Origin of the sequence: Streptomyces sp. NPDC015220 (genome assembly GCF_043079345.1) — a bacterium.
In the GTDB taxonomy this organism is placed as follows: Bacteria; Actinomycetota; Actinomycetes; order Streptomycetales; family Streptomycetaceae; genus Streptomyces.
On record NZ_JBIBUK010000028.1, the window covers coordinates 1 to 56,643 of the forward strand.

48 protein-coding genes and 2 pseudogenes (1 of these 50 only partly in view) are annotated in these 56,643 nt (G+C 73.0%); 11 read left to right on the forward strand and 39 right to left on the reverse strand.

The features are described 5' to 3' along the window. Positions 1 to 832: 832 nt before the first annotated feature. The 3 genes from ACF061_RS34310 to ACF061_RS34320 all read right to left on the reverse strand — a co-directional run bounded on the left by ACF061_RS34310 (position 833) and on the right by ACF061_RS34320 (position 5,358). Positions 833 to 1,342, reverse strand: a complete 510-nt coding sequence (locus ACF061_RS34310; RefSeq protein WP_392270923.1) for an inclusion body family protein — start codon at positions 1,340 to 1,342, stop codon at positions 833 to 835. Positions 1,343 to 1,456: 114 nt separating this feature from the next. Then, a complete protein-coding gene (locus ACF061_RS34315; RefSeq protein WP_392270924.1) occupies positions 1,457 to 3,322 on the reverse strand; it encodes an alpha-keto acid decarboxylase family protein in 1,866 nt (621 codons plus the stop codon). Continuing rightward, positions 3,319 to 5,358 carry a flavin monoamine oxidase family protein gene (locus ACF061_RS34320; RefSeq protein WP_392270925.1) on the reverse strand — a complete coding sequence of 680 codons (2,040 nt, stop codon included), beginning with the start codon at positions 5,356 to 5,358 and terminating at the stop codon, positions 3,319 to 3,321. The genes ACF061_RS34315 and ACF061_RS34320 overlap by 4 nt, the downstream gene beginning before the upstream one ends. A 728-nt stretch (positions 5,359 to 6,086) precedes the next feature. Between ACF061_RS34320 and ACF061_RS34325 the strand changes: the two genes are divergently transcribed. Both ACF061_RS34325 and ACF061_RS34330 read left to right on the forward strand, forming a co-directional pair. Continuing rightward, positions 6,087 to 6,836: a glucose 1-dehydrogenase gene (locus ACF061_RS34325; RefSeq protein ID WP_392270926.1), complete on the forward strand. Its 750-nt coding sequence runs from the start codon at positions 6,087 to 6,089 to the stop codon at positions 6,834 to 6,836. Between the two features lie 425 nt (positions 6,837 to 7,261). After that, positions 7,262 to 7,663, forward strand: a complete 402-nt coding sequence (locus tag ACF061_RS34330; RefSeq protein ID WP_392271007.1) for a MarR family winged helix-turn-helix transcriptional regulator — start codon at positions 7,262 to 7,264, stop codon at positions 7,661 to 7,663. Between the two features lie 235 nt (positions 7,664 to 7,898). Here the strand turns inward: ACF061_RS34330 and ACF061_RS34335 are convergent, their stop codons facing one another. The 15 genes and pseudogenes from ACF061_RS34335 to ACF061_RS34405 all read right to left on the reverse strand — a co-directional run bounded on the left by ACF061_RS34335 (position 7,899) and on the right by ACF061_RS34405 (position 23,265). Then, positions 7,899 to 8,723 (reverse strand): aldo/keto reductase, encoded by an 825-nt coding sequence (locus ACF061_RS34335; protein WP_392270927.1) that lies wholly within the window; start codon positions 8,721 to 8,723, stop codon positions 7,899 to 7,901. Between the two features lie 477 nt (positions 8,724 to 9,200). Next, on the reverse strand, positions 9,201 to 10,478 hold the full coding sequence (locus ACF061_RS34340) for a lytic murein transglycosylase (RefSeq protein WP_392270928.1): 1,278 nt from the start codon (positions 10,476 to 10,478) through the stop codon (positions 9,201 to 9,203). A 70-nt stretch (positions 10,479 to 10,548) separates the two neighbouring features. Next, complete coding sequence (locus ACF061_RS34345; RefSeq protein WP_392270929.1) at positions 10,549 to 11,367, reverse strand: hypothetical protein; 819 nt, start codon at positions 11,365 to 11,367, stop codon at positions 10,549 to 10,551. Positions 11,368 to 11,411: 44 nt separating this feature from the next. Continuing rightward, entirely contained in the window at positions 11,412 to 11,954 is a 543-nt protein-coding gene (locus ACF061_RS34350) for a nuclear transport factor 2 family protein (protein WP_392270930.1), read from the reverse strand. A gap of 26 nt (positions 11,955 to 11,980) precedes the next feature. Beyond that, positions 11,981 to 12,652 (reverse strand): annotated as a pseudogene (locus tag ACF061_RS34355) (hypothetical protein); the annotation flags it as partial. A gap of 284 nt (positions 12,653 to 12,936) precedes the next feature. Continuing rightward, on the reverse strand, positions 12,937 to 13,455 hold the full coding sequence (locus ACF061_RS34360) for a hypothetical protein (RefSeq protein WP_392270931.1): 519 nt from the start codon (positions 13,453 to 13,455) through the stop codon (positions 12,937 to 12,939). Beyond that, entirely contained in the window at positions 13,452 to 14,735 is a 1,284-nt protein-coding gene (locus ACF061_RS34365) for an MCE family protein (protein WP_392270932.1), read from the reverse strand. Before ACF061_RS34365 ends, ACF061_RS34360 begins: the two co-directional genes overlap by 4 nt. Further along, positions 14,732 to 16,021, reverse strand: coding sequence for an MCE family protein (locus ACF061_RS34370; protein ID WP_392270933.1), 1,290 nt, complete (start codon positions 16,019 to 16,021; stop codon positions 14,732 to 14,734). Before ACF061_RS34370 ends, ACF061_RS34365 begins: the two co-directional genes overlap by 4 nt. 125 nt (positions 16,022 to 16,146) lie before the next feature. Next, a complete protein-coding gene (locus ACF061_RS34375) occupies positions 16,147 to 17,247 on the reverse strand; it encodes an MCE family protein (protein ID WP_392270934.1) in 1,101 nt (366 codons plus the stop codon). Next, a complete protein-coding gene (locus ACF061_RS34380) occupies positions 17,247 to 18,350 on the reverse strand; it encodes an MCE family protein (RefSeq protein WP_392270935.1) in 1,104 nt (367 codons plus the stop codon). Before ACF061_RS34380 ends, ACF061_RS34375 begins: the two co-directional genes overlap by 1 nt. After that, complete coding sequence (locus ACF061_RS34385; protein ID WP_392270936.1) at positions 18,347 to 19,426, reverse strand: MCE family protein; 1,080 nt, start codon at positions 19,424 to 19,426, stop codon at positions 18,347 to 18,349. Before ACF061_RS34385 ends, ACF061_RS34380 begins: the two co-directional genes overlap by 4 nt. Continuing rightward, positions 19,423 to 20,676: an MCE family protein gene (locus ACF061_RS34390; RefSeq protein WP_392270937.1), complete on the reverse strand. Its 1,254-nt coding sequence runs from the start codon at positions 20,674 to 20,676 to the stop codon at positions 19,423 to 19,425. The genes ACF061_RS34385 and ACF061_RS34390 overlap by 4 nt, the downstream gene beginning before the upstream one ends. A gap of 1 nt (position 20,677) precedes the next feature. Further along, positions 20,678 to 21,484, reverse strand: coding sequence for an MlaE family ABC transporter permease (locus ACF061_RS34395; protein ID WP_392270938.1), 807 nt, complete (start codon positions 21,482 to 21,484; stop codon positions 20,678 to 20,680). Positions 21,485 to 21,490: 6 nt separating this feature from the next. Beyond that, positions 21,491 to 22,255: an MlaE family ABC transporter permease gene (locus ACF061_RS34400; RefSeq protein WP_392270939.1), complete on the reverse strand. Its 765-nt coding sequence runs from the start codon at positions 22,253 to 22,255 to the stop codon at positions 21,491 to 21,493. After that, positions 22,252 to 23,265 (reverse strand): ABC transporter ATP-binding protein, encoded by a 1,014-nt coding sequence (locus tag ACF061_RS34405; RefSeq protein WP_392270940.1) that lies wholly within the window; start codon positions 23,263 to 23,265, stop codon positions 22,252 to 22,254. The genes ACF061_RS34400 and ACF061_RS34405 overlap by 4 nt, the downstream gene beginning before the upstream one ends. A gap of 737 nt (positions 23,266 to 24,002) precedes the next feature. On the opposite strand from ACF061_RS34405, the gene ACF061_RS34410 reads away from it, so the two are divergent. The 4 genes from ACF061_RS34410 to ACF061_RS34425 all read left to right on the forward strand — a co-directional run bounded on the left by ACF061_RS34410 (position 24,003) and on the right by ACF061_RS34425 (position 28,723). Then, positions 24,003 to 24,635 (forward strand): hypothetical protein, encoded by a 633-nt coding sequence (locus tag ACF061_RS34410; protein ID WP_392270941.1) that lies wholly within the window; start codon positions 24,003 to 24,005, stop codon positions 24,633 to 24,635. 105 nt (positions 24,636 to 24,740) lie between these two features. Continuing rightward, positions 24,741 to 26,303 (forward strand): DUF6801 domain-containing protein, encoded by a 1,563-nt coding sequence (locus ACF061_RS34415; RefSeq protein ID WP_392270942.1) that lies wholly within the window; start codon positions 24,741 to 24,743, stop codon positions 26,301 to 26,303. A gap of 40 nt (positions 26,304 to 26,343) precedes the next feature. Further along, positions 26,344 to 27,297, forward strand: coding sequence for a hypothetical protein (locus ACF061_RS34420; RefSeq protein ID WP_392270943.1), 954 nt, complete (start codon positions 26,344 to 26,346; stop codon positions 27,295 to 27,297). A 217-nt stretch (positions 27,298 to 27,514) separates the two neighbouring features. Next, positions 27,515 to 28,723: a helix-turn-helix domain-containing protein gene (locus ACF061_RS34425; protein ID WP_392270944.1), complete on the forward strand. Its 1,209-nt coding sequence runs from the start codon at positions 27,515 to 27,517 to the stop codon at positions 28,721 to 28,723. Positions 28,724 to 28,874: 151 nt separating this feature from the next. On the opposite strand, the gene ACF061_RS34430 is transcribed toward ACF061_RS34425, so the two are convergent. Next, entirely contained in the window at positions 28,875 to 30,041 is a 1,167-nt protein-coding gene (locus ACF061_RS34430; RefSeq protein WP_392271008.1) for a PP2C family protein-serine/threonine phosphatase, read from the reverse strand. Between the two features lie 192 nt (positions 30,042 to 30,233). Continuing rightward, a pseudogene (locus tag ACF061_RS34435) lies at positions 30,234 to 30,491 on the reverse strand (helix-turn-helix transcriptional regulator); the annotation flags it as partial. A gap of 182 nt (positions 30,492 to 30,673) precedes the next feature. Between ACF061_RS34435 and ACF061_RS34440 the strand changes: the two are divergent. Next, on the forward strand, positions 30,674 to 30,979 hold the full coding sequence (locus ACF061_RS34440) for an NADP-dependent oxidoreductase (protein WP_392270945.1): 306 nt from the start codon (positions 30,674 to 30,676) through the stop codon (positions 30,977 to 30,979). 82 nt (positions 30,980 to 31,061) lie between these two features. On the opposite strand, the gene ACF061_RS34445 is transcribed toward ACF061_RS34440, so the two are convergent. Further along, positions 31,062 to 31,541 carry an ATP-binding protein gene (locus tag ACF061_RS34445; RefSeq protein WP_392270946.1) on the reverse strand — a complete coding sequence of 160 codons (480 nt, stop codon included), beginning with the start codon at positions 31,539 to 31,541 and terminating at the stop codon, positions 31,062 to 31,064. 527 nt (positions 31,542 to 32,068) lie between these two features. Then, entirely contained in the window at positions 32,069 to 34,705 is a 2,637-nt protein-coding gene (locus ACF061_RS34450) for a glycosyl hydrolase (RefSeq protein WP_392270947.1), read from the reverse strand. A 312-nt stretch (positions 34,706 to 35,017) separates the two neighbouring features. Between ACF061_RS34450 and ACF061_RS34455 the strand changes: the two genes are divergently transcribed. After that, complete coding sequence (locus ACF061_RS34455; RefSeq protein WP_392270948.1) at positions 35,018 to 35,947, forward strand: alpha/beta fold hydrolase; 930 nt, start codon at positions 35,018 to 35,020, stop codon at positions 35,945 to 35,947. Between the two features lie 402 nt (positions 35,948 to 36,349). After that, positions 36,350 to 37,438: a M4 family metallopeptidase gene (locus ACF061_RS34460; RefSeq protein ID WP_392270949.1), complete on the forward strand. Its 1,089-nt coding sequence runs from the start codon at positions 36,350 to 36,352 to the stop codon at positions 37,436 to 37,438. A 383-nt stretch (positions 37,439 to 37,821) separates the two neighbouring features. On the opposite strand, the gene ACF061_RS34465 is transcribed toward ACF061_RS34460, so the two are convergent. The 6 genes from ACF061_RS34465 to ACF061_RS34490 form a co-directional block, all read right to left on the reverse strand. Next, positions 37,822 to 38,550: an SDR family oxidoreductase gene (locus ACF061_RS34465; protein ID WP_392270950.1), complete on the reverse strand. Its 729-nt coding sequence runs from the start codon at positions 38,548 to 38,550 to the stop codon at positions 37,822 to 37,824. A 723-nt stretch (positions 38,551 to 39,273) separates the two neighbouring features. Further along, positions 39,274 to 39,822 carry a putative immunity protein gene (locus ACF061_RS34470; RefSeq protein ID WP_392270951.1) on the reverse strand — a complete coding sequence of 183 codons (549 nt, stop codon included), beginning with the start codon at positions 39,820 to 39,822 and terminating at the stop codon, positions 39,274 to 39,276. A gap of 92 nt (positions 39,823 to 39,914) precedes the next feature. Continuing rightward, positions 39,915 to 40,283 (reverse strand): nuclear transport factor 2 family protein, encoded by a 369-nt coding sequence (locus tag ACF061_RS34475; RefSeq protein WP_392270952.1) that lies wholly within the window; start codon positions 40,281 to 40,283, stop codon positions 39,915 to 39,917. 31 nt (positions 40,284 to 40,314) lie between these two features. After that, a complete protein-coding gene (locus ACF061_RS34480; RefSeq protein WP_392270953.1) occupies positions 40,315 to 40,614 on the reverse strand; it encodes a ferredoxin in 300 nt (99 codons plus the stop codon). After that, positions 40,614 to 41,768: a Rieske 2Fe-2S domain-containing protein gene (locus ACF061_RS34485; protein WP_392270954.1), complete on the reverse strand. Its 1,155-nt coding sequence runs from the start codon at positions 41,766 to 41,768 to the stop codon at positions 40,614 to 40,616. Before ACF061_RS34485 ends, ACF061_RS34480 begins: the two co-directional genes overlap by 1 nt. Before the next feature lie 298 nt (positions 41,769 to 42,066). Further along, positions 42,067 to 43,581 (reverse strand): FAD-binding protein, encoded by a 1,515-nt coding sequence (locus ACF061_RS34490; protein WP_392270955.1) that lies wholly within the window; start codon positions 43,579 to 43,581, stop codon positions 42,067 to 42,069. Positions 43,582 to 43,877: 296 nt separating this feature from the next. Here ACF061_RS34490 and ACF061_RS34495 point away from each other — a divergent pair, with 296 nt between their 5' ends. After that, a complete protein-coding gene (locus ACF061_RS34495; protein ID WP_392270956.1) occupies positions 43,878 to 44,495 on the forward strand; it encodes a TetR family transcriptional regulator in 618 nt (205 codons plus the stop codon). A 189-nt stretch (positions 44,496 to 44,684) separates the two neighbouring features. Continuing rightward, positions 44,685 to 45,470 (forward strand): SDR family oxidoreductase, encoded by a 786-nt coding sequence (locus ACF061_RS34500; protein ID WP_392270957.1) that lies wholly within the window; start codon positions 44,685 to 44,687, stop codon positions 45,468 to 45,470. 174 nt (positions 45,471 to 45,644) lie between these two features. On the opposite strand, the gene hsaA is transcribed toward ACF061_RS34500, so the two are convergent. From hsaA to ACF061_RS34555, 11 genes are all read right to left on the reverse strand, one after another. Next, positions 45,645 to 46,811 carry a 3-hydroxy-9,10-secoandrosta-1,3,5(10)-triene-9,17-dione monooxygenase oxygenase subunit gene (gene hsaA / locus ACF061_RS34505; RefSeq protein ID WP_392270958.1) on the reverse strand — a complete coding sequence of 389 codons (1,167 nt, stop codon included), beginning with the start codon at positions 46,809 to 46,811 and terminating at the stop codon, positions 45,645 to 45,647. Positions 46,812 to 46,909: 98 nt separating this feature from the next. Further along, on the reverse strand, positions 46,910 to 48,499 hold the full coding sequence (locus tag ACF061_RS34510) for a FadD3 family acyl-CoA ligase (RefSeq protein WP_392270959.1): 1,590 nt from the start codon (positions 48,497 to 48,499) through the stop codon (positions 46,910 to 46,912). A gap of 5 nt (positions 48,500 to 48,504) precedes the next feature. Beyond that, the gene (locus ACF061_RS34515) at positions 48,505 to 49,299 is read right to left on the reverse strand and encodes an SDR family NAD(P)-dependent oxidoreductase (RefSeq protein ID WP_392270960.1); all 795 of its coding nucleotides are present in this window, start codon (positions 49,297 to 49,299) and stop codon (positions 48,505 to 48,507) included. Positions 49,300 to 49,322: 23 nt separating this feature from the next. Then, on the reverse strand, positions 49,323 to 50,258 hold the full coding sequence (locus ACF061_RS34520) for a 3-oxoacyl-ACP reductase (RefSeq protein WP_392270961.1): 936 nt from the start codon (positions 50,256 to 50,258) through the stop codon (positions 49,323 to 49,325). Between the two features lie 410 nt (positions 50,259 to 50,668). Beyond that, entirely contained in the window at positions 50,669 to 51,457 is a 789-nt protein-coding gene (locus tag ACF061_RS34525) for a 2-keto-4-pentenoate hydratase (protein WP_392270962.1), read from the reverse strand. 54 nt (positions 51,458 to 51,511) lie between these two features. Then, positions 51,512 to 52,321 (reverse strand): MaoC/PaaZ C-terminal domain-containing protein, encoded by an 810-nt coding sequence (locus ACF061_RS34530; protein WP_392270963.1) that lies wholly within the window; start codon positions 52,319 to 52,321, stop codon positions 51,512 to 51,514. Beyond that, complete coding sequence (locus tag ACF061_RS34535) at positions 52,318 to 53,499, reverse strand: lipid-transfer protein (protein WP_392270964.1); 1,182 nt, start codon at positions 53,497 to 53,499, stop codon at positions 52,318 to 52,320. Before ACF061_RS34535 ends, ACF061_RS34530 begins: the two co-directional genes overlap by 4 nt. After that, positions 53,496 to 53,933, reverse strand: coding sequence for a MaoC family dehydratase (locus tag ACF061_RS34540; RefSeq protein ID WP_392270965.1), 438 nt, complete (start codon positions 53,931 to 53,933; stop codon positions 53,496 to 53,498). Before ACF061_RS34540 ends, ACF061_RS34535 begins: the two co-directional genes overlap by 4 nt. Next, positions 53,930 to 55,039, reverse strand: coding sequence for an acyl-CoA dehydrogenase family protein (locus ACF061_RS34545; protein WP_392270966.1), 1,110 nt, complete (start codon positions 55,037 to 55,039; stop codon positions 53,930 to 53,932). Before ACF061_RS34545 ends, ACF061_RS34540 begins: the two co-directional genes overlap by 4 nt. After that, positions 55,039 to 55,998 (reverse strand): bifunctional MaoC family dehydratase N-terminal/OB-fold nucleic acid binding domain-containing protein, encoded by a 960-nt coding sequence (locus ACF061_RS34550; protein ID WP_392270967.1) that lies wholly within the window; start codon positions 55,996 to 55,998, stop codon positions 55,039 to 55,041. The genes ACF061_RS34545 and ACF061_RS34550 overlap by 1 nt, the downstream gene beginning before the upstream one ends. After that, on the reverse strand, positions 55,995 to 56,643 hold the 3' portion of the coding sequence (locus ACF061_RS34555; protein ID WP_392270968.1) for an acyl-CoA dehydrogenase family protein. 518 nt of this gene lie beyond the right edge of the window; the window shows 649 of its 1,167 coding nt (coding positions 519-1,167); the start codon falls outside the window, past its right edge; it ends in the stop codon at positions 55,995 to 55,997. The genes ACF061_RS34550 and ACF061_RS34555 overlap by 4 nt, the downstream gene beginning before the upstream one ends.

Here is a 56,643-nt window from a genome sequence, read left to right on the forward strand (position 1 = left end):
TGAACTGATACGACGTCAAATGAACTGGTTATATGAGTAATTGACTGGGCATTGGGCCTTCAAGGTGATTTCCTGATGCCTGGTCACCCTTTGCGTGGGCGTACCGGCGGAGACTCACGGCGCGTCGCTGCTTGACATGGGGGCGCATTGTGTCGAAGGGCCGGAGCCGGGCCGTCCAGCGTGTGGGCGCGGCGGCAGCTGACGGGCGGCGTTCGACGACGGCCCTGGACGTCATGGGCACAGGGGCGCACGCCGCCACGGTCATGGGCCGGTTCCGCACCACGCGTCCGGCGTCGCTCGCGGCCTGCCCCGGCCGAGTCGCGGGGCCCGGAGATCGCCCGGCACGTGGGGCGGAATCTGCCCCGTCATGGGCCGGACCCCGAGTGACCACGACGGCAGGCGGGCGGCCCTCGCCGGAGTCGTCGGCCGCCCACCTGCGACGCGCGTGCCCGTCAGGAGGCCGACGCGGCCGCGGCGGGCTACGTCGCGGAGGTACGGCCCGCCGCACAGCGCAGTACGCCGCCGTCAGCGGGCAGGCGCCGCCGTCAGCGGGCAGGCGCCGCGGGCAGCGGGCAGGCGGCGCGTGCGGCTCGTCGGGCAGCGCAGCGGGTCGGGGAAGAGTCCGAGGGCTGGGGGAAGCGACCCGGGCACGGGGCGATGGTGGTCGGAGCCGGGGACGCGGTGGCCGAGCGGTTCGTGTGCCGCTTCGCGCGTCGGACGATCTCCGTCCACCGCGGGTTCGCTGCCCCCGGCTCCCGCATCGCCCGGCCGGGGGCCGGCGTACCGGGCGGCGGCCGGGCCGGCCGCCGCCCTCACGACGCGCCGAGGGCCGTCAGGAATTCTCGATGGTGATGAAGGGGTCCCACTGGAAATACCCCTTCAATTGCCGATGGCGGTCCAGGATCTGGAAGTAGAAGTGGTAGACGACCTTGCCGGCCCTCCGGACGGTCGTTCGCCAGTAATGATCCTGGTAGTTCTGCGTCACGAATTCCGGCCGCCCCTCGGTCCCCTCCTTCGGCATCGGATAGATTCCGTCGATCACCTCGATCTCCGGCGTCCTGATGAGCAGGTGTTCGTTGTCGCTGCTCACATACCTGTACAGCAGGGCCTTGTAGTCGCTGCCGAGCGACAGCGTCGTCTCCCGCCACCTGATGGAGTCCCCGGGTTCGGCCCGGAGGTTCAGCTCGGCTCCCGACGTGCCGACGATGTGGTCGTGACGCGTCGTCATGTAGATGAGGCTCTGGTCGACGTACGTCGGCGCGTCGGGATTCCTGGACGCGTTGGGATACTGCTCGACGATCGTGGCCGCGTCGAACGCGATCAGAACGTTGAGATCGGACATTTCCAGCCCCCTTCGCATACGGACTTTCGGCTGCGTGCGTCTCGGTTCCGGGACTTCCGGTTCCGGGACTTCCGGTTCCGGGACTTCCGGCTATCGGGCTTTCGGCTGCCGGGCTTACGGCTTCGGCACCTTGTACGCCATCGCTCGCGGGTAGTCGTGCCGGTGCAGGCGGACCCGGACCAGGAGCGGTCCGGCGTTGACCGGGTCGGTCGGGTCGGTGAGGCGGGCGAGCAGGTCGTCCAGCTCAGCGGGGTGCGCGATGCTGACCCCGTTGGCCGGGGTCCCACTGCCGGCGAAGACGGCCGCCAGGCGGTCGTAGTGCCACGGGTGGAGGACGTTGTAGAAGTCCGCGCCGTCCGCAGGGGAGTCCGGGTCGGCGTGACCCCGCTCGGCGTAGTAGGCCGGGTGCACCAGCATCTGCTCGATGCCGTACAGGTGTCCGTTGTCCATGACGAACACCACCGACCGCAGCCCGAGCCTGGTGTGGGTGGAGATCTCCTGACAGGTCTCCTGGAAGGCGCCGTCGCCGACGAACACCATCGGGCGGGCGCGCCCGCGCTCGGGGGCGAGCGCGGCGCCGGTGGCCGCGCCGACCGACCAGCCGATGGACAGCCAGCTGACCTGCGACAGGAATCCGCCCGCGGGCAGCGACAGGTTCATCGAACCGATGAGTGAGAACGCGGCGTCGGAGACGACCGTCCACTCCTGCCGGCTCTCGTGACCCAGGAACTGGTTGATCCGGTCGAACACGCCGTCGTAGGTGAGCCGTTCGGCGTGCCGCGGCCGCGGGCCGCCGGTGCGCAGCGAGGCGCGGTGCTCCGCCAGGTCGGCGGGGCGGGCGCCGAGCGCTCCGGGGCGGGAGTGCGCCTCGGCATGGGCGTGGGCCTCGGCGTAGTAGTCGGCGGCCAGGCCGTCGGAGCCGTAGGTCTTCACCAGGGCGTCCGTGAGGGCGGGCAGCAACTGCTGGAGCTGGACGTCGGGGAAGTAGGAGGTGCCGACGCTCACGCCGCCGTTGGCGGCCATCACCCAGTCGGCGCCGACGCTCTGCTCGCCGCCGAGGTTCTTCGAGGTGGACCAGGCGCCGAGCCCGATCCGGCAGGTGGCCCAGTCGCGGAAGATCTCGCGCACGTCCGGATGGCTCGCCCCGCCGTTGTAGACGCCGTGGAACTGCGGCAGGTCCTCGTCGACGACGGCCTTGGCGCCGACGGTGGTGCAGAACGGCACGCCGGTGGCCTCCGCCAGGTCGGTGAGCTGCCCGCCGAGGCGGAACCGGTCGATCTCCTCGCCGGCCCACACGATCGGGCGGGGCCTGCCGTCCGGGCCGGGGTGCTCCTCGATCAGGGTGAGGACAGCGTTCACGGCGTTCTCCAGCATGGACTGGTTGCGCGCGCTGAACGGCCGCTCGCGGCGGACGATCGGCTCCTGCGGCTCGGCACAGGGCTCGTCCCACAGGTCTTCCATGACCTCCAGGTAGACCGGCCTGCGCTCGGAGAGGCACGCGGTGAGCGCGGCGTCGATCTGTCCGGCGGCCAGGCCCGGGTGGGAGATGACCTGCGCGTCCACCGTGACCTGCCGGTAGACGTCCAGGTTGCTCTCCGGGCGGGGGCTCATGTGCGAGGTGAGCAGGCCGACGGCACGGTAGTTCTGCCACTGCTCGTAGGGCGGGGAGGCGTTGACGGCGACGAGCGGGACCTGCTCCACGTAGGCGCCGCCGCAGGCGTTGAGCAGGTTGAACGCGCCGACGCTGTAGGTGACCGCGGCCGCGCCGATGCCGTGGATGCGGGCGTAGGCGTCGGCGGCCTGGCCCGCGCCTCCCTCGGTGGGGGTGCCGACCCACTCGATGTCGCCCTCGTCGCGCAGGGTGGTCAGGAACGGGCCCAGGTGGTTGCCGGGGACGCCGAACAGGTGGGTGATGCCCAGTTCGGCCAGGCGCAGGGCCAGGTAGCGGGCGACGGTGCATTCGGGAGTGATCTCGGTCATGAGCACCCCTCCTTCTGGTTCGGACCGGGTGTGGTGACCGGCGGGGCCTGGTGGACGGCGGTGGCGGCGCGCACGGCGCTCTCCAGGGCGCCTTCGACCCAGGCGTGCTTGAGGGAGGTGTGCTCGCCCGCGAAGTGCACGGGGCCCTCGGGCCGGGAGACGTCCAGGTGGAAGCTGGTCATCTGGTGCGCGGTGTAGATGGCCGCCTCACCGAAGGCGTACGGGTCGCGGGCCCAGCTCTGGGTGGCGCCCCGGCCGGTGAAGAACACCTCGATGCGCCGGCCGTGCAGGGCCTGGAGATTGCGCAGGGCGTAGACGTAGCGCTCCGCCTTCGGCATCGAGTCCCAGCGCGCGGCGTCGTCGGACCAGCAGTACGAGGCGAGGACGACACCGCCGGTGCTGCCCTCGACGCGGTGCGAGGGGTAGTACATGAAGCGGTTGGGGTTGTCGGCGGCGGAGCCCCCTCCGAAGCAGTGGGTGGCGGGGCGGACGGCGGGGCCGCGCAGCGGCAGGGAGCTGTCGAGCCGCCGCATCTCCTCGGTGACGCCGCTGTCCTTGACCGCGGCGCCGAGCAGTCCGGCCCCCGCATCGGGGAGGGTGGGCACGGCGGCGGTGTCCGTCTCGCCGCTCACCCGGTAGTACTCGTGCAGGCCCGGTGCGATGCCCTCGAGTTCGTCGCGCCAGTCGTCCTCGGTGAACTCCCACCACCGGTGGCTGAACTCCAGCAGCACCTTGGTCGCCTGGTCGTAGTGGGTCTCGATGACGGCGCGGCGCTTCTTGTAGGACATCGAGGGGACGATCTCCACGAAGCGCAGGGCGGAGAACGGGATGGTGACGATCGCCAGGTCCGCGGTCCACCGGCGCGGCGGCGCCTGCGGGTCGTTCTCGGCGACGGTCCGGACGGCCACGCCCCATCCGCCGGGCCCGACGGCGCCGGTGCCCTCGGGGTCGGCGTCGCGGCTGGGGTCGTGGTACTCGAGGCGGATCATGCGGTGCCCGAGCCGCACCTCCTCGCGCAGGCCCTGGTGGAGGGCGTGCGGCAGACGCCAACTGCCGCCCGGTATCTCCCAGTAGCGGACGGCGGGGTTGATGTCGCTGCGGCTCAGGAAGCCGTGGAAGAAGGAGAGGTAGAGCCGTGAGGACATGTTCTCGAGGGTTCCGACGGCCTCGATCGCCTCGTCGCTCAGCCCGGCGTGGTCGCGCAGGAAGCCGCCCATCGAGCAGCCGTCGAAGTCGCGGATCACCCGGGCCCAGCCCTCGACCCATGCGTCGAACGGCTTGTTGACGCGCCGGCCGTCGACGACGTCGGAGTAGTAGTCGCGCACCCTCTCGAGCGCGTCGTCGACCATCTTCACGACGGGGGCGCGGACCTCGTCGTCGGTGAGGTGGAAGCCCTCGTTGACCGGTTCGGGACCGGCGGTGTAGGCGGCGCGCCGTACCTGGACGCGATTGGCGCGTATCCAGGAGTTGCCGCGCTTGTCGGGTTCGCGGAAGTCGGGGCTGTCGTCGCCGTAGGTCCAGGTCCGGCCGGTGAAGGAGGTGTACGTCACCGGTGGCACGGGGACCTCGGGGCCGCTGCCGGTGGCGGGGTCCACGTCCACGTTGTAGAACTGGCGGCGGCCGAGCCCCAGTTTGTCGACGAGGGCCAGGACGAGCGGGTGGAAGTCGGGCAGCCGCATGGCTCCGGCCTCGGCGTACTGGGCCGGGTCGTCGAAGGGCTGGTGGTGCTTGGTGGTGCGGAAGGTCTTGATGCGTCCGCCGACACGGCTGGCGTTGGCCTCGAGGATGGTGACGTCGTGGCCGGCGTCCTTGAGCAGGCGGCCCGCGACGAGTCCGGTGATGCCGGCGCCGACGACGAGGATCTTCTTGCGCGGGTGCTGAGTCGGGCCGAGGCGACCGGTGTCTATCAGGGTGTGGAGGTAGTCGAGCTTGAGGTCCTTGCCGTCCGGCCCCACGAGGAGGAGTTCACGGGCGAGCCTGAGACAGGTCTGCCAGCGCGCACGGGTGGCGGAGTTGTCCCGTGGAATGTCGGTCATAGCTTGCGATGGTAGAGATGCGGAAACGATTTCCCGGTTCGCTCCGCAGACAAAGTCCTGAAAACGCCGACCGGACCGCATGACGGAATTTCGGCTTGCCCGACTCCTCCTTGTGAGAACCGGAGATTCCCGAGGGACGGAAGGGAATCGAGGAGTGAGGTCGAATCAGGTGATTCCCCTGCTCACCGTGGAAATCTCGGGGTCCTGACGGCCTCTGCCCCGCCGGCCCGACGAGCCGGGAAGACACCATGACGGCTATTTCCGCACAGCCGTACGATTCATTATCCGCGAGATTTCACCGCCGGTGAGAAATGGGCCGGTGACGGTCCCGGTCCCGACCGGTTCGCGCCGCCGTCACAACGTCCGGGACCGTGTCGCTCGGCGAACCGCTCAGCGCGGGCGGGCCGTTTTACGCACCGGCGTGAGCTGTTCACGGCATCGCCGGGCCCCACCCGCCGCAAGCCTCACCCACCCACCGCGCGGGCGCCGCGGCGGCGCAGCGGGGACCACGGCTCCCCACGGCAGAGGCCTGAACGCGCCTGCGCAGACCGGTCCGTCCGCCACGTCACGGTCGCCGTCCCGGGCCGAGCCGGGACGGCGGGGCGCCGGACGGACCGGTGCCCGCGAGCGCGACGGATTTAGTTGACGTGTCACCTACCCAGGGCTACAGTGATTGAGCGTTGAACAAAAAGGTGGCCTCCGGGCCACCCCGACCCGAGGAGACACTCATGGGACAGCTCGACGGCAAGACGGCCGTGGTCACGGGCGGCACCAGCGGCATCGGACTGGCCGCGGCCCGCAGGTTCGCCGAGGAGGGCGCCCACGTCTTCATCACCGGACGCCGCGAGGAAGCCCTCGACCAGGCGATCGAGCAGATCGGCGGGTCGGTGACCGCCGTGCGGGCCGACAGCGCCGACCTGGCGGACCTCGACCGCCTCTACGCCACGGTCGCCGAACAACAGCGCCGCATCGACGTGTTGTTCGCCAACGCCGGCGGAGGCGAGTTCGCCACCCTCGAACAGGTCACCGAGGAACACTTCGACACCACCTTCGACACCAACGTCAAGGGCGTCCTGTTCACCGTCCAGAAGGCCCTCCCGCTGCTCAACGACGGCGCCTCGGTCATCCTCACCGGCTCCACCGCGGCCACCGTCGGCAACGAGGCGTTCGGTGTCTACGGCGCCTCCAAGGCCGCCGTACGCTCCTTCTCCCGCACCTGGGCCAACGAGCTGCGCGGCCGCGGCATCCGCGTCAACACCATCGCCCCCGGCCCCATCACCACCCCCGGCCTGAACGGGCTCGCCCCCGACGACGAACAAGCCGCACAACTGCGCGACACGCTCGCCGCCACCGTCCCCCTCGGGCGCATGGGCCGGCCCGAGGAGGTCGCCTCCGTCGCCCTCTTCCTCGCCACCGAGGAGTCCAGCTTCGTCACCGGCACCGAGCTCTACGTCGACGGCGGCGCCAACCAGGTCTGATCCCCCATCGGGAACCCGCCCGGCGGCGGCCGGGACCGCCCGCACACCCGCGGCCCCGGCCCGGCGGCGCACCGGCCCGGTACCGGGCTCGCCCGACACCGGCCCACCACGTGGCACTCCGCCCCCGGAGCGACGCCGTTCCCCGCCCCTCGGAGTCACGGCAAGGGAGTCGGCGGCGAGCCGTCCTCCCCGGCCCGCCTCGACACGGAGCCGTAGGCCCCTCCCGGCGAGCGGTCCGGACGCGGCCGTCGACCGGCTCCGGCGCGCCCGCGCGGCCATCCGGCGGCGCCCCGGCTCACGCACGTACGGAGCGGGAAACCCGCGAGATGACTGAAGCGTCAACCTTCTCATAGGGTGGACTCATGAGTGAATCACCCCGCTGGCTGTCCCCGGTCGAGGAACGGGCGTGGCGCGGTATGTTGCGGATGCACGATCTGCTGGTGAACCAGACCGGCCGGTCGCTGCAGAACGAGTTCGGACTGTCCGCGGCCGACTACACCGTCCTGGCCGAGCTGACCCGCATCCCCGACGCCCGCCTGCGCGTCCTGGAACTCGCGGACGTCCTCGGGTGGGAGAAGAGCAGGGTGTCGCACCACCTGGCACGCATGGTGAAGCGGGGCATCGTCGCTCGTGAGGAGTGTGCCGACGACCGGCGCGGGTCGTACGTGACGGTCACCCCGACCGGCCGTGCGGCCATGTCGGCCGCCGCGCCACAGCACGTCGCCGATGTCCGGCGCCTCTTCCTGGACCACCTCACCCCCGGCCAGATCGCCATACTGGCGGAGATCACGGACTCGGTCATCCAGAAGATCGGCGCGGACGGGTGACACGCCGGCCGCGGGCGCGACGGCCCCGACCGCGGCCACCGCACCCCGCCGGCTGCCATCGAGCCGGGCCCGCACTCGAGCGCCCCGCCGCGTCGGGGCGTGCCGCCCACCGGTGCGAGCGAGCGGGCGAGGACGTGCCCCCCGGGTGTCGGGGAGGTCCGCGCAGGGCGGCGGGACAGCCGCCGTGGCGGGCATCGCCGCCGGTGGCGGCGCGGGCACGCGGCGGGGTCCGGGGTCAGTTGAGGGTGTCGGGGTCCGGGCCGGTGCGCAGCCCCCGGTCGAGACCCGCGAGGGCGCTCATGTCGGCGTCGGTGAGCTCGAAGCCGAAGACGTCGAGGTTCTGCCGGATGCGGTCGGGGGTGACGGACTTGGGGATCACGATGTTGCCGCTCTGCAGGTGCCAGCGCAGCACGACCTGCGCCGGGGTCACGCCATGGGCCTCGGCCACTCCCGCGATCGTCTCGTCCCCGAGGACCGCGCCCTGGGCCAGCGGGCTCCAGGCCTCGGTGGCGATGCCGTGCTCGGCGTGGAAGGCGCGCAGCGCGGTCTGCTGGAGGCCGGGGTGCAGCTCGACCTGGTTGACCGCCGGGGTGATGCCCGTGTTCTCCAGGAGCCGCCGCAGGTGGGCGATCTGGAAGTTCGAGACGCCGATGGCGCGGGCCCGCCCGCCGGCCAGGATCTTCTCCAGCGCCCGGTAGGTCTCCACGTACAGGTCGCGGGCCGGGGTGGGCCAGTGGATGAGGTAGAGGTCGACGTGGTCGAGGCCGAGCTTGTCCAGGGAGGCGTCGAAGGCGGCCAGGGCCCGGTCGTGCCCCTGCTCCTCGTTCCACAGCTTGGTCGTGACGAACAGCTCCTCGCGGGGCAGCCCGGAGGCGGCGATGGCCCGGCCGACGCCGCGCTCGTTGCCGTAGATCGCCGCGGTGTCGATGCTGCGGTAGCCGGCCTCCAGGGCGCCGGCGACCGCGGCGGTGGTCGCCTCGTCGGGGACCTGGAAGACGCCGAAGCCCAACTGCGGCATGGTCACGCCGTTGTTGAGCGTCACGTTCGGCACGGAGATCATCAGGGGGTCCTTTCTTCGGTGCCGCCCCGGCGGCAGGACCGAGCAGGAAGTGGCCCGCTCGGGCCGGCCACCGCCGGTCCGCGCACAGGGCTGCTCGGGGTCGTCGGCCGGAGGGCCTGGGAGGCGGTCCGGACGAAGGCGTTACCGCGAGGGCGACATTGCGCAAGCGCCTTACGAGCGTCAACAATAATTGCAGACGACTGTTAATTGCAAACGCGGGTATACGAGCCGGGGGCGCCCCTCCCCGTGGCCCTCGTCACCCGGCGTCGACGCCGTGAGGGCGTGCGGATGCCGCTGCCGGGTCCCGGCCGGGGCGAGCCGGCCGGGGCCCTGGTGCCGAGAACGGACGACGGCGGTCGCGGGAGGTCCCGGTCGAGCCGGAGCCCCCGGCGCGGGCCATGGCCCGGCCGGGTCAGGTCCGGGTTCCGGTCCCCGCTTCCCCGGGTGGCGTCCGGAAGCTCTCCGCGTCCGCCCCGCTCAGGACGGCGTCTCCTCGCCCGTCGGGCAGCCCGGGGCGTCGGTCGGTTCCTCGCCCGGGGTCGCGGAGCCGGTGGCGGGCCGGCCGGCCGGGTCCGCGGAGGGGCTCGCCGAGGGGGACGGGCAGGCCGGGGCGGACGGCGAGCCGGTCGGTGTCGGTGTCGGCGAGCCGGTCGGGTCCGGCGTCGGCGAACCGCCGGGCGCCGGTGTCCCGGTCGGGGACCTGGACGGCTCCGGAGCCGACGAGCCGCCGGTGGGCGACGGGACGGGCTTCCTGGTGGGTCCGGCGGTGGGCGTCGCCGACGGGGAGGACGGAGCCGGGGCGCCGGGAGCGGAGGTTCCGGGATCGGGGCCGATGACGATCCCGCCGCCGTCCTTGCCGCCGTCCTTGTCGTCGGCGGGCTTCGTGGCCGGGGCGTCGCCGCCCGCGCCCGGGGACTTCGGGATGACGCCCTTGCCGTCGGGCACGCTGTGCACGCCCCTGCGGTAGAAGTCCAGCCAGTACCGCACCAGGTCCAGGTAGGCGCGCGAGTCGTTGTAGCTGAGGATCGCCGCGTCCAGGTCCGCGGCCCGGCCCAGGTCCCGGTTCCCGGCGCACAGGTAGTGCCCGGCCGCGAGTGCCGCGTCGAAGACGTTGTTCGGGTCGGCGCGGCCGTCGCCGTTGCCGTCGACGCCCCATCGGGCCCAGGTCGACGGCAGGAACTGCATGGGCCCCACCGCCCGGTCGTACACCGTGTCGCCGTCGTCGCGGCCGCCGTCGGTGTCCCGGACCAGCGCGAAGCCCCGCCCGTCGAGCGCGGGACCCGTGATCCGCCCCAGGGTCGTGCCCTGTGCGTCGACCGCGCCGCCGCGCGCCTGGCCGGACTCCACCTTCCCGATCGCGGCGAGCAGTTGCCAGGGCAGCCGGCAGCCCGGGTCCGTGCGGGCGACGGACCGCTCCGCCGCACGGTAGGCGCGCAGCACGGTGGCCGGGACGCCGGACTCGGCGCGGGCGGCCGTGACCTGACGCTGCGTCAGTGGCCCGCCCCTGGTGGTCAGCGGCGGCAGTTCGGTGTGGTACGAGCCGTCACCGGGCGGGGCCGATCCGGCGTCGGGAACCACCGGGGGCGGCGGGTGCTCCCCGTCGGCGGGCGGTGCGCCGGCCTCGCTCCTGGCCGCCGCCGGCAGGCCGGGCGCCTGCGAGGCGGTGAGGGCCGCCACGGCCGCCACGGCGATGGCGGTGGTCCGCAGGCCCCGTCGGGACCGGGCGTGCAGACGTCGTACGCGGCGTGCGGGCATGGCTGTCACTTCCTGTCGGTGGGGTCGGGTGCGGCTGTGCGCGGCTGCGTCCGGTACCGCCCGGCCGGCGTCAGCGGCCGAAGGTGTCGATGCCGGAGACGAGCCAGTGCCCGTCGCGGCGCAGGACGTCGACGGCGAACATGGCTCCGGCGTAGGTGCCTTCGTCCTGGGCCGCCTGCTTGCCCTCCCTGCCCGCGGAGGGCTTGGTCCCGGCGGTGCTGACGCTGCTCTGGTCGGCGTAGACGAGGACCCGGGCCCGGTCCCCGTCGATGCGCTCGACCGCGCTGTCGGTGACGGTGGTGGTGATGACCGCCTTCTGCTGGTCGGCGCGGGCGCGGACGGTGTCGAGCAGGGCCTTGTGCTGGGCGACCGCCTTCCCCGTGAGGAGGGTCTCGGCGGCCTTCTCGTAGGCGCCGGGGTTGGCGTGGTCGTAGGAGAAGAGCGCGGCGACGGCCTTCTCCGTCTGGCCCTTGATCTCGCTCGTGCGAGCGGCGTCGCTCAGGGCGGTGTTGCGTACCGCGGGATCGTCGCGCAGGTTCTGGGCGCGAGCGTGCGCCCAGCCGGCGAAGCCGCCGAGGACGAGGGTCAGCAGACACAGCAGTGCCAGGCCCGCTGAACGGTTCGGCCGGCGGATCGTCCTTCGGCGCGGCGCCGCCTCCGCGGCGTCCGCCCGCTCCGCACTCCTTGGCGGCGTCGCCGTCCGCGCGCTCCGCGGCCCGGTCGCCGTCTCCGTCTCCTCGGGCTCCTGCCGCCGCGCACGGGTGGTCGAGGGGCGGCCGGGGGCCGGGGACCCGGGGGTGGGGGCGGGCAGTACGGCCAGGCCGGAAGGACCGGCCTCGCGGGCCTGGCGGCGCCGCTGGCGGTTGATGTGGTGACGGGTCGTGGGCATCGTGTGGTCCTCTCGTACTGCCCGCTCCCGCGGGCACCGCCGGCTCAGCCGGCCGATGTGCCGCCGACGGGTGCCTGGCCCAGGGCGCTCAGCTTCCACCGGCCACCGGTGCGGGTCAGTTCACCGAGCATCCGGCTGTCCTTGTCGGTGCTCCTGCCGCCCGGCGCCTTCACGGTCACCCGCAGCGCGACGAGCACCCGGGCCCGGCCCGCGCGGTCGTCGAGTTCGGTGACGGCGCCGGAGAGCACCCGGGCCGTGGTGACCGTCTTCGCGGTCTTGACCTGCGCGGCGAACTCCTTGCGACCGGAGACGAGCTGGTCGTGCAGCTCACCGGTGGTCGAGGACTCCCACAGATCGAGGCCGCGGTCGAGGCTGTCGTGGTCGAGGGTGTTCAGGTTCTGGACGGCCTGTTCACCCGCGGCCAGTGCCCGGTCCCGCTGGACCGCGTACGCCGCCGAGTCGTCATGGGCCGCCGCGTACCAGTCCCAGCCGGTCCAGGCCGCGAATCCGCCCGCGACCAGGACGAGGGCGAGGATCACGGCCGGCAGGGACCGGGGCCCGGCGAGCCGACGGGCCGTGCGTTCCATGGGTGTCTCCCGTCTCCCGCGCACGTTCAGCGGGTGGTGATGTCGACGATCCGCCACTGGCCGTCCTCCCGGTGCGCGGTGACCGTGAGCTGGGCCGCGGCGGAGGTGCCGGCCCCCTTGCCGCGGCGCGAGACCTGGTCGAGGAAGACCAGCAGCCGTGCGTCGTCGCCGTCGAGCCGGATCACCCCGGTGCGCACCGCCTGGGTGCTGAGGGTGACGCCCTGCTCGGTGACGTCCGCGCGGATCCGGTCGAGCAGTTGGGTGTACTGGCGTGCCGCCCGTCCGGTGAGGACGGAGCGCGCCGAGCGCTCGGTGGCGTCGAGGCCGTCCGGCGTGTACGAGAAGACACGGGCGAGGTCTTCTCCGATGTCACCCGCGACCCGGGTGGTGGCCTCGGTGTCGGTCAGCGCGTGGTTCCCGGCCGACGGTGCCGATCTCAACCGGTGGGCGCCGTAGAGGAATCCGCAGCCGGCGAGGACGAGCACCACGGCGAGTCCGGCGAGGGCGATCGCCCGCAGCCGCCCGCGCGACGGCCGAGGCCCGGTCGCCTCCTCCCCCGGGCCGGTCCCGCCGGAGTCCGGGCCCGGGTCCGGGGCGTCACCGGCGGACTCCGCCCGGGAGCCGCCCCCGCCCGGCCCCGGCCCGGGGCCGTCGCCGCGGGACTCGGAAGCCGGGTCCTCGGCATCCGTCCCCGGGCCCGGATCGACGCCCCCGCGGGACTCGGCGGGCGAGTCCCCCTCACCCGACCCCGAGCCGTCGTCCCCGCGGGACTCGACGGACGAGTCCTCCGCACCCGACCCCGAACCGTCGCCCCCGCGGGACTCGGAAGTCGGGTCCTCGGCACCCGGCCCCGAGTCCGGACGGTCGCCCCCGCGGGACTCGGCGGGCGAGTCCCGCGCATCGGACTCCGGGGCGGGCTGGGCGGCCCCGTCCGCCGGTGCGGTGGTGTCTCGGCGTGTCCTGTCCCTGCGCAGCAGCCGTGTCATCGGCCGTCGTCCTCCTGTGCCGTCCCGGCGAGCGGTACCGCGTCCAGTGCCCTGACCTTCCACCGGCCGTCGCCCGTACGCTCCAGGACCGCCTCCAGGCGTTTGCGGTCCGTGGTGGGTGTCTTCGTCCCGGCGGGTGTGACGTCCACGCGTACGGTCGCGATGAGCTTCGCCGTGCCGGAGCGGGTGTCCAGGGCGGTGACGGCGGCCTCGGTGACCGTGCCGCGCGCCGAGGCGCCCGTCCTGGGCTCGGTGCGGGCCAGTTCGTCCCGCAGCGGACCGGTCGAGGCCGCGCTCCAGGACCGGATGCCGGCCTGGGCGTGCTGCCGGGAGGAGGCGTCGAGGGTGGTCAGCACGGCGATGGCGGCGCGCCCGTCGGCGAGCGCCCGGTCGCGTGCACGGCCGTAGGCGAGCGAGTCGTCGCCGCGGGCCTGGGCGTACGTCCACGCGCCGGTGCCGCAGAATCCCAGCGCCAGGACGAGCGCCGCGCCGGTGAGGACGCGGGCCCGCCTCATCGGGCGCCCTCCGCGGCCGGAGCCAGCAGGCCCGCCAGGCCGGCCGGGGAGCCTTCGCCCGCGTCCGGCAGGGCGAGCGCCCCCGGCAGTGACGTGGTGGCGGACGTGGTCCCGGCCGCGGAGCCGCTGCCCGAGGGCAGGGACGCCGGCTTGGCCGGCTCGGGCACCCCGCCGCCGCCCGGGGCGTTCGCCGAGCCCCGTACGTTCGTTCCGCCCGCGGCCGAAGCGGTGCAGGACGCCCGGGTGTTGAGGGCGGGCGCGGTGCCGAGGTCGAGTCCGTTGCGGTAGCGGGTGCCGCCGTATCCGGCGGTGCACGGCAGAGGCTGGAAGAAGGTGACGGCCATGCCGAGGTGCACTTTCCCTCCGTCCACGGCGGTGGCGCCGGCGGAGACGGCCGCCGGGTATTTCACGAGGAGTTCCTCGATGCCGTGCTGGCGGGTGACGGCGATCTCGGAGGTGGTCAGGAGGTTGGCGAGGACCACGCCCAGAGCGGGGTCGAGGTCGCGCAGGACGCCGCTGACCTGGGTGGCCGCGTCGGGGGTGACGGTGAGCAGCTCGCGCAGGTCGGAGTCGGAGTCCTTGAGGGTGCGGGCGAGTCGCCTGGCGCCGGTGGCGAAGTCGCGGACGGCCTGTCCCTCCTCGGCCTGGGTGCGCAGCACCGTCTCGCCGTCGGTGATCAGCCGGGTGGTGGACGGCAGGGCGCGGTCGGCGGCCTGGACGAAGGCGCTGCCGTTGTCCAGCAGCACCTGGAGGTCGTCGTCGTGGCCCTCGAAGGACTTGCCCAACTCGTCGACGACGGTGCGCAGGTCGTCCAGCGGCACCGACCGCGTGAGGTCGTTCACGCTGGTGAGGACGTCGGTGACGGGTGCGGGCACCTGGGTGTCGGCCTGTTCGATGCGGTCTCCGTCGGTGAGGTGGGGGCCGTCGTCGCTCTGCGGCCGCAAGTCGATGTACTGCTCGCCGACCGCGGACAGCCCCGCCACCACGGCCCGGGTGTCGGCGGGGATGCGCGGGGCGGACTTCTTGATGCGCAGTTCGGCCACCACCCCGTCGGCGGTGAGTTCGATCGGGCCGACCCGGCCCACCGACACCCCTCGGTAGGTGACGTCGGAGTGGGTGAACAGCCCGCCGGTCCGGGGGAGTCGGACGTCGACGGTGTAGTAGTCGGCGACCCCGATCCAGCGGCCGAGGTCGGCGTAGCGGATGCCGACGAAGGCGAGGACGAGCACGGCGATGACCAGGAAGGCGAGGTTCTTCAGCCGTACGGCGAGGGTGATCATCGGGCGTCGTCTCCGTTCTGGACCGGGACGGAGACCGACGGCAGCGGCAGCGGCAGCGGGGCCGACGGGGAGGCCCCGGCGGACGGGCCGGACCCGCCCGCCCGCCGCGCCGGGCCGCCCTTCTGCGAGCCCTTGTCAGCGTCCTTCTTCGCCGGGCCGTTCTTCGCCGGGCCGCCCTCGGCGGCCGCGCCCTGTCCGCCGGCCGCCGCGGAGCCGGACGGCGAGGCCGTGGCCTGCGGCACCAGTGGCGGGATGATCCGGGTTCCGGGCGTGGCGGCCATGTTCAGGTACACGTTGAGGTAGTCGCCCTTGACGCCGTTCAGCACCTCGTCGGTGAAGGGGTAGGTCAGCAGCGCCTGGAGCGAGTCGGGCAGGTCGGTGCCCGCGTCGGCGAGGGCCCTCAGGGTGGGCGCGATGGCCTTGAGGTCGGCGACCATGTCCTGCTTGCCGGCGTTGATGGTGGAGACGGCGACGCCGGACAGCGTGTCGAGGGAGCGCAGCATGGTGAGCAGGGCGCCGCGTTGCTCGTCCAGGGTCTTCAAGCCGGGCGAGAGGTCGGTGAGGACGGTCCGTACGTCGTCCTTGCGGCCGGCCAGGGTCGCGGAGAGCCGGTTGACGGCGTCGAGGGCGTCGGTGATGTCGCCGCGGTGGTCGTCGAGGTCGGTGACGAGGGTGTTGACCCGTTCGAGCGTGGAGCGCACCTCGCTCTCGCGGCCGCCGAGGGCGGCGTTCAGTTCCCGGGTGATGGTCTTGAGCTGGTTGACGCCGCCGCCGTTGAGCAGCAGGGACAGCGCGCCGAACACCTCCTCGACCTCGGTGTTGCGGCCGGTCCGGGCGATCGGGATGAGGCTGCCGTCGCCGAGCCGCGCGGTGCCGGTGTCCTTGGCGGGCGCGACGAGCTGGACGTACTTCTCGCCGAGCAGGCTGGACTGTTCCAGCCGGGCGCCGGCGTCGGCGGGCAGCCGCACGTTCCCGTTGATCCTCATGGTGACGCGCGCCTGCCAGCCGTCGAGGTGGATGGCGGTGACCCGTCCGACGGCGACGTCGTTGACCTTGACCGCGGCCTGTGGGACCAGGCTGAGCACGTCGTCGAGTTCGGCGGTGACGGTGTAGGGGTGGGGGCCCAGGTCGGCGCCGCCGGGCAGCGGCAGGTCCTCGATCCCGTCGAAATGGGGGACGGTGAGGGTGAACGCGCCGAGCGCCAGGGCGAACCCCACGGCGAGGGCGAGCAGGCCGCCCGCCGAGGTGCCGACGGCCGCCCCGCCGGTGAGCAGGCCGCGTCTCACGGCCGCCGCCCGCCGCGGGCGGGAGGCACCGGGCTCACCGGCATCCGGTGGGCCCGGCGCCTGCGTGTCCTGCGCGGTCGGCTCCCCGGGCGCGGGCGCCTCCTGGAGCCGTCGTGTGCGGCGCTTCACCGCGCCCCCTTTCCGGAGGTCGCCGCGCCGCCGGTGGCCGGCAGCGGCAGCAGCGGTCCGCCCATGCTGATCTCGTTGAGGTTGGCGCGGCCGTCGAGGGTGCGGGTGTCGGTGTCGTAGGCGCCCACCACATTGCTCGCGGCCAGGGGCGCCACGTCCAGTGCCTCGGCGAGCGAGGCCCGCTGCCGGACGAGGGTCTGGGTGATCGGCACGAGTTTGTCGACGTTCTTCTTCAGCTCGCCGCGGTTGTCCTTGATGAACTGTTTGACCTGGGCGAGGGCCGTGCCGAGTTGCCGCAGGGCGCCGGCCAGGTCGTCCTTGTTGTCGGCGAGGAAGCTGACGACCGTGTCCAGGCGTTGTTGGGCGGTGCGTACGTCGGCGTCCTTGTCCTTCAGCATGGTGGTGAAGGTCTGGAGCCGGCTGAGCGTGGCGAACAGGGAGTCGCTGGAGCCGTTGAGGGTCTTGGCGGCCTTGCCGAACTGCTCGATGCTGTCGCCGATGGCCGCGCCGTTGCCGTCGAGGTTGGCGGCTCCGGTCCGCAGCAGGTCGGACAGGGCGCCGGTGGAGTTGGCGCCGTCGGGGCCGAGCGCCTTGCTGAGGTCGGTGATTGAGGCGTAGAGCTGGTCGATCTCGACGGGGGTTCGGTTGCGGGAGACGGGCAGCACATCGCCGTCGCCGAGGACGGGCCCGTCGTGGTAGGCGGGGGTGAGCTGCACGAACCGGTCGGCGACGACGCTCGGCGCCACGATCACGGCCCGTGCGCCCTTGGGCACCCGCACCCCGTCGTCGAGGAGGAGTTCGACCCGCACCCGGGTGCCCTGCGGGTGGACCGAGCCGACCTCGCCGACGCGCACTCCGAGGATGCGCAGGTCGGAGCCTGCGTAGATGCCGACGGCGCGGTCGAAGTAGGCGGTCAGGCGGGTGCCGGTGGAGTCCAGGGTCCGGGCGACGGCCAGGCCGGCGGCGACCACCACCAGGGCGAGGGCGCCGGCCAGGAGCCTTCCGCGCCTGGTCGCCGGGAGGAGTCTGGCGCGCCCGGTTCTCGGGGGGCGCCCCGCGCGCCCGCGCGCCGGGAGGAGTCTTCCGCGTCTGGTCATCACTCACCGCTCCCCTGGACCTGCGCCGACTGCTTCGGCGGCATGCATCCGGTCTTGGGCTGGGACTGGGCGGGCAGGTAGGTGCGGGGCACGACTCCGCACAGGTAGCTGTCGAACCACCGCCCGCTGCCGAGGGTGTTGCCGACGAGGCGGTAGTAGGGGCCGACCAGGGCCAGGGTCCGGTCGAGCTGGGTGCTGTTCTTCTCCAGGACGTCGGTGACCCGGCCGAGTGCCTTGAGGGTGGGGCCGAGTTGCTTGTCGTTGTCCTCGATCACGCCGCTGAGCTGGGTGGCGAGCGCCCTGCTGCCGGTGAGCAGGGCCCGGATGGCGTCGCGCCGGTCCTCGAGCTCGCCGAGCAGGGAGCCGCCGTCCTCGATCAGCCTCTCGAAGCTGGACTTCTTGTCCTGGAGTGTCTTGGTGAACCGCTCGCTGCCCTGGAGGAGCCGGGACAGCTCCTGGTCGCGTTCGGAGACGGTCCGCGACAGGGCGGACAGGCCGGTGGCGGCGTTGCGCACGTCGGGCGGCGAGTCCTTGAAGGTCTGCGAGATCGTCTCGAAGCTCTCGGCGAGCTGCCGGGTGTCGATGGCGTCGACGGTGGAGCCGAGGTCCTCGAACGCCTGCGTGACGTCGTACGGCGAGGTGGTGCGGGTCAGCGGGATGCGGCTGCCGGGGTCCTGGCGGTCGCCGCCGAGCGGGTCCAGGGCCAGGTACTTGTCGCCGAGCAGGGTCTTGATGGCGATGGCCGCGGTGGTCCGGTCGCCGATCCAGGCGCCCTCGGTCTCGAAGGTGACCTTGACCTTGTCGCCGTCGAGGGCCACCCCGGTGACCCTGCCGACCTTCACACCGGCGACGCGCACCTCGTCGCCCTCGTCCAGGCCGGCCGCTTCGCTGAAGTCGGCGCTGTAGGTGGTGCCGCCGCCGATCAGGGGCAGCCGGTCGGCGTTGTAGGCGAAGACGGTCAGCAGGACCAGCAGGAGCAGGCCGACGAGGGCGACGGCGATGGGGTCGCGTTCCTTGACGGGCTTCAGACGCGGCCGGCCCGGGCGTCCGGTCCGGGTGGCGCGGACGTCGGTGCGGCGATCGGGCCGCAGCAGGAGGGTCATGCGCCGCACCTCGGTTCCGTGACGTCGATGCCGGTCGGCGCCTTGGAGCCGTCGGAGGTGCTCACTCCGCTCACCCGGGCCTCGCAGAGGTAGAGGTTGAACCAGGATCCGTAGGAGGACAGGCGGGCCAGGGCGGTCATCTTGGCGGGGCTCTTGGCCAGGAAGTTCTCGAGCTGCCCGGTCGCGTCGCCGAGGTTGTCGGAGAGCCTGCCCAGTTCGCGGATGTCCTGCTTGAGGGGCTCGCGTCCGTCCTGGAGGAGGCCGGCGGTGACGGTGGTCAGGTCGCCCATCGCGGCGACGGCCCGGCCCAGGGGCTTGCGGTCGTCGTTGAAGCCGCTGACGAGCCGGCGGAGGGTGTCGACCAGGTCGTCGAATCCGTCCTCGCGGTCGTTGAGGGTGGTCAGGACCGTGTCGAGGTTCCGCACCACCTCGCCGATCACCTTGTCCTTGGCGGCGACCGTCGTGCTGAGCGAGCCGATGTGCCGGATCAGGCTGTCGACGGTGCCGCCCTCGCCCTGGAGGACCTGGACGATGGAGCCGGCGAGCTCGTTGACGTCCTTCGGGGAGAGTCCCTCGAACAGCGGCTTGAAGCCGTTGAAGAGCAGGGTCAGGTCCAGGGCGGGTGCGGTGCGGTCGAGCGGGATGGTGTCGCCGGATTCGAGGGTGCCGGTGAGGTCTCCGCTGCCGCGGTCGAGGGCGAGGTAGCGCTGGCCGACCATGTTGAGGTACTTCACGGCGGCGGTCGTCGAGCGGGGCAGGGTCCGGCCCTCGCGGACGGCGAAGGTCACCTGGGCGGTGCGCCGGTCGACGACGCGTACGTCGGTGACCTCGCCGACCTTCACCCCCGAGACGCGCACGCTGTCGCCGTCGACGAGGCCGGTGACGTCTGTGAACAGGGCCTTGTAGGAACGGGTTCCGTCTCCGACGCCGGTGTTGGCGACGCTCAGGCCGAGCACGGTGGTGGCCAGCGCGGTCACCACCACGAAGACGAGCGACTTCAGCAGGGGTCCGGTCAGCGGGCGGCGGCCCGGGTAGGCCTCGTCGGGGTTCTTCCCCGCGCGGTCGCGGATCCTCATCCCAGGGTCACCTCCGTCCCGCGCAGCGCGGGACCGGCGAGCAGGCTGCTCCAGTCCGGCAGGTCGCCGGGCTGTTCGCCGGTGGCCGGTGCGAGCAGTTCGTTGACGAGCTGGTTCTCCTGCGCGGAGTTGGCCGGCCCGAGGTTCTGGCCGGCGGTGGCCGGCGTCTGCGCGGCCGGCGCGGCGGGTACGCCCAGGTAGGGCACCGGGTAGCAGTGCGGGCCGCCGGAGGCGTCGTAGACCGGGGTGTCCCGGCCGGCGACGTAGGCGCCGCGCGAGGGCACGGTGGTGACGTCGACGTGCAGGCCGGGGCGGTCGGTGCCCTTGCCCAGCGCCTGGTCCATCCGGGGCACGAACTCGGCGAGGGTCCGCAGGGTGCAGGGGAAGGACGAGGAGTACTCGGCGAGCAGTCGCAGGGTCGGCTTGGAGGCGGCGCCGAGCCGGATGATGTTGTCCTTGTTCTGCCGCAGGAAGGCGGTGACGTCCTGGGCGGTGGCCGTGGTGGCGCCGAGGGTGGAGGCCAGCTCGCCGTCCTTCTCCGCCAGGGTGCGGCTGGTGGTGGTGAAGTCGGTGAGTGCCGTGACGATGTCGGGCGCTGCGTCGGCGTAGAGGTGGCTGACCTTCACGAGTTCTTTCAGGTCGCGGTTGAGGGTGGGCAGTTCGGGGTTGAACCTGCGCAGGTGGGCGTCGAGTTGGCTGAGGGTGTCGCCGAGCCGGGCGCCGCGTCCCGAGAGCGCCCGGGAGACGGCGGACAGGGTGGCGGAGAGTTTCTGCGGCTGGACGGCGGTGAGCATCGGCAGCACGTTGTCGAGGACCTGCTGCAGTTCGACGGCGTTGGCGGAGCGGTCCTGCGGGATGGTGTCGCCGGCGGCCAGCGACCGGCCGGAGGGGTGCGCGGGCGGGACGAGGGCGACGAAGCGCTCGCCGAACAGGGTGGTGGGCAGCATCTGCGCGCTGACGTCGGCCGGGATGCGGGCGAGGGCGCCGGGGCGCAGGGCCAGGGTGAGCCGGGCGCCGTTCACGGTGGGGTCGATGGCGCGGACCTCGCCGACGACGACGCCGCGCACCTTCACCTCGGCGCCCAGGTGCATCTCGTTTCCGACGGCGCCGGTCTCCACCACCACCGGAGAGGTGTCGGTGAACGTCTTGTCGTAGACGGCGACCGCCAGCCAGATCAGCAGGACGGGCACGGTCAGGAACACCACGCCCGCGAGCCTGCGCCGCAGTTTCTCGCCTCTTGGACTGATCATCTCACCCCGCCACCTTCACGGTCGTGGTGGCGCCCCACAGGGCCAGCGACAGGAAGAAGTCGGTCACGGAGATCAGCACGATGGCGTTGCGCACCGACCGGCCCACCGCGACGCCGACGCCGGCCGGTCCGCCGGTGGCGTGGAAGCCGTGGTAGCAGTGGGCGATGATCACGATCACGCTGAAGATCAGCACCTTCAGCACGGACAGCAGCACGTCCGTGGGTGACAGGAACAGGTTGAAGTAGTGGTCGTAGGTGCCGCGGGACTGGCCCTTGAACATCACCGTCACGGTGCGGGACGCCAGGTAGGAGGAGAGCAGCCCGATCGCGTAGAGCGGGACGATCGCGACCACCCCGGCGATGATGCGGGTGGTGACCAGATAGGGCAGGGAGCGGATGCCCATGGCCTCCAGGGCGTCGACCTCCTCGTTGATGCGCATGGCGCCGAGCTGGGCGGTGAAGCCGGCCCCGACGGTCGCGGAGAGGGCGAGCCCGGAGACGAGGGGCGCGATCTCACGTGTGTTGAAGTAGGCGGAGACGAAGCCGGTGAACGCCGCGGTGCCGATCTGGTCCAGGGCCGCGTAGCCCTGGAGTCCGACGACGGTCCCGGTGAAGAGCGTCATCCCGATCATCACGCCGATGGTGCCGCCGATGACACCGAGGCCGCCGCTGCCGAAGGCGACCTCGGACAGCAGCCGGCGCACCTCCTTGAGGTAGCGGCGCAGGGTGCGCGGCACCCAGAGCACGGAGCGGACGTAGAAGATCAGGCGTTCGCCGGAGCGGTCGAGCCATACGAGCGGGGAGGCCACGGGCCCTCAGCCTCCCTTCGGCGGGACGATCTGGAGGTAGACGCTGGTGATCACCATGTTGACGAAGAAGAGCAGGAGGAAGGTGATGACGACGGACTGGTTGACGGCGTCGCCGACGCCCTTGGGACCGCCGCGCGGATTGAGGCCGCGGTAGGCGGCGACGATGCCCGCGATGAACCCGAAGACCAGCGCCTTGAGTTCACTGACGTAGAGGTCGGGCAGCTGGGCGAGCGAGGAGAAGCTGGACAGGTAGGCGCCGGGGGTGCCGTCCTGCAGGTAGACGTTGAAGAAGTAGCCGCCGAGGATGCCGACCACGGAGACCAGCCCGTTGAGCAGCACGGCCACGCCCATGGCGGCCAGGACCCTCGGCACCACCAGGCGCTGCACGGGCGAGACGCCCATGACCTCCATCGCGTCCAGTTCCTCGCGGATGGTGCGCGAGCCCAGGTCGGCGCAGATGGCGGAGCCGCCGGCGCCGGAGATCAGCAGGGCCACGATGAGCGGGCTCGCCTGCTGGACGACGGCGAGCACGCTGGCCCCTCCGGTGAACGACTGCGCGCCCAGTTGCTGGGTGAGCGAGCCGACCTGAAGGGCGATCACGGCGCCGAAGGGGATCGAGACGAGCGCGGCGGGCAGGATCGTCACGCTGGCGAGGAACCAGAACTGCTCGACGAACTCCCTGAACTGGAAAGGGCGTTTGAAGACCGCCCGGCTGACCTCGGCGGCGAGTGCGAAGAGCCGTCCGGTCTGCCGCAGCGCACCGGTGATCATGAGCCGCTCCCGGTCGCGGGCAGCGGCAGGACGGGAGCGCCGCCGGGCGTGGCGTAGGTGCGCTCGATGGCCGTGCGGGCCGCGGGCGGCAGCCGGTCCAGCATGCCCAGGACGCGTTCACGGCGCCGGGCGACGGCCCGGCGCGGCGGGAGGCCGGGGGACGGCTCCAGTTGCGGCACTATCTCGCGGGGCCCGGCCGCTCGCGCGGCGCGCGGGTCGGCGGCCTCGGCGGCCAGGGCCGCGGCGTCCTTCTCCTCCGACATCCCGATGGGCCCCTCCCGACGGCCGGCGAGGAACTGCGCGACGACCGGTTCCTCACTGGTGAGCAGGACCTCGCGCGGGCCGAAGGTGACCAGTTCGCGGCGGAAGAGCATGCCCATGTTGTCGGGGACCGTGGCGGCGATGTCGAGATTGTGGGTGACGATCAGCATCGTCGCGTCGATCTGCGCGTTCAGGTCGATCAGCAGCTGGGAGAGGTAGGCGGTGCGCACCGGGTCGAGCCCGGAGTCCGGCTCGTCGCACAGGATGATCTGCGGGTCGAGCACGAGGGCGCGGGCCAGGCCGGCCCGCTTGCGCATGCCGCCGCTGATCTCGCCCGGCAGCTTGCGCTCGGCGCCCAGGAGGCCGACCACCTCGATCCGCTCCATGACGATGCGGCGGATCTCGGATTCCTTCTTGCGCGTGTGCTCGCGCAGCGGAAAGGCGATGTTGTCGAAAAGGGACATGGAGCCGAAAAGGGCCCCGTCCTGGAACATCAGCCCGAAGAGTTTCCGGGTCTCGTAAATGTCGCGCTCCGGACTGTTCACCATGTCCACCCCATTGATGAGGACACGGCCGCGGTCAGGTTTGAGGAGCCCGATGAGCGACTTCAGAAACACTGTCTTTCCGGTACCGGACGGGCCGAGCATGACACTGACTTCACCGGCCGGAAGCGTGAGGGTCACATCCTGCCAGATGTTCTGCCTGCCGAATGACTTGGTCAGGCCCTCGACCACCACTTCGATTCCCATATCACCTCCGACAAGGACGGGTCAGTGCGCACCGGGGTGCGCGCACGTTAAGCCGGTGCGCGGTTGTCTGGCAACAGGCACAGCACCGGATTTCCGTTGCCCTCCCGGACTTTGTCACCGTGCAGACAAAGTGCCGTCCGGGACCTTGTCTCCTGACGACAGAGCAGGGCCGCGCGTCTCCGGGGGCTGGATCCGCGGGGCCCTGCCGACGAGCGGACGGCCCTGAAGGAGGGCAGGGGCCGGACGTCCGTCGCATCTCCGGCCGGCAGGGGACCGCCGATTCGGAGATCAGTGCTGCACCCCGGCACGTTACGGCCGGGTAACCCGGCGGGCAATAGTGGATCCCGAGTTTTCCGCGATATGCCGTCCGGCCGTAGACGACCTGTCAGCGGGCGTATAAATCTCGGGCCGAGAATTGTCATGAGGTGCGCATGGACGGCCCTGTGCAGCAGGTGGGAGACGCTCCCCGGCCCCTTCCGCGTGGTCGGCGGACCGGCGGACGGCGGCGCCTTCCTTGGCAACGGATGACTAAGCGGTGGCGCGGGCTGCTCACCGGGCGAACAGGTGGTTGCCCTTTTCAAAGAATCATGGTCGGCGGCATTGTTCGGACAAGTTTCCCGCAAGTAACGTCAATGCTCGCGGTCGATGCATTCGAGCCGCGGGCCGCCTGCTCCCACCCTCCGTCAGTTCCGTCGCGGCCCACCTCTGCCGGTCAATCCAAGGAGTGTCCCAGAGCCATGAAGAAGACCCTCAGAACATTCGCCGTGGTGGCGGGCGCGGGTGCGGCCGCGTTCGGAATCGCCGTCGCCCCCGCCTCCGCCAACGCCTCCACGGTGTGGACCGTCACCCCGTCCCCGGCCAACTTCACGGCGACCAACAGCGGGAACATCGTGCTGACCGCCAACCTCCCGATGACGTGCACGACGTCCTCGGCCTCGGGCACCATGGCGAGCGCCACCGGCAACCCCGCGACGGTCGCCTCCATCAACGCCATCAACTTCGGTACCAGCGCGTCGCCGTGCACCAGCGTCCTGGGCAACGTCACCACCGTGGCGACCACCCCCTGGACCGTCGTCGCCAAGGACTACAACCCCACGACCGGCGTCACCACGGGCTACGTGGGCAACGTCCAGGCCAAGGTGACCGCCGGCGCCTGTGCGTTCACCGTCAAGGGCACGGCCTCGGGCACGTACACCAACTCCACCGGCATCCTGGCGGTCAACAGCGTCTCCGGTGAGCTGTCCGTCACCTCGGCCACCGGCTGCGGCACGGTGGTCACGACCTCCACCAAGCCGACCTTCAAGGGCAACTACGCCGTCAAGGTCACCGGCACCACCACCATCCCGAAGATCGTCGGCTCCAACCCGTAAGGCTCCGCACCCGCTCGCGACCGCCCGGCCGGACCGTCCCGGCCGGGCGGTTGCGGCCGGTCCGAGCCCGAGCCCCCGAGAAACGGAAATCGAGCGGAGCAGTAGATGACAGGCCCTCGTGCCACCGCCCGGCGGACCCCCCGGGTCCGTGTGAGGACCGCGACGACCGCCGCGTTCGTCGTGCTCGCCGCGATGGTCCCGGCGGCGCTCGCCACCGCGGACACCCAGCAGGTCGACACCGCCCTCACCTACCTCTGCGCCTTCCCGTCCGGACAGCGGCAGGCGACGGTACGGGTCTCGGCGGCCGTCCCCGACCGGGTGGAGCCCCGCCAGGCGATCCGTCCCGCGGACGTCACCACCACGGTGGAACTGCCCGCCGAGGCGGTGGCGGACCTCAAGGCGCCGCAGGCGGCCGAGGTACGCGCCGCGACCCGCCTCACCGTCGGCGTGGCGCAGAACGACGCCACGGCCGAGGCGACCTGGCGCGGCACCGCACAGCCGGTCGCCGTCCCCGGTCCGGGACCGCTCACCCTGACCGCGACGGGCGACGTCCCGTCGGTGACCGCGCGGAGCGCCGGCGACCTGACGCTCTCCGCCCGGAGCCTGGCCATCGACCTGGCCGTGAGCCCGACCGACGGCACCGGCGCCACCCCCGCCCCGCTCACCGTCGAATGCGCCCTCGACCAGGACGCCCCTGGCCACGGGCTGCTGGCCACCGTCGCGGTCGGATCCCGGTCGCCCGAACCGAGCGGTTCACCGTCCGGCTCCGGCACACCCTCCCCGTCACCGACCGGCGGCCCGTCGCAGCGGCCCGCGGACCCGCGGCCCGAGCAGGCCCCGAAGGTCGCCGAGAGCACCCCCGACTCCGCTCCCGACCGGGACGCCCCACCGTGCCGCTACGACGCCCAGCACCCCGCCACGGCGATGTCGCTGAACGCGTACATCACCGGCTACTCCAACGTGACCAAGCAGAACGGCGCGGCGCTGATCCCGTTGTCGTGCACGTTGGTCGAGCAGGGCGAGACGGGGTTCGAGATGACCCCGGACGGCAGCGCCGCCCTCATCACCCAGCACTCCGAGGGCCAGCTCTCCTACCAGGGCGGCAGGCGGACCCCGCCGTTCAAGGCCACCTTCCTGACCTTCGGCTTCACCCCGACGACGGCCACCATGGTGCTGGAGCAGACGGGCCCCCTGACCCTGGACGCCCTCGGCCGGATGGACATGACGACCTTCTTCACCGGCACGGACACCTACATCCGGGTCCCGCTGGTGCTCCGGGTCACCGACCTGGAGGTCAACGGAACCCGGCTGGACGTCGGCCCCGACTGCCGGACCCGTACATCGCTCAGCTCCCCCGACCCGGAGCCCAAGAAGCATCCGGGCGACCACCTGGTCCTGCACGGCAGGGGCGAGCAGGCGCTCGGCGAACCGGCCACCGGCTACCTGCTCACCTCCGGCGGCCCGCTCACCGGCGAAGCGACCATCCCCGCCTTCACCGGCTGCGGCACGGGCGGCGAGGACCTCGACCCCCTGCTCACGGCGAGCGTCTCCGGCCCCGGCAACTACGTCAAGCAGATCCAGGGCCAGACGTGCAGCCAGGCGCAGCCGAACCCCGACGAGTGCACCGCGGACCTCCAGCCGCTGAAGATCCCCGTCCCGGAGCGCTGAGCACCCCCCATCCCACAGGACTCTCACGGAAGGCCACCCGATGAACCGGTTCTCCCGCCGCGCCAGACTCGCCGCCACGACCGTCACCGCCCTCGGCACCGCCCTCGGCGCCTTCGTGTCCACGGGCACGGCGACCGCCGCGACCGCGCAACTGAACGGCCAGTGGGCGCCGTTCACCCGCTGTCCGGTCGACGCGGGCGCGATGCTGGCCGCGGACGGCCTGGCGCAGACCCCGCAGTGCGTGGTGTCCACCTCGCCGAACGGCACCATGACCCTGGGCAAGACCACCGTGGTCACCGGCCGGACCGACCTGCAGATGGGGGTCGTACAGAACTCCGACGGCACCAGCACCGTGGTGGCCCCGTCCGCCGGCGCGATCATCGCCGACTCCGCGACCGTGCCCGGCGGTCTGCTGGGCCTGATGTGCCCGAGCAACATCCCCGCGGTCTCGGCCATCTGCGATCAGATCACCAACAGCACCCTCAACAAGATCACGGCGACCGTGGAGTCGGTCGGCGCGCCCTCCGACTTCGACCAGAGCGCGGGCGTCCTCACCGACCAGCCGATCGTCTCCCTCCCGGTCCGCATCCACCTGCAGAACCCGTTCCTCGGGAGCAACTGCTACATCGGCACCAAGTCCAGTCCGATCGTCCTGCGTCCGAAGAACCTCACCTACCCCGAGTTCGGCCTGTCTTTCTTCAAGGGCGACGGCACCGTCACCGACGACGGCGAGATGAGCCGCATCGACCTCACCGGATCGGCCCAGAACGACAGCAGCTTCGCGGTGCCCGGCGCCAGCGGCTGCGGCCTGGGACTGCTCGGCCTGATCGACGCGGCGGTCAACGCCAAGACCGGACTGCCCTCGGCCGCCGGGAAGAACAGCCTCACGCTCAACGACACCCGGACCTACCTGGCCGGCCTGACGGCTCCCGGCACCGCCGCGCCCGACGCGGGCAAGGTGCTCGCCCGGGACTGGCACTCCGCCGTCAAGTAATGGCCGAACACCGGCGAGTATCAGCCGTCCCGGCCGACCTCGGCCGTCCCACCGCACCAATGTGTGCACGACTCGTGTGCAAACCGAAGGAGTTGAATTAACTTCACCTTCACACGGACAGGCACCTGACGGCCGGCCGGCGTCGCCCCTCCTCGGGACGGGTGGCACCGGCCGGTCTCCCCGCCGGGCGCGTCGAGAGCGAGGGACGACCAGACTCATGCCTTCAACCATGAGGCCACCGGAGCTCGGAGAACCACTCGACCCCCTGCCCAAGGAGTTCGCCGCTCTCATAAGACCGGAATTACCCGGGCTCATGAGAGAGATACGGCTGGAGGTCATCCGCGCCTACCCGGTGTACGGGCGCCTGCTCAACGGGCCCAACGCGGACGCCATCCGGCAGGGTGTCGAACAGGCGCTGGCCGCCTTCGTGGACCGAGTGGCCGAACCGGGCAAGGACTCGGCACTCCGCGACGAGCTGCTGCGCAAGTTCGGCCGCGTGGAAGCCTACGAGGGACGCGAACTGGACACGTTGCAGGGCGCGTACCGGCTCGGCGCACGTGTCGCGCTGCGCCGCGCCAAGGCCATGGGCCGGCACTACCACCTCTCCCCCACCGTCATCCTCGCCTTCGCCGACGCCTTGTTCGCCTATGTCGAGGAACTCGAGGCGATCTCCCGCGAGGGTTACGTCGAGGTCCAGTCGCGGGCCGCCTCCGAGGTCTCCGCGCTGCGGCGGCAGTTGCTGCACCTGATCCTCGCCGCTCCGCCGCTGTCCCAGTCGACCGTCACGGAACTGTGCGAGGCGGCCGCCTGGCAACTGCCGGCCGAAGTCACCCTGGTCGCACTGCGCTCACCGGTCCCCGACCACCTGGAGGCGGGGCTGGCCGGGGACGTCCTGGCGGACCTGGACATCCCCCAGCCGCACCTGCTCCTGCCGGGCCCCTTGACCCCGCAGCGCCTGGCCATGCTGGAGACGGCGCTGGCCGGCACGCACGCCGCGGTGGGCCTGACCGTGCCGCTGGACCAGGCGGCCGACTCCATCCGCTGGGCCCGGCGGGTGCTGCAGCTCGTCGACGAGGGAGTCCTGCCCGACACTCCCCTGATCCGCTGCGAGGACCACCTGGTGACGCTCTGGCTGCTGTCCGACCCGCCCCTGATGTCCCAGGTGGCGGCCAGGGAACTGGCGCCCCTCGACGAACTGCCCGCCAGCCGGCGGGACCGGCTCGTGGAAACCCTGCGCGTGCACGTCTCCACCCGGGCCACCGCGGAGCAGGTCGGCGAGATCCTCGGCGTGCACGCCCAGACGGTCCGCTACCGCCTGCGGAACCTGGACGCCCGCCTCGGCGACCGCATCGCCGACCCCGACCACCGCTTCGCCCTCGAGGCGGTCCTGCGCTCGCTGCACCTGCGGGGCGGCGACGGGAAGTGAGCCGCCCGGCGGGGACTCGCCCCCGCCGGGCCGCGGCCCGCGGGTTCCCCGGCGGCCCGGGGCGAGGGCGTGTCGTGCCCGGCGGCCGGGCGGGGATCCCGGCCGCCCGGGCCGGCGCCCGGGACGCGGGGCGCCCACGGGAAGGGCCCGGTCATCGCGCTGGGTCGCCGTGCCAGTCCAGGACCATCACGGTGGCGTCGTCGCTGAGCTCGCCGTGACAGGCGGCCAGCACTCTGCTGGTCAAGGCTCTGACGGTCTCTCTGGGGTGCAGGTCGCGGGTGTCGCCGATGACGGCGGCCAGGTCGACGGCCGCGGCGCGGCGCTCCTGCATGCCGTCGGTGAGCAGGACCAGCCGGTCCCCGGGGCGCAGGTCCAGCTTCTGCAGGCGGTAGGGGGTGGGCGCCACCACTCCGAACGGGAGGTTGACGCCGAGCTCCACCTCTTCCACCGTGCCGTCGCGCAGGCGCAGCGGTCGGGGGTGTCCGGCGTTGACCAGTTCGCAGTCGCCGGTGTCGAGATCGACGCACAGCAGTTGTCCGGTGGCCAGGCCGCGGCCCTGTTCCAGCAGGGCCTGGTGCGCCTCGTTGGCCTGCAGCAGGGCGTCGCAGCCGCGTCTGCGGGCCCGGCGCAGTGCGCTGACCAGTACGGTGGCCAGCAGCGCGGAGTCGGTGTCGTGCCCCATGGCGTCGGTGATGGACAGGTGCAGGGTGTCGCGCTCGAGGGTGTAGTCGTAGGTGTCGCCGCCGATGTCGTCGGCCGGGACCAGCCCCGCGGCGAGCGTGAACCGGTCGGCCTCGCAGCACGGAGCCGAGGGCAGCAGCTGGTGCTGGATCTCCGCCGCCAGGCTGGTGGGCGTGGTGCGCCGGCCCAGGTGGTACAGGTCCGTGAAACGGCGGTCCGTGACGATGATGTAGGCCAGCAGGTGCGCGGCCTCGCCGACCTTGCGCAGCACACCGTCGTCGGCGCGCCGCAGGACGACCTCCAGCACGCCGATGCAGTCGCCGCGGTTGGTGACCGGTGTGATGACGCGCTGTCCGCCCCGGCCGTCCGGCTCCACGTGCTGGCGCTGGCTCTGCAGGACGCCGTCGTAGACGCTGCCCCGCAGGGCGATCGGTTCCGCGAAGCCCGCGACGTCGCCCCCGGCGGCCGCGGACAGCCGGGCCAGCCGCTGACCGATGAGGTCGACGAACAGGAAGGACACGTGCCGCGCGCCGAACCTCTTCTGCAGGTTGCGCGCGACCACGTCGACCGACCCTCCGGGCGGCGCACTCTCGGCAGCGGCCAGAAGCTCGCCCAACTCCAGATCTCCATCGTCCACGGCAACCTCCCATCGGTTGCCGTCACTTCTTCCCCGTGATCCTTCGTCGTCACCCGATGCCCCGAACCAGCCGGTCCCGGCCCGCCTTGACACCGGTGCCGGGACCCGGCGGGTCGCCCCCGACTCGGGTGCGTCGGCGGACGGTTCACCGTCCTCCGGGCCCGCGGGCCTGCTTGCGGTAACTGCCCGGGGGGGGGTGCCCAATTCCCGCTTGAAGGCGTGGGCGAGGGCCGCTTCGGAGCCGTAGCCGACGGCGTTCGCGATGACCGCGACGGTCTGTCCGGTGGCTGCGAGGCGATGTGCCGCCAGTTCGATGCGCCACCGCGTGAGGTGCTCCAGCGGCCCCCGGCCGACGACGGACTTGAAACGCGCGGCGAGAGTGGAACGTGACACGTGTGCGGCCTCCGCGAGGAGCCGCACCGTCCAGCGGCGCGCCGGATCGGCGTGCATGGCCCGCAGGGCCGCGCCGACCACGGGGTCGTTCAGCCCGTGCAGCCGGCCTTCCCCGTCCGCGTGCCGGGCGAGGTGGTGACGGATGATGTCGATGAGCAGGACGACCGCGAGGTGCCCGGCGATCACGTTCGCGCCGAGCACGGAGGTGGGCCGACGACGGCATCAGCGCCAACGCGGTCATGCCCGGGTGGATCAACACCGGCCCGCAGCGCCACCTGGACCTGCCCACCCTGCAAGCCATGGGCGGCGCGGACGAGCACGGCGACCGCATTGAACAGCCGTTCTACAAAACGCCTGGGCAGGGGGCCGCGACGAGCGTCCTCCTCGCGGCCTCGCCACTGGTCGAGGGTGTCTCCGGCCGCTGTTTCGAGGACAACCAGGAGGCACCGGTCACCGAGGACGGCAGCGGGGACGGCGTCGCCGCCCATGCCCCGGACCCCGACGGCGCCGAGCGCCTCTGGCGGTACACGGAAGCCGCGTCGTAGCCGGCCGCGCGACACCCGGCAGGCGCCCGCCGCGCCCGGCCGGGAAGCCGGACCGACCGGGAAGCCGGACCGACCGGTCGTGCTACGCGGGACGGTGCCCGGAGACGGCGCCGCTGGGGCCGTCGACCAGGGCGAGGCGGACGGTGATGCGTTTGCCGACCGGCTCGCGCTGCGCCCTGAACTCCCGGGCGACGGCCATGACGATCTCCAGACCGTGCTGTCCCACCCGGCCGGCGTCCGCGGCCCTGGCGGTCGGCAGGACCGGATCGGAGTCCCACACCGCCACTTCGACCATGTCGCCGGTGATGACGCGCAGGTCCAGCAGCACCGGGCCGGGGGCGTACTTGCGGGCGTTGGTGACCAGCTCGCTGACCACCAGCTGGGTGAGGTCCATGGCGCGCTGCGAGACGGGCAGGCCGTGGTCGGCCCGGACGCCGTCGAGGAAATCGCAGGCCAGGTGGCGGGCCCGGGCGATGTCCGTGTCGCCGTCCAGGGCCGCCGTCGTCCGTATGGCCCGCCCGCCCGGCTCGACGCCGTCCTCGCCCACCGGCACTGATTCCATCTCCGCCGCCTTCACTACCCCGTTCACGCCTCGCGCGCGTACCCGCGCCGGTGAGGATGACGCCTGATGCCCCTCTGTCGGCTCCATCGATCGCGCGAGGCCGTCGCCCGTCGGACGCGGGGGCGGCGGCTGCGGGCGAAGGTCCCGGCGTGCCAGTATCGCCCCCCTGGCCGGGGTGGAAGTGCCGTACGCCGAAACCGCCGAGCGGCCGGGCCCGCTGTCGGTCGTGGTGGCCGCCCCGGACGGCGTCCGGGTGCCGGCGGCGGCCGTGCGCAGTTCCGCGCCGGCCCTGGTCCTCCCGTCCGGCCGGCAGGCCGGCATCCGGACCCGCACGCGGCAGCGCCCGTGGGGTGTCGCGGTGTGCGGGCGGCCGGGGCGGCACGGCCCCGATCGGCGCTCCGGCGCACGCGCCCAGCGCGGGGCGGGCGGAGCGCGCCGCCCTCACGCCCGACGTGGGCGAGGTGCCGTGCTCGGCGCGGGTGCGGCCCCGGCGGCCGGAGCCGCCCCCGCGTCCATCGGGTGGTACGTCAGTCGAAGTCGCGCACCCTGATCGTGCGGATCCCGCGACCGTGTGTGGCCGCGTACAGGGTGCCGCCGTCGGGGCTCAGCTTGAGCTGGAGGACGGCGACGGCCGGGAGGGAGCCGACGCGTCGCCACTTCGTGCGGCCCGGCGCGCGGTGGACGACGCCGAGGTCGGTGGCGACGACGAGGCCGCCGTCGGGCAGGACGACCGCGGAGTCGGCGGGCACGTCCGGAAGGCCGGCGGAGACGTCCTTCCAGGTCGTGCCGCCGTCGGTGGACTCGAAGACGTGACCGGAGCCCGCGCCCGGGCCCTCGGTCCAGTGCCGGGAGAAGCCGTTGACTGCGAGGAAGACGTGGTCGGCGTTCCTGGGGTCGACGGCGAAACCGCTCAGGTAGCGGTTCGGCACGGTCCCGTCGACGGGCAGGTCGATGTCGTGCCAGCCGGTGCCGTCCGCGTTGCCGACGGCGATTCCGCGGGCGAAGCCCCGCTCGTTGCACGGACCGCACCAGGCCGCGTAGACCTTGCCGCCGGAGGCCGCGACGGCGGTCGCGGTGCGGCCGGCGCCGAGGTCGTGCACGCTCTTCCACTCGGAGCCGCTGCGGATGGCGTAGCCGTGGCTCTGCACCCAGATGTGGCGGCCGCCGGCGACCCAGGTGGAGCTGTCGCCCAGGTCGGCCGCGAGGGGCGCGATGAAGCGGGCCTCGCTGGTGGCGTTGTCGGCCGGGGCGACGTTGTACGAGGTCGCCTTGGCGGGGTCGGTGGTCCACCCGCCGTCGTTGACGGCGCAGTTCTGGGTGACCTGGACCGAGAGGTACACGTACTCCTGGGCGATGTCGCAGCCGTTGGCCGGGGCGGTCAGGGTGTCGCCGCCGTCGCCGCCGAAGTTGGACCCCATGACCTTGTCGCCGCCGCGCAGGATCGACTGGCCGTTGTCCTGCAGGCCGCCGGTGACCAGGACCCCGCGGTGTCCCGGGTCCTTCCCGATGCCCACCGAGTAGTACTGGAGGGTGTCGATGGTGCCGTCGTTGAGGGAGGCCCAGTCGGTGGCGTGGCCGGAGGCGTCCTGGGAGCCGTCGAGCGGCCGCCTGTAGGCGCCGCCGTCGTCGCCGACGTAGACGTAGCTCTTGCCGTGGTAGCGGCCGATGGCCACGCCGTGCTGGTCGGAGTGGGTGGTCTGGCCGCAGTCGCCGGTCTGCTTGCCGGGGTCGATGCTCCAGCAGGGGAAGGTGAAGTTCCAGTACGGGCCCACGGTGGCCCAGGTGGCGCCGCCGTCCTTGGTCTCGTAGACCTCCTCCAGGCCCGCGTACACGTGCTCGGGGTCGGCGGGGTCGACGGTGAGGAACTGGTTGTACCAGGCTTGCACGCCCGGCATGTAGCCGGCGCTGGTCAGGGCGGAACCGTCGGCGGCCAGCTGCCGGTAGTCGGCGATCTTCGTCCAGGGCCCGGACGGGGAGGAGGCGCTGAAGATCCCCTCGAGGCCGCTGTCCGGGTTGGTGGCCGTCTGCTCGGGCGACTGGTCGATGGCGTAGTAGCGGGAGCCGTCCGGGGCGCGGGCGAACGTCACCGTGCCGACGTCGTCCGCGTCGGTCGGCAGCTCGCCGAAGCCACTGGTGATCCGCTTCCAGCCGCCGCCGGTCCGGGTGTAGAAGCCGTTGTGGTCGTCGCCGCCGCGCCAGCCGACCGCGAGAACCACCTTCGAGGGGTCCATGGGGTCGACGGCGATGTCGTTGGTGACGTTCTTGTACACGGCGGCGTCGTCGGTGGCCTTCGAACCGCCGGGCAGGTAGTCGGGGTTGGGCGCGAACTCCAGCTTCCAGGGGCCGCGCAGGTTCTTGGTGGAGTGACTCCACACGCCTCTGCCGGTCGCGGCCCACACCTTGTCGCCGGCGAACCGCAACTGGCGGACGGTGGTGCTCTCCAGCTCGTCGCCGCCGACCCGGCTGCGCGTGGAGAAGCTGCCCTGGTGGGGGTGGGAGAGGACGTAGACGCCACTGCCGAGGTAGGCGTCCGAGTTGGTGTTGGCCTCGCCCGTTCCCAGCCAGAGCCGTCCGGCGCCGTCGAGGGCGAGCGCTCCGGTGGACTGCGAGGGCAGCCGGTCGCTGATGGGCTGCCAGTGCCCGCCGCCGCTGCGTGAGCGCCACACGCCTCCGCCCGCGCTGCCGGCGTAGACGTAGCCGTCGTCGTCCGCGGCCATCGCGGCCATGCGTCCGGTGACCTTGCCGGAGCCGCCGCCGGAGTTGGAGTCGATGTCGCGGTAGCGGGGGTCGTCGGAGTCGTAGGGCAGACCGGTGACGTCGCGCCAACTGCCACCGGTGCGGGGCAGGTCGGCCAGGCTCCGCCAGGCCGCACCGTACGCGCCCGGCGCGACGACGCCGGGAGAGGTACGGGCCTCGGCGTACTGGTCCGCGCCCTCGGCGATCTCATCGGCCTCGTTGCCGTCGTCGCCGTCGTCCGACTTCGCCCTGGGGCCAAGGACACCGGCCGAGTGGGCGCGCTCGGCGGCGAGCCGGGCGAGAGCGCGGGCCCCGAAGGGGCTGGTGTGCCGGCCGGGCGAGGCGCTCGCGGGTATCGCGACGAGCCCGGTGACAGCAGTCACGGCACAGATCGTGAGCCATCGTCTTCTGCGGGTTGGTGCCGGCACCGGATCCTCCCGAACGGGTGTGGCTACAGCGGTCGCGGCGACCCGATCACGAATGCGCGGAGCCGTCCGGGACTTGGGCGATTCTTTGTCCGGGACCTGCCATTCCGTGGTCGTCCACCGCCACCCCGCGCTCGCGCCGTCACGGCCGGGCGGTGTGGCCGAGCGCTTCGGCCGGGCCGTCGCCCTGCGCTGGGCCGGCGCGCCCGACCGGGCGGGCGGCGGCCGTGTGGGCGGCGGCCGTGTGGGCGGCGGCCGTGTGGGCGAGGCGACCCGGGGCAGGAGAGCCACGACGACCCAGGGCTGGGAGGTTACGTGTTCGACGGCTTCGAGCTGACCCGGTGCGAGGGCGACGGCGCCCGTCTGCGGGTGCGCCACGGCGGCAGCGGCTCCGCGGTGCTGCTCCTGCACGGTCATCCACGCACGCACGCGACCTGGCACCGGGTGGCCCCGCTGCTGACCGCGGCGGGACACACCGTCGTCTGCCCCGACCTGCGGGGCTATGGCCGGTCCGACAAACCCCCGACCGATCCGGAGCACCGTCCGTACTCCAAGCGCGCCATGGCCGGTGACTGCGTGGCGGTCATGCGCCGGCTCGGGCACGAGCGGTTCGCCGTCGTCGGGCACGACCGGGGCGCGTACGTGGCCACTCGGCTCGCCCTGGACCACCCCGAGGCCGTGTCCGCCCTCAGCGTGCTGGACGCCGTTCCCATCGGTGAGGCGCTGCGACGCTGCGACGCCGCGTTCGCCGCGAGTTGGTGGCACTGGTTCTTCCTCGGACAGACCCACAAGCCCGCCGAGCGCGTCATCAACGCCGACCCCGACGCCTGGTACAAGGCCACTCCCGAGCAGATGGGCCCGGAGGCGTACGAGGACTACCGGCGCGCGATCCACGATCCGGCCACCGTGCACGCCATGTGCGAGGACTACCGGGCCGGCCTGGGTGTCGACCGGGAGCACGACGACGCCGACCGGCGGGCGGGCCGGCGCATCGGCTGCCCGCTGCAGGTCCTGTGGGCCACCCGTGACGACATGGCCGACCTCTACGGCGACGTGCTGGGCGTCTGGCGCGACTGGGCGGGTGACCGCCTGGACGGTGGTCCGATCGACTCCGGACACCACATCGCCGAAGAGGCGCCCGAGGCACTCGTCGCCGCACTGCGCGCCTTCTGGGAGAGCGCCTCGGGGCACGGCTCTCGTACCGGACGCCCGGCCGGCCGCCCCGAACGCCGACTGGCCGACTGAAGGGGCGTGGCCGCGCCCGTGTGCCGCACGGCGGCGCCGACGGCGTCCCCGTGCGGCCGGAAGGCCGGCACCGGGCCTGACGGGCGGTCCCGGTCGGTCCCGGCCGTCTGCGCCGCAACGGCCGCGGGACCAGCGCGGCGACGACAGTGCTGCCACCGGGACGGGCGGCCGGGACCCGGAGCGCCGGACCACGGCCGGAGCGCCGGACCACGGCCGGAGCGCCGGACCACGGCCGGGGCGCCGGACCACGGCCGGGGCGACAGGGCTCTGTCGCCGACACCGATGGCGTCCTGCCGATCCGCGCACGGGCCGATACCCGAAAGGACGCAGTTCGTCCGCCGTTCTCGGTAAAGCCTGCCATCCTGGGTGAGGGAGCGGCCGCATCCCGCCATGCATGCTTGCATGGCCTACGACCACGCGTTGACGCATTGCACGATCGTCCCACCGCACATGCTCGAGCACCTCGCGCGAGCGGCGGACCCCGAACTCGCCGACCCCGCCCGCAGCACGTTGGTGCACGACTCCTCCGTGCGCACCAGGCGCCGGCTGACCGCCGTCCTCGGGGCGCCGGAAGCCGTCGCGGGCGAAGCCGTCCCCCTCCACCCCCGGCGCACCGTCGACGACGCCCACCACACGCAGAACCTGCCCGGCACACAGGTGCGTGCCGAGGGCGGCCAGGAGAGCGCGGACCGCTCGGTCGATCAGGCGTACGACGGTCTGGGGCACACCTTCGACCTGTACCAGAAGGCGTACGGCAGGAACTCCGTCGACGGCCGGGGACTGCCGTTGATCGCCACGGTGCACTACGGCGAGAAGTACGACAACGCCTTCTGGAACGGCGAGCAGATGGTCTTCGGCGACGGGGACGGCACGATCTTCCTGGACTTCACCGGCTCCTACGACGTCATCGGCCACGAACTGACCCACGGCGTCACGCAGTACACGGCGAACCTGGAGTACTACGGGCAGTCCGGGGCACTCAACGAGTCCGTGTCGGACGTCTTCGGCAGCATCATCAAGCAGTGGGTCCTCGGCCAGACCGTCGACCGGGCCGACTGGCTGATCGGCGCCGAGCTGCTCGGCCCGACCGTCCGCGGATACGGGAACCACGACAGGGCCCTGCGCTCCATGAAGGCACCCGGCACGGCCTACGACGACCCGCGGCTCGGCGGCAGGGACCCGCAGCCCGCCTCGATGGACGACTACGTCAGGACCTCCACCGACAACGGCGGCGTGCACATCAACTCGGGCATCCCCAACCATGCCTTCTACCTGGTCGCCACAGCCCTCGGCGGCCACTCCTGGGAGCGCGCCGGACAGATCTGGTACGACACGCTCACCGACGGGCAGCTGCCGTCCGACGCGGGTTTCGCGGTCTTCGCCGCGCTCACCGCGACCTGCGCCAAGCAGCGGTACGGGGACGGCGAGGAGCACCAGGCGGTGCTCGACGCGTGGTCGCGGGTCGGAGTGCCGGCGAACGGAAGTGCCTGATCCCCCCTGTCGCCGCACCGGTCGATTCCGCTCGTGGTGCTCGCGGCCGTCGCGGTCGGTACGTCCTCCGGGCCGTGCGTACGGCTGCCGCACGGCCCGGCGCCGCCGGCCGGCGGCAGTCGGGTCGAGCCCGAGGGGCGGCCCCAGCCCAGGGCGCGGAGTACGGGGCCGCCCAGACCCTGCGGTCCTGTCAACGCAGGGCACTTCGAGGCTAGAGCCCGGCCCGGCGCCCCGCTCGTCCGCTGGGCCGTCCGCACCACGCGCGCTCACCCCCGGCCGGCCCGGCCGGGGCGACACGAAGCTCGGCGGGAGCCTGCCGCGGGGCCGGTCGCACCGGGCCGAACGTGTCGTGGACGCGGCCCGCGCCGCCGGGAACGAGCAGGTCAGGAGAGCCAGTCGGCGTACCGGGTGGGGGCGAGACGGGCGCCCATGTCGGTGAGGACGTCACCCTTGACGGCGGCGAACATGCCGGCGGTCGGGTCGGTGACGACGGTACGGTCGTCACCCTTGCGGGCCAGGGTGATCCGGCCCAGTTCGTCCAGGGGGAAGACCTCGGGGCCGCCGATGTCGCGAATGCCGTTCAACGGGGCGCCCGCCGCGACTTCCGCCACCGCCCCGGCCACGTCCTTGGAGGCGATGGGCTGGATCGGTGTGGCGGGCAACCGGACGGTGTCGCCGTCGGCGGTCCAGGACAGGACGGCGTCCATGAACTCCATGAACTGCGTCGCCCGGACGATGGAGTAGGGGACCGGACCGGCCTCGAGGATCTTCTCCTGCAAGACCTTGGCACGGTAGTAGTCCAGCTCCGGCACCCGGTCCACGCCGACGATCGAGAGGATGACGAAGTGCCCGGCGCCGCCCTTGCGGGCCGCGGCCAGGAGGTTGTCCATCGAGGTCCGGAAGAAGGCCGCGGAGGCCTCGTCGAAGGTCGGGGAGTTCGTCAGGTTGACGACCACGTCGGCTCCCGCGACCGCGTCGTCCACCCCTCGGCCGCTGATGACGTCGACTCCGGTGGACTGCGAGTGGGGTACCGCCTTGTGCCCGGCGGTGTTCAGGAGGGTGACGACCTGTGACCCGATCAGCCCCGTGCCGCCCATGACTGCGATCTCCATGACATGCCTTTCCTCTGGTTCTGCCAGAAATATGGCATATGAGCCACGCCGTGAAGGCGGTATGAAACGAGGCCTTCGCACCCGACGGGACGCCGCGGAAGCGGAGAAGGCGTCCATGGGGACCACCGTTCGGCCGCGGCGCCGGGCGTGACCTGTCAGGGACCGCGGCGGGGGCGCCGCACGCTGGGGAAGGCCGCCGACCGCTGCTTCACCGAGGCCGAACGCGTCGCGCTGGAACTCGCCGAAGCCGTCCTCACCCCGAACCCGATCGTCGGCGTCGGCGTCGGCGTCGGCGTCGGCGTGGAGCTGATCCTCGCCGTCGACGACAGGAGCACGGGCAAGCGCCGTCAGGTGGCCGGGAGACAAGCAGGTGGCCGCAGGACAACCGGCCACGACGATCCCGGCGGCCCGCCCGGACGGTCCGGCGTGCCGTCGATCCGGCGTCCGGGGCCGCCCGCCCGCCGGATCGACCGCACGACCACGGCCGGCGGTGGCGGTGCCGGACCGTCAGCGAGGATGATCCGCCCATGCGCATACCACGAGAGGTCCGCTGGGTGCTGTGGGGGCTGTGGCTCGCGTGCGGGGTGTTCTCTCTCTGGTTCTTCGCTCAACTGATCACGCTCTTCCTGCGGGCCGAGTCCTGGTGACACGGGCGGACAGGAGCGCGAGGGAACATGCGGGAGTACGGGGGCCCGGTGGGGGCGCACCGTCTGACGTTCGAAGTCACTCGGCGAGGGTGAGTGAACGAAGGTCAGCGTCCAGCATGCGGATCAACTCACCGACCCGTCCGCCGCCACCCGGCGCCGTCGGGAAGCGTTCGAGCACCTCGACGACGCCCGGCGTCGCACGATGCAGCGTCTGTTCGAGATGGTCGGCACCAACGCTCCGATCGTCGTCGGCGACGAGTTCGACCGCTCTGGCCGCGTGAGCGCCGGCTCCGAGAATGTGCTTGACCTGGGTGGCCTTGGCCAGCGGATGCAGATAGGCGGCGCCTGCCGCGGACATCGCTGCCCGAGCCGCCTCGCGCGCGGCCGCAGTGTCCGCGCTCTTGGCTGCCTTGAGTGCCGCCCACGCTCTGTCGCGCAGATCCTTCCCTCGCTCACCGCCCCGAGCGAACTCCCACGCGGCGCCGATGGCGTCTCGAGGCCGCGAGTCGTCCGGCTGATCGCCCTCGAACACCTCGAGCACCACTTCCGCGCACGCTGCGGCGAACGCGGTGACCTCACGAAGATCCTGCTTGCTCAGAGCGATCTCGTTCACTTCCGCTGTCATGACTCCATCGTCGACCATCGCGCTGGCCGACGAGGCGGCTGGGGCGGCTCCGACCGGACCGGACGCCGGTGTGCGGGACCGTCCGGCCCGCCTCACCCCTTGAGGTCCCCGGGCCCCCAGTACGCCCGCATCGTGACGATGCGCCCCTCGTCGTCGACGACGAAGGTGTCGATCGGTTCGCAGGTGTACGTCCTGCCGCCGGTGCGCGAGACGACCCTGAAGTGGGCGGCGGCCTCGTTGCCGGCCACGCGCAGCGCCAGGAGTTCGGTGGTGCTGTCCATGGCGGCGGCCCGGTCGTAGAACTCCTCGAGCGCCTCGCGGCCCGCCCTGGGCCCGGTTCCCACCGGATCCTCGACGCTGCCGTGCTCCGCGTAGAGCGCGGCGATCTGCGCTCCGGTGCCCTTCGCTATCAGTTCCACGTAGCGCTCCACCACGCTCCGGGTCAGCTCCGGGGAGGACATGGCGCCCCTTTCGTCGTGTTCGCGCGGCGCGTCATCCGCGCGCCGTCGAGGTCCCCCGGGTGTCGTCCGCGTCGTCGCACTGGACGCGGATCCTCCCCTGGACGGCGGCCTCGCCGATCGCCCGCGCGAGCGCCCGGCATCCGGTGAACACCGTCCCCGGGCCGGCGGCGGCCGCGCGGCGTTCCGCGCAGGACGCCAGCGCGCCGGCGTGCCACTGCACGCTGGTCTGCTCCCAACTGCTCTTGCGCGCCTCCACCTCGGCCCCGCACGTGCCGCAGGTGACGGGCGCCATCGGCTCCTCCAGGAGCCGGTTGTCCTGCCGCACCGCCATCAGACCGGCCGGCTCTCGGCGGTGGCGTTCTGCTTGGCGATGTTCTGCTCGATCTCGGCCCGCCAGGCGGCGTTGGGTTTGGTGGTGTCGATCTCGTACTCGAACCGGTCGGTCATCTCCGCGCTCACGTCGGTGGAGTCGACGTAGAACTGCTCGTACCAGCGGCGCAGTTGGTAGACCGGGCCGTCCTCCTCGCAGAGCAGCGGGTTGTCGATCCGGGCCTTGTTCTTCCAGATCTCCACGTCCTGCTCGAAACCGATCTTGATGAACTCGCCCATCGTCCGCGCCACTTCCTCGGCCGCCTCGCCCAGGTGCGCGGCCTTGCGCACCACGATGCCGTACTGGAGCACGAACGAGTCGGAGGTGACCGGATAGTGGCAGTTGACCAGCACCGACTCCACGTCGCCGTCGGTGTAGTGGTAGGTCAGATCGTCGATCATGAACGACGGACCGTGGTAGGTGGCGACGGAGGTCTGGCCCAGCACCTTGGGGGCGCCGCTGCCCTCGGCCTGCGGCCGGCGCACGTCCTCGCGCGCCACGCCCTTCATGATCTGGGTCGCGGTGTGGCCCTCGAAGATGTTCTTGAAGTACGTGGGGAACGAGTAGTGCACGTAGAAGAAGTGCGCCATGTCGACCACGTTGTCGACGATCTCACGGCAGTTGGCGCCGTCGATCGTGACGGAGTACCAGGACCAGTCCGTCCACTCGTCGCTCGTCGCGCCCTCGATCCGCGGGACCGTCACCCCGTCCGGCGGCGGGTTGCCCTCCGGGTCGTTCCAGACGAACAGCAGGCCGTCCTGCTGGAGCGTGGGGAACGACGCGGTGCGGGCGCGCATCGGGACCCGGCGGGCGTAGGGGATGCGGGCGCAGCGCCCGTCGCCGCTCCAGCGCCAGGCGTGGAACGGGCAGGCGACGTCGTCGCCCTCGACCGTGCCCCGGGACAGGTCGCCGCCCATGTGGCGGCAGTAGGCGTCGAGCACGTTGAGCCGGCCGTCGGCCGAGGCCCAGACGACCAGTTTCTGCCCGAAGGCGCGCACCGTGTGCGGCTTGCCGTCGGTGAAGTCCCGGGCGAGTCCCAGACAGTGCCAGCCACGGGCGAAACGCGCGGGCACGGAGTCCGCCTCGATCGTGCGGACCTCGTCTGCGGTGGTCATCTGTGGCCTTCCCTTCCGCCGATGCTGTGCTCGGCCGGCTCTGTGGATGGGGTGTTCGTCGGCCCGTCGTCACCGTGAACGTACGGGCTGTCGCGATGCGGCCGGATCCCCGGTCCCACTCAGCGGTACCGCGGGTTCCTCCGGGCGCGGGCCCGTTCCACCGGGGCTCGGCCCGCCGGCCCCGGCTCCCTGCTCGCGGCGCGCGATTTGCGGGTCGCGGCCCGCGGGTCACGGGTCACGGGTCGCGGGTCGCGGGTCACGGGTCACGGGTCGCGGGTCGCGGGTCGCGGGTCGCGGGTCAGCCGATCATGTGTTTGGCGGCCAGCGCCCCGAACACCATCGCCGTGCCGATCGGGATGCCCGGCCCCGGGTAGAACGCCCCGGTGAACGACGCGCTGGTGTTGCCGGCCGCGTACAGTCCGGCGACGGGTGTGCCGTCCGCCCGCAGGACCCGCCCCGACACGTCGGTGACCAGACCGCCCTTGGTTCCCAGGTCCGACAGCACCAGCTTCGCCGCGTAGTACGGCGCCTTGCGGACGGGCCGGAGCACCGGCTCGCCGAACCAGTGACCGAACTCGTCCGCCTCGCGGTCGAACTCCTCGTCGTGGCCGCTGTCGGCGAAGCCGTTGAACCGCTCGACGGTCGCCGTCAGGGCGGCCGCCGGCACGCCGATGAGACCGGCCAGTTCCTCCAGGGAGTCGGCCCTGACCAGGGTGCCGGCGGCGAGGTGGCCGGCCGGCTCCCCCCACGGCGGCAGCGTGACCGCCGGGAGCCGCCCGCCGGTCACGTCGTCGAAGACGACGTAGGAGGGCAACCGGCCCGGTGCGGCGGCCATCTCCCGTCCGAACCGGTCGTAGGGCAGGGACTCGTTGGCGTAGCGCGAGCCGTGCTCGTCGACGACGAGGCCGCCGAAGAAGCCGCAGACGAACGCCGGTCCACCGTCGGGCATGGTGACGCCCGGGCACCACCAGCCCTCGTGCATCAGGTCGGTGGCCGCGCCGAGTTCCACCGCGGCGGCGATGGGCTCACCGGTGTTGGTGCCGGCCGGGGCCATGGACTGCGCGGCGCCGCCCGGGACCGCGTGGGCGCCGCGCAGCCGCTCGTCGTGCTCGAACCCGCCCGCGGCCAGCAGCACGCCCCGGCGCGCCCCGATCCGGACCCGGCGGCCCCCGCGGGTGGCGGCGACTCCGGTCACCCGGCCGTCGGCGGCCACGAGCTCGTCCATGCGGGTCCCGGTGCGGACGGCGCCGTGGCCGGTGCGGTCGTACGCCAGCAGCAGGCGGCCGATCAGCGCGCGTCCGCCGGTCAGCGGAGCCGACTCGTCGTGGCCCTGGCCGGTCCGGTCGCGGTCCACCGGCGGACGCACCAGGGAGATCAGGTCGCCCAGCTCCCCGGGGTCGAGGTCCACGGGGACGAAGGAGCGGCCTCCCGGGACCCGGCCGGGCCGCTCGTAGTAGTCGGGGAAGACCCGGAACTCGAACTCGACGGCCGGGTCCCGCTCCAGTTCGCGGACCAGGACGGGCGCCTCGGCGAGGAACGCGTCCTGCTTGTCCGCGCTGCCGTCGCCCAGCAGCGCGCGCAGGTAGGTGCGGGCCGCCTCGGTGCTGTCGCCGACTCCGTGGCGTTCCTGCACCTGCGAGCCGGGGAGCCAGAGGGCGGCTCCGGAGTAGGCGGACATGCCCCCCAGCCGGCTCGTCTTCTCCACCACGACGGTCGAAAGGCCCGCGCGGGCGGCCAGCAGGGCGGCGGTGAGCGCCCCGCCCCCGGATCCCACGACCACGACGTCGTACTCCTCGTCCCACTCCTGCGTCACGCCCGACCTCCCGCGGTTCGCCGATGTCGGGCGTCAGGAAACCCCAGTCGCGGCCGGGCGCCTCCGCCCGGTCCCACTGAGCGGTACGCGGCCGTGCGCGGGACGGCCCGAAGCTCTCTGATGGGGTCCGCGGGCGCCCGCGGCGTCCCCGTCCCGCGCCCCGGAAGGCCGCTCCCGCGGTCCGCCGGCCGGGCCGGACGGGTCCCGCCGTCGTGTTCCCGCCCGGGGCGGGAGGAACGCCGGCGGAACCGACGGGTGCGCCGGCGGACGCGATCACGAGCCCGAGGGGGAAGCCCGTGCCCAGAGTCGCCGAGGACCGGCCGGCGGCCGAGCCGCAGTCACCCGGCCAGAAGGCCCGCTACCGGCGCATCCTCGCGGCCGCGGCGCGGCTCGGCGCCGAACGCGGCCTCGAACACGTCCAGATGCAGGACGTCGCCAGGGAGGCCGCCGTCGCCATCGCCACGCTCTACCGCTACTTCCCCTCCAAGACCCACCTCTTCACCGCCATCATGGCCGACCAGGTCGACCACATGGACGACCCCTCACCGCGGATCGCCGCTGCCGAGGACCCCGTCGACGCCGTCGCCGAGACGCTTCTGCGCTCCACCCGCCACATGCTGCGCACCCCCCTGCTCTCCAGCGCCATCATGCAGAGCAACTACGCCGCCCACACGGCCACCGTCAGCGAGGCCGCCGCCATCGAGGCCAGGGTCCACCGCACCGTCCTCACCCTCCTCGGCCTCGAACACCCCACCGACCGCGACAACCGCCTCGTGCGCCTGCTGATGAAGAGCTGGCACGGCGTGCTGGTCTCCGTTATCTACGGCCACACCACCGCCGCCGAGGCGGAGACCGAGATCCGGCTCGCCTGCGCGGTCCTCCTCGGCGGCCGCTCCGGCGCGCCCGCGCGCTGACCCCGCGTGCGGACGCTTCGGGACCCTCCCGGTCACCGGGACGGGCCGGGCCCGCCGCCTTCCACGTGGCTACGGTCGCGCCTGCCCGGCCGACCCGGTCGGGCAGGGAAGCGGACGACGGCTCCCGGGCCGCGGCCGGCCCCGGAAACGGCGGCCGGCGGGCCGGAGCCCGGCAGGGGAAGGCGGACCATGGACATCGGAAATCCGGTGGACTTCACCGGGCGAGTGGTGGTGGTGACGGGGGGCACGAAGGGCATCGGCTTCGCCATCGCCGAGGCGTTCCTCGGCGCGGGGGCGGACGTCGTGGTCTGCGGCCGGGGCGAGCCCCCGTCGCCGCCCTCCGCACTCGGCCGCCGGGCGGTGTTCCTCGCCGCCGACGTGCGCGACCCCGAGGCCGCGAGCGGGCTGATCGACGCGACGGTCGCCCGGTTCGGGCGTCTGGACGTGCTCGTCAACAACGCGGGCGGCTCCCCCGACGCCGACGCGGCGACCGTCTCGCCGCGGTTCGTCGAGAAGATCGTCGCGCTGAACCTGCTGGCGCCGTTCTACACGGCCCAGGCGGCGAACCGGGTCATGCGGACCCAGGACGAGGGCGGCTCGATCGTCAACATCGGCAGTGTCTCCGCGCACGATCCGCAGCCCGGCACCGCCGCGTACTCGGCCGCGAAGGCCGGACTGCTCGGCCTGACCCGGGCCCTGGCCCTGGAATGGGCGCCGAGGGTACGCGTCAACCACATCACCACCGGGCTGATCCGCACCGAGAGCGCCGCCTCCGTCTACGGCGAGGACGGCGGGGCCGCCGTGGCGGGGGTGCTCCCGATGGCGCGGATGGCGGTCCCGGAGGACATCGCCCGCACCTGCCTGTACCTGGCCGGCGGGCTGGCCTCCTACGTCAACGGGGCCGACGTGGCCGTGCACGGCGGCGGCGAGTTCCCCTCGCGCTACCTCGCGGCGAAGTCGGCCGGCGCCGGCTGACGGTCACGGCGCCGACCGACGGTCGCGGCCCCGGTGCGGCCGGGGCTCCCCGGCCGCACCGGGGCCGCCTCGGACCACCGGGACCACCACAGGCCACGGGCCACCGGGCCGTCGCGAGCCGCCGGGGCCCGGCCGTCGGCACGCCGGCCCGCGCCCGGCGCCGGCGGCCGGGCCTCAGACGAGGTTGTCCTCGACGGTCAGGCCCAGCGCGCCGCGGCCGTACATGGCCAGGGTGCGTTCGACGTCGTTGGCCACGTGCACGCTTCCGGCGTGCGCGTCGCGCCACGCCCGTTCGATCGGGCTGCCCCGCCGCAGCGACGTGCCGCCGGCCGTCTTGAACAGCAGGTCGATCGCGGCGATCGCGCGCTCGGTGCCGCGTACCTGGTCGCGTCGGGTCCGGAGCCTCAGTTCCATCGGGATGTCCCGGCCCTCGGCGGCGCGGACGGTCATCTCCCTGATGTTGTGGTCCATCTGGAGGATCGTCGCGTCGATCTCGCAGGCCGCCCGGGCGATGGCCACCTGGGCGTAGGGGTCCTCGGCGAACCGGCCGCCGCCCAGGCTCAGCCGGACGCGTTCCTTCGTCATCGAGACGTAGGAGTCGTAGCCGCCGGTCACCGCTCCGACGACCGGGGCGGTGACCGCGCTGGTGAACACGGCGGCGAAGGGCAACCGGTAGAGCGGCCCGGGGTTGATCCGCTGGCCGGGGCCCTTGAGCTGCGCCTGGTCGTAGTTGCGGATCACCCGGTGCCGGGGGACGAACGCCTGGTCGACCAGGATGTCGTTGCTGGCCGTGCCGCGCAGCCCGACGACGTCCCACGCCTCCTCGATCCGGTAGTCGGACCGGGGCACGAGCACGGTCAGGAAGTCGACGGGCCGGCCCTGGTCGCCGACGACCAGCGCCCCCAGCAGCGCCCAGCGGGCGTAGTGGCAGCCCGAGGAGAAGCTCCAGCGGCCGGTGAGCCGGTACCCGTCGTCCACGGGGGTGAGACGGCCCACCGGCGCGTACGCGGAGGAGACCAGGGTGTCCGGATCCGGGTCCCACACCTCGGTCTGGGCCGCTTCGGGGAAGAGCCCGAGCTGCCAGGGGTGCACGCCCAGCACGGAGGTGATCCAGCCGGTCGAGCAGCAGGCGGCCGAGATCGCCCGCACCACCTCGTAGAACTCGACCGGGTCGGCCTCCTGACCGCCGAACGGCCGGGGCTGGAGCATCCGGAAGACGCCTGCGTCGATCAGTTCGCCGACCGTCTCCTCCGGGACGCGCCCCGACTCGTCGGTGGTGCGGGCCCGCTCCGAGATGGCCGGGAGCAGGGCGCGCACCCTCTCGAGAACCGTGTTGCCCATGGTGCCGTCCTCCGTGTCCGTACTGGGTCGGGGTCCGCGGCCGGCCGGGCGGTGGCGGACCGGACGGGCCGCGCGGGCCGGACCGGCCGCGGGCCCGGTCATCGCGGCGATCCGTCCAGCTCGGTCTTGCTGACCTTGCCGGCGGCGTTGCGCGGGAAGGTCTCGACGATCACGACCTCCCGGGGGACCTTGAAGTTCGCCAGGCGTTCGCGGCAGAACCCGGCGAGTTCGGCGGGGGTCGCCGCGACGCCGGGGCGCAGGGTCACGAAGGCGCGTCCCACCTCCCCCAGCCGGGTGTCCGGGACGCCGATGACGGCGGCCTCCGAGACCGCGTCGTGCCGGCTGAGCAGTTGCTCGATCTCCGCCGGGTAGACGTTGAAGCCGCCGACGCAGAACATCTCCTTGGAGCGTCCGGTGACGATCAGGTTCCCGGCCTCGTCGAGGTGCCCGACGTCCCCGGTGGCCAGCCAGCCCCCGGCGTCGACGGCGGCGGCGGTCGCCCGCGGGTCGTCCAGGTAGCCGAGCATCACGTTGTAGCCGCGGACCAGGATCTCGCCGTCCCGTCCCGGGGGCAGTGGCCGGCGGTCGGGGTCGACGACGCGTACCTCCACCCCGTCGATGGGGCCGCCCGCGGTGCGGGCGATCGTCTCGTCGTCGTCCTCGGCGCGGCAGACCGTCACGGTCCCGCAGGACTCCGTGAGCCCGTAGGCGGTGACCACGACCGGGAACAGCTCGGCGCGGACGCGCCGGACCAGGGCGACCGGCACCACGGCGGCGCCGGTCACCGCCAGGCGCAGGGAGGACAGGTCGTGACGGTCCCGGCCGGGCGCGTCCAGCAGGGAGGTGTAGACCGTCGGCGGCCCCGGCAGGACGGTGATCGCCTCGTCCTGCACCAGGCGCAGGGTCTCGGCGACGTCGAAGACCGGTTGCAGGACCATGGTCGCCCCGCGCAGGAGGCAGGCGAGGACCCCGGCCTTGTAGCCGAAGCAGTGGAACATCGGGTTGATGATCAGGTAGCGGTCGGCGCCGGTGAGGCCGGTCCGCTCCGACCAGGCCCGGTAGGTCAGGACGTTCTGGCGGTGGGTGGTCATCGCGCCCTTGGGCCTGCCGGTCGTCCCGGAGGTGAACAGCACGTCCGACACGTCGTCCTCCCGCACCGCCGCCCACCTGGCGGACGCGTCGGCGGCGGGAACCGCGGCGCCGAGGCTCAGGAAGGACTCCCACGACGTGGCCCGCGCGCCGCCGTCCCGGCCGGCCAGGTCCACGACCCGGTCCAGCTCGGGGAGGTCCGGCACCGGGCGCTCCGGCCCGCCCCGTGCGCCGATCATGGTGAGGTAGTCGTTGCCGAGGAAGCCGTTCTCGACGAGCAGCAGCCGGGCCCGGCTCCGCTCCAGCACCCAGCGGGCCTCGTCGCCCTTGTACCGGGTGTTGACGGGGACGAGGGCGGCTCCCGCGCAGACCACGCCGAGCGCGGCCGTGATCCAGCGGACGCCGTTGGGCGCCCAAAGCGCCACCCGCTCGCCCCGCCTGATCCCCAGCGCCAGGAGCGACCTGGTGACCGCGGCCGCCTCCTCGGCGAGCCGGCGGTACGTCAGCCGGGTCCCGCCGTCCACCACGGCCTCCCGGTCGGGGAAGGCGCCGGCGGCATGGGCGAGGACGCCGGGGACGGTGGTCCTGGTGTCCGGCACGCCCCTCACTCCCCGGGCAGGAGGCGCTGGGATGCCTCGTGGGCGCCGAGGACGAGCTCCGCGCGGTTCAGGGCGGCGCTGCGCCTCGTCGCGGCCGCCCCGTTCCCGCCGGCCACCCACACGGGTCCGTCCGCGAGGTGTTCCAGTCCTTCGCGGGCGACGTCGTCGGGCTCGGCGACGTTCAGCCCGGGCAGGTCCATCCGCAGGCCCGCCCGCTCCATCGCCGGGGTGCGGGTCACCCCGAGGACGAGTTCCAGTACGTGCACTCCGTACGGCCGCAGCTCCAGCCACAGCCCCTCGGCGAACACCCGGCTGAAGGCCTTCACGCCGGAGTAGACGCTCAGCCGGGCCTGGCCCATGTAGCCCGACAGCGAGCCGACCAGCATGATGCCGCCCCGGCGGCGCTCCTTCATCAGCGCGCCGAAGTGGTGGGTGAGGGCGAGCTGGGCGGTGATGTTGAGGTCGATCACCCCGCGGACGCGGTCGAGGTCGCCGCCGACGAACTCGTGGCCGTAGGTGTTGGCGCCCGCGTTGAAGATCAGCAGCCCCACGTCGAGTCCGTCGGTCACGGCGCGGATCGACTTCAGCGCGCCGGCGTCGAGCAGGTCGAGCCGGAGGGTGCGCACCTCGACGCCCTTGGCGCGGACCTCGGCCGCCGTCTGCTCCAGGGGTCCCGGCTTGCGGGCGATGAGCACCAGGTTGACACCGGCCTCGGCGAGCCGGTGGGCGAACCGGGCGCCCACCCCCTCGGACCCGCCGGCGACGACCGCCCACGGGCCGTACACGTCCTTGTCGATCATCGGCTTCCTTTCTGCGGACGGCTTCAGCGGGCGGTGGCCGCGTTCTGCGTGCCGGTGGTGTCGAGGGCGGAGACGCCGTACGCGGCGAAGGTGCGGTACGGGTCGCGCCCGGCGAAGTAGGGCGTCAGCCGGGACTCCAGCTCCTCCGGCGTGAAGACGCCGTCCGCCGCGGTGAACTTCTCCTCGACGGTGGGGGGCGCGAGCAGGGCGACCATGTCGCCGTAGACGACGAAGACCTGACCGCTGATCTCGTCCGCCGCCGGGGAGGCGAGGTAGCCGACGAAGGTGGCGACCCGTTCGGGGGCCATGATGTCCAGTCCGCCCTCGGGGGTGTTCCCGGTGCTGAACGCGTCCTGCGTCATGGCGGTGCGGGCGCGCGGGCAGATGGCGTTGGCGCGCACTCCGTAGCGGGCCAGTCCCTGCGCGGTCGCCAGGGTGAGCGCGGTGATGCCCGCCTTGGCCGCCGAGTAGTTCGGCTGGCCGGGCGCGCCGAAGAGGAAGGCCTCGGACGAGGTGTTGACGACGCGCCCGTAGACCGGGCCGCCCGCCGCCTTGCTCGCCGCCCGCCAGTGCGCCGCCGCGGCGCGGGTGACGGCGGCGTGTCCCTTCAGGTGGATGCGGATGACGTCGTCCCAGTCGGACTCGCTGAGGTTGAACACCATCTTGTCGCGCAGGATCCCCGCGTTGTTGACGACGATGTCCAGGCTGCCGAAGGTCTCCAGGGCGGTGAGCACCAGGCGGTCGCCCATGGACCAGTCGCCTATGTCCCCGACCACGGCGACCGCGTCGCGGCCCAGGGCCTTGATCTCCGCGACGACGTCCTCCGCGGCCGGTCCCATGTCGTTGACGACGACGTTGGCGCCGCGGGCGGCCAGCGCCAGCGCCTCGCTGCGGCCCAGGCCGGCGCCGGCGCCGGTGACGACGGCGGTGCGTCCCTCCAGGCTGATCCTCGAGCTCATGTTCCCTCTTTCTCTCCGGTCCCGCCCGGCGGCGCGTTCCGGTCCTGCCGGGCGGATGTGACGCCCGCGAAACTAGTACGAATTCTGGTTTTGCCCCGGGGGCTGTCCCGCTGAGTGGTGACGACCCCCGCCCCGCACGGACCGGCCGCCCGCACGGAGCGGGACTTCGCGCCCGCCCCGGCCTCCGCGTCGGCCGGGGGCTGTCGTACGGCCCCGGCCCGCGCGCACCCGCGTGGACGCGCGGACCGGGCGCCCGCGCACCGGCCCTCCCGCGGGGCCGGACCTCCGACCCGCACCGGGCCTCCCGCGGGGCCGGACCTCCGACCCGCACCGGGCCTCCCTCGGGTACCGGGCCCCTCACCACGCCGGTCCGCGCGCACGGACCGGTGCCCTCACTCGCGCCGACCCGCCTACGCGAAGCGGACCGACACCGAGCCGAGCCCGTCGAACTCCGCGCGGAAGTCGTCCCCGGGGCGGGCGTCGACGGCCGCGGTGCACGAACCCGGCAGGATCACGTGCCCGGCCTCCAGCCGGACGCCGAACCCCGCGACCTTCCGGGCCAGCCACGCCACCGCGGCCGTCGGATCGCCCAGCACCGCGCTGGTGTTGCCGCGGGCGATCTCCTCGCCGCCGCGGTACAGCACGGCGCCGATGTCGGCGAGGTCCACTTCGCCGGGGCTCACCCGGGTGGCGCCGAGGACGACGCCGGCGGAGGAGGCGTTGTCGGCGATGGTGTCCGCGAGCGCGATCCGCCAGTCGGTGATCCGGCTGTCGATGAGCTCGACGGAGGCGACGACGTACTCGGTGGCTGCGATGACGTCCTTCTCGGTGCAGCCCTCGCCGGGCAGGCTCTCGCCGAGCACGTAGCCCATCTCGACCTCGATGCGCGGGAAGCAGTACCGGCTCGTGTCCACCGGGGTGTGCTCGGACAGGACCATGTCCGAGAGCAGGTGTCCGTAGTCGGGCTCGTCCACGCCCATCATCCGCTGCATGACCTCGGAGGACAGCCCCACCTTGTGGCCGCGCACCGACACACCGGGCCGGGTCAGTCTCCGGCGGATGTTGCGCAGCTGGATCTCGTAGGCGTCGACGACGTCGATGCCGGGGAACGCCCCGGTCAGCGGGTCGACGGGGACGCGGTCGCGCTCCGCGTTCCACAACAGGTCGGCGGCCTCGGCGCGCTGTGACGCGTCAAGCATCGGGGACTCTCCTTCTGCGGTCGGGATCCGCCGGCGCCCGGCGGTCGGGGCGGGTCACGGGCGGGCGGACCGGAAGCGCGCCCGGCCGCCGGAGACTGCCGGGCGCCCGCCGGCCGAGGTCTCGAAGCGCAGGGCGCCCTCGCCGTCGTGCCAGCCGTCCACGGTGAGCCGTTCGCCGGGGTGCACCGGAGCGGTGAAGCGGCCTTCCAGCGCGACCAGGTCGGCGGGGTGGGCGTCCAGCGTCCGGGCCATCGGCAGGGTCGTGGCGGCGAGCGTGCACAGACCGTGCAGGAACGGTCTCGGCATGCCCGCCGCACGGGCCGCCGCCGGGTCGATGTGCATGGGGTGCCGGTCGCCGAGCAGCCGGTAGAGCGCCGCCTGTTCGGGGTGGGTGGTCACGGTCAGCCGGTGATCGGCGGGCGTCTCGGGCCGCCGAGGGGCGGCGGGCCCCCGCTCGCCGCCGAAACCGCCGCGCCCGGGGGCGAACAGCGACCACACCGCCACGAAGTGGTCGCTGACCACCTCGACGTCGAAGACGGCGGCGGAGCCCTTGTCCCACACCTCGCCGACCCGCGCGGTCATCGACACCTCGCCCGCTCTCGGCAGCGGCTCGCGCACGGTGAGGCGCTGGGCGCCGTGGACGGCGGTGGTGATGTCGAAGGCGCCCGCCGAGCCGAGGGCGTCGGGGGCCCACTGGGCCAGCGTCAGGGCGAACGTGGGCAGCACCCGCAGCCGCCGCTCGAAGACCAGGTCGAGATCGTCCGCCCGGGCCCCCACCGCGAGCGCGTACAGGATGGCGTCCCGCTCGGTGTAGGAGACGGTGCGCCTGCCGAGGTCGTGGCCGCGCCACGGGGACGCGGTCACCGGGCGGCCCCCAGGACCAGGCCGCTGGTCGGCACTCCGGTGCCGGCGGTGACGAGGACGTGGCCGACGTCCTCGGGCTGGTTCACGGAGGTGCCGCGGATCAGCCGGACGCCCTCGGCGACGCCGTTCATCCCGTGCAGGTACGCCTCGCCGAGCTGGCCGCCGTGGGTGTTGCACGGCAGCCGGCCGCCGAGCTCCAGGTGCCCGTCCGCGATGAAGTCCTTCGCCTCGCCCACCGGGCAGAATCCGAGTTCCTCCAGTTGCGGCAGCACCAGCGGGGTGAAGTGGTCGTAGAGGACGGCGGCGTCGATGTCGTCCGGGCGCAGGCCGCTCTGCGCGTACAGTTGCCGTCCCACCAGGCCCATCTCCGGGATGCCGGTGATCCTCGGCCGGTAGTAGCTGGTCATCATGTGCTGGTCCGCCCCCAGGCCCTGGGCCGCCGCGCGGATCACCGCGGGCGGGTGGGGCAGGTCGCGGGCGCGTTCGGCGGAGACGATCACCAGGGCCTGGCCGCCGTCGGTCTCCTGGCAGCAGTCCAGCAGGCGCAGCGGTTCGGCGATCCAGCGTGAACTCTGGTGGTCGGCCAGGGTGATGGGTCGTCCGTAGAACCAGGCCGCCGGGTTGTTCGCCGCGTGCGCGCGGTCCACGACGGCGACCCGGCCGAAGTCCTCGCTGCTCGCGCCGTACTCGTGCATGTAGCGGCGGGCGAACATGGCGACCCACTGGGCGGGCGTGTTCAGGCCGAACGGGGTCATCCAGGCGTACGCGGCGCGGTCGGCGCTGGTGTCCATGGCACGGTCGGCCTGGCCGAGGCCGTAGCGTTCGCCGGAGCGCTCGTTGAAGGCGCGGTAGCAGACGACCACCTGGGCGGCGCCGGTGGCGACGGCCATGGCGGCCTGCTGCACGGTGCCGCAGCCGGCGCCGCCGCCGTAGCCGACGCGGGAGAAGAACGTCACCTCGCCCATGCCCGTGTTGCGGGCCACGTGGATCTCGGAGTTCGTCTCGGCGGTGAAGGTGACCAGGCCGTCGACGTCGGCGGGGGTCAGCCCGGCGTCGGCGAGCGCCGCGAGGACGGCCTCGCAGGCGAGCCGGAGTTCGCTGCGCCCGGAGTCCTTGGAGAACTCGGTGGCGCCGATGCCGACGACGGCGGCGCTGCCCGACAGGGCGCTCACGCTCATCGCGCGCCGCCCCCCTCGGGCAGGCACACGGCCACGGTCCCGGTCACATGGGCGCCCAGGCCGTTGACGCCCCTGACGGCGATCTCCACGCGCCGTCCGTCCTCGTCCTTCGCCGTCACCGTGCCGGTGAGCACCATGGTGTCGCCGGGGTGATTGGGTGCGCCGAGCCGGATCCGGATCGCCTTGACCACCGCGGCCGGGCCGGCCCAGGCGGTGACGTACCGGTCGACCAGGCCGTTGCTGGTCAGGATGTTCATGAAGATGTCCTTCGAGCCGCGCTCGCGGGCGAGTTCGGGGTCGTGGTGCACGTCCTGGTAGTCGCGGCTCGCCAGGGCGGTGGCGACGATGAAGGTCCGGGTCAGCGGGATCTCCAGGGGCGGGAGCGGGTCGCCGACCGCCACCTCGTCGTACGTCCGGGTCACCGGCGCCGTCATGAGGTCACCGCCTCGTGCGCCAGGACCTCGCCGAGCCGGGCCAGGTCGGCGCCGGCCCCGCCGAGGGTGGTGGAGATCTGCCGGCCCCACAGGAAGTGGCGGTGCACCGGGTAGTCGGTGTCCACCCCGATGCCGCCGTGCACGTGCTGCACGCGGTGGACGACGTCGGCCCCGCCCTCGTCCGCCCACCACTTGGCGACCAGGGCCGCCCGCCGGGTGTCCTGCCCGTCCGCCAGGGCGGTCACCGCCTGCCACAGCGTCACCCGCATCGCGTCGATGTCGATCCAGCAGTCGGCGAGCTGGTGCTGCACGGCCTGGAAGGTGGCCAGCGGACGGCCGAACTGCTCGCGTTCGGCCAGGTAGGAGGCCGCGTGGCGGAGCGCTCCCTGCGCCACGCCGAGTTGCAGCGCGGCCAGTGCCACGTTCGCCCGCTCGATGATCCACTCCACCGCTCCGGAGCCGGGCTCGCCGACCGCTTCGGCGGCGGCGCCGTCCAGGGTGAGGTGGGCGGCCAGGTCGTGGCTGGTGGTCTCGGCGGGCGTCCAGGTCACGCCCGGGGCCCGGGCCGGGACGAGGAAGAGGCCGGTGCCGCCCCGGGTGGCCGCCGTGACCAGGACGTGGCCGGCGCCCTCCGGCGAGGGGACCACGGCCTTCGTCCCGCTGATCCGCCATCCGGTCCCTTCGGGCACGGCCGTGGTCACCGGCCGGCAGGGATCGGCGGGGGCGAACTCCTCCAGTGCCAGGGTGAGCCGGGCGGTTCCGTCGGCGGCGCCGGTCAGCAGGGCCGCGCGCTGCGTCGCCGAGCCGTGCGCGGCGAGGGCCAGCGCGGCGAGGACGGCCGGCCAGACCGGCACGGGGGCCACCCGCCGGCCCTGCTCCTCCAGCACCACGCACAGCGCGGCCGGTCCCAGACCGGAGCCGCCGGCCTCCTCGGGCAGCGGGGCGGCGAGCAGCCCCGCCGCGGCCAGGTCGTTCCAGAGCCGGTCGTCGACGCGGGTCGCGGAGGTCTCGACCGTCCGCAGCCGCTCGGCGGTGGCGTGGTCGGTGAAGATCTCCCGCGCCAGGTCGCGTACGGTTTCGAGCTCTTCTCCCAGGGAGAAGTCCATCAGCGGTCCTCCGTAGCGGCGGGCCGGAACACCGGCAGGGAAAGGTCGTGGTCGGCGTCGAGCCAGTCGAGGACGACGGGCATGCCGATGGCGACGTCCTCGGGTGCGACACCGGTCAGGTCGGTGATGAGCCGGGTGCCCTCGGCCAGTTCGACGACGGCGACGACCAGCGGGTAGTCGAACGCCGGGTGCCTGGGGTGGTGGTTGACCACGTAGCTGTACACCCGGCCGTGGCCGGACGCCTCGGCGGTGTCCCACTCCAGGGAGCCGCAGTGCGGGCAGCAGGGGCCGGGCGGATGGCGCAGTACGCCGCAGGAGGCGCAGCGCTGGATCAGGAGCCGGTGCTCCTTGGCCGCCTCGAACCAGAAGGCGTTGTCCCGGTTGACGGCGGGCCGGGGACGCGGCGGGCGGGGCTCTGGCGGGCCGTCCGGCTCGGCGGGACGGAACCTGAGGGTGCGCCAGCGCTGGGTGGCGACTATTACGCCGTAATGGTCGCGGTAGGTCTTCAGGGTGGTGACGAAGCGGCCCGCGCCGAGCGCGGTCCGCTTCTCCTCGGAGATCGACTCCACGACCTCCTGCACGGAGATGTGGTCGCCGGGCACCAGTTCGCGGACGAACTCCAGTTCCGAGTCGGTCGCCACGACCGAGGTGTAGCCGCCCTCGTCGAGCAGTTCGACCAGTTCGTCGAAGCCGCCGCGGCCGGACGGCGGGCCGACGGTGGCGGCGTAGCCGCGCATCGTCCACGCCTGGACCATCGAGGCCGGGGCGACCACGCCGGCGCGTCCGGTGGCGCGGGCCGCGGCGTCGTCGGTGTAGACCGGGTTGGTGTCGCCCATCGCCTCGGCCCAGTGGCGGATCATCGGCCGGTTGACCGGGTCCTGGCCGGGGGAGGGCGCGGTCAGTTCGCGGCCGGTGAAGGACCGCAGCCGCCGCTCGTACTCCTCGCTCGCCGTGCTCACCGGCCCCGCCCCCCGCGGGGCAGGCCGAGGCCGTGGGTGGCCACCATGTCGCGCAGGACCTCGTTGACGCCGCCGCCGAAGGTGTTCACGATGCCCTGGCGGGAGAGCTGCTCGACCTGGCCGGCCAGCACCGCGCCGGGCGACCCGGGCCGGATCCGGCCCGCCGCTCCCAGGATCCGGCTCAGGGTCCGCTGGACGTCGATGTGGGTCTCGGTGCCGTACGTCTTGGCCGCGCCGGCGTCCGCGCCGGTCAGCCGGCCACGGGCGACGGCGTCGGTCATCTTCCAGTTCATCAGGCGCATCGCCTCCAGCCGGGCGTGGGTGCGGGCGAACTCCTGGCGGACCCAGGGCTGTTCGATGGCGCCGTTGTCCTTGGCCCACTCCAGCACCCGCTCCCAGAGCTGGATCATCCGGCCGCCCAGGGCCGCCAGGCCGATGCGCTCGTGGTTGAGCTGTGCCGTCATCAGCCGCCAGCCGCCGTTCACCTCGCCCACCACGTCCCCGGCCGGCACCCGGACGCCGCTGTAGTAGGTGGCGGTGACGATCAAGCCGCCCACGGTCCGGATGGGGCTCCAGGAGAAGCCCTCGGCGCCGGTGGGAACGGTGAGGATGGAGATGCCGCGGTGCTTCGGGGCGTCGGGGTCG

Bases quoted from the DNA above. Each gene is read 5' to 3' on its own strand.
- ACF061_RS34415 (WP_392270942.1), top strand. From the start codon at position 24,741: ATGACAGGCCCTCGTGCCACCGCCCGGCGGACCCCCCGGGTCCGTGTG.
- ACF061_RS34405 (WP_392270940.1), bottom strand. From the start codon at position 23,265: ATGGGAATCGAAGTGGTGGTCGAGGGCCTGACCAAGTCATTCGGCAGG.
- ACF061_RS34310 (WP_392270923.1), bottom strand. From the start codon at position 1,342: ATGTCCGATCTCAACGTTCTGATCGCGTTCGACGCGGCCACGATCGTC.
- ACF061_RS34440 (WP_392270945.1), top strand. From the start codon at position 30,674: ATGCCCGGGTGGATCAACACCGGCCCGCAGCGCCACCTGGACCTGCCC.
- ACF061_RS34340 (WP_392270928.1), bottom strand. From the start codon at position 10,478: ATGCCCGCACGCCGCGTACGACGTCTGCACGCCCGGTCCCGACGGGGC.
- ACF061_RS34390 (WP_392270937.1), bottom strand. From the start codon at position 20,676: ATGATCAGTCCAAGAGGCGAGAAACTGCGGCGCAGGCTCGCGGGCGTG.
- ACF061_RS34350 (WP_392270930.1), bottom strand. From the start codon at position 11,954: ATGGAACGCACGGCCCGTCGGCTCGCCGGGCCCCGGTCCCTGCCGGCC.
- ACF061_RS34500 (WP_392270957.1), top strand. From the start codon at position 44,685: ATGGACATCGGAAATCCGGTGGACTTCACCGGGCGAGTGGTGGTGGTG.
- ACF061_RS34445 (WP_392270946.1), bottom strand. From the start codon at position 31,541: ATGGAATCAGTGCCGGTGGGCGAGGACGGCGTCGAGCCGGGCGGGCGG.
- ACF061_RS34320 (WP_392270925.1), bottom strand. From the start codon at position 5,358: ATGACCGACATTCCACGGGACAACTCCGCCACCCGTGCGCGCTGGCAG.
- ACF061_RS34375 (WP_392270934.1), bottom strand. From the start codon at position 17,247: ATGACCAGACGCGGAAGACTCCTCCCGGCGCGCGGGCGCGCGGGGCGC.
- ACF061_RS34385 (WP_392270936.1), bottom strand. From the start codon at position 19,426: ATGAGGATCCGCGACCGCGCGGGGAAGAACCCCGACGAGGCCTACCCG.
- ACF061_RS34325 (WP_392270926.1), top strand. From the start codon at position 6,087: ATGGGACAGCTCGACGGCAAGACGGCCGTGGTCACGGGCGGCACCAGC.
- ACF061_RS34475 (WP_392270952.1), bottom strand. From the start codon at position 40,283: ATGTCCTCCCCGGAGCTGACCCGGAGCGTGGTGGAGCGCTACGTGGAA.
- ACF061_RS34480 (WP_392270953.1), bottom strand. From the start codon at position 40,614: ATGGCGGTGCGGCAGGACAACCGGCTCCTGGAGGAGCCGATGGCGCCC.
- ACF061_RS34315 (WP_392270924.1), bottom strand. From the start codon at position 3,322: ATGACCGAGATCACTCCCGAATGCACCGTCGCCCGCTACCTGGCCCTG.
- ACF061_RS34420 (WP_392270943.1), top strand. From the start codon at position 26,344: ATGAACCGGTTCTCCCGCCGCGCCAGACTCGCCGCCACGACCGTCACC.
- ACF061_RS34520 (WP_392270961.1), bottom strand. From the start codon at position 50,258: ATGAGCTCGAGGATCAGCCTGGAGGGACGCACCGCCGTCGTCACCGGC.
- ACF061_RS34485 (WP_392270954.1), bottom strand. From the start codon at position 41,768: ATGACCACCGCAGACGAGGTCCGCACGATCGAGGCGGACTCCGTGCCC.
- ACF061_RS34540 (WP_392270965.1), bottom strand. From the start codon at position 53,933: ATGACGGCGCCGGTGACCCGGACGTACGACGAGGTGGCGGTCGGCGAC.
- hsaA (WP_392270958.1), bottom strand. From the start codon at position 46,811: ATGGGCAACACGGTTCTCGAGAGGGTGCGCGCCCTGCTCCCGGCCATC.
- ACF061_RS34360 (WP_392270931.1), bottom strand. From the start codon at position 13,455: ATGAGGCGGGCCCGCGTCCTCACCGGCGCGGCGCTCGTCCTGGCGCTG.
- ACF061_RS34545 (WP_392270966.1), bottom strand. From the start codon at position 55,039: ATGGACTTCTCCCTGGGAGAAGAGCTCGAAACCGTACGCGACCTGGCG.
- ACF061_RS34525 (WP_392270962.1), bottom strand. From the start codon at position 51,457: ATGCTTGACGCGTCACAGCGCGCCGAGGCCGCCGACCTGTTGTGGAAC.
- ACF061_RS34465 (WP_392270950.1), bottom strand. From the start codon at position 38,550: ATGGAGATCGCAGTCATGGGCGGCACGGGGCTGATCGGGTCACAGGTC.
- ACF061_RS34345 (WP_392270929.1), bottom strand. From the start codon at position 11,367: ATGCCCACGACCCGTCACCACATCAACCGCCAGCGGCGCCGCCAGGCC.
- ACF061_RS34410 (WP_392270941.1), top strand. From the start codon at position 24,003: ATGAAGAAGACCCTCAGAACATTCGCCGTGGTGGCGGGCGCGGGTGCG.
- ACF061_RS34515 (WP_392270960.1), bottom strand. From the start codon at position 49,299: ATGATCGACAAGGACGTGTACGGCCCGTGGGCGGTCGTCGCCGGCGGG.
- ACF061_RS34365 (WP_392270932.1), bottom strand. From the start codon at position 14,735: ATGATCACCCTCGCCGTACGGCTGAAGAACCTCGCCTTCCTGGTCATC.
- ACF061_RS34535 (WP_392270964.1), bottom strand. From the start codon at position 53,499: ATGAGCGTGAGCGCCCTGTCGGGCAGCGCCGCCGTCGTCGGCATCGGC.
- ACF061_RS34470 (WP_392270951.1), bottom strand. From the start codon at position 39,822: ATGACAGCGGAAGTGAACGAGATCGCTCTGAGCAAGCAGGATCTTCGT.
- ACF061_RS34380 (WP_392270935.1), bottom strand. From the start codon at position 18,350: ATGACCCTCCTGCTGCGGCCCGATCGCCGCACCGACGTCCGCGCCACC.
- ACF061_RS34330 (WP_392271007.1), top strand. From the start codon at position 7,262: ATGCACGATCTGCTGGTGAACCAGACCGGCCGGTCGCTGCAGAACGAG.
- ACF061_RS34460 (WP_392270949.1), top strand. From the start codon at position 36,350: ATGGCCTACGACCACGCGTTGACGCATTGCACGATCGTCCCACCGCAC.
- ACF061_RS34335 (WP_392270927.1), bottom strand. From the start codon at position 8,723: ATGATCTCCGTGCCGAACGTGACGCTCAACAACGGCGTGACCATGCCG.
- ACF061_RS34425 (WP_392270944.1), top strand. From the start codon at position 27,515: ATGCCTTCAACCATGAGGCCACCGGAGCTCGGAGAACCACTCGACCCC.
- ACF061_RS34400 (WP_392270939.1), bottom strand. From the start codon at position 22,255: ATGATCACCGGTGCGCTGCGGCAGACCGGACGGCTCTTCGCACTCGCC.